The 57,671-nt window shown below is 56.4% G+C and carries 44 protein-coding genes, 1 tRNA gene and 1 riboswitch (1 of these 46 running past the window's edge); of the genes, 17 read left to right on the plus strand and 28 right to left on the minus strand.

Features of this window, described 5'->3' with window-relative positions; all coding sequences use genetic code 11:
• Nucleotides 1–181 precede the first annotated feature (181 nt).
• Nucleotides 182–1,240 carry an alkene reductase gene (locus FEM03_RS20340; protein WP_138088147.1) on the plus strand — a complete coding sequence of 353 codons (1,059 nt, stop codon included), beginning with the start codon at nt 182–184 and terminating at the stop codon, nt 1,238–1,240.
• Nucleotides 1,241–1,257: 17 nt separating this feature from the next.
• On the opposite strand, the gene FEM03_RS20345 is transcribed toward FEM03_RS20340, so the two are convergent.
• Nucleotides 1,258–2,706, minus strand: coding sequence for a PA14 domain-containing protein (locus FEM03_RS20345; protein ID WP_138088148.1), 1,449 nt, complete (start codon nt 2,704–2,706; stop codon nt 1,258–1,260).
• A 226-nt stretch (nt 2,707–2,932) separates the two neighbouring features.
• Here FEM03_RS20345 and FEM03_RS20350 point away from each other — a divergent pair, with 226 nt between their 5' ends.
• Entirely contained in the window at nt 2,933–3,976 is a 1,044-nt protein-coding gene (locus FEM03_RS20350) for a galactose oxidase (RefSeq protein WP_138088149.1), read from the plus strand.
• A 48-nt stretch (nt 3,977–4,024) separates the two neighbouring features.
• Entirely contained in the window at nt 4,025–4,936 is a 912-nt protein-coding gene (locus FEM03_RS20355; RefSeq protein WP_138088150.1) for a dihydrodipicolinate synthase family protein, read from the plus strand.
• A gap of 7 nt (nt 4,937–4,943) precedes the next feature.
• On the opposite strand, the gene FEM03_RS20360 is transcribed toward FEM03_RS20355, so the two are convergent.
• From FEM03_RS20360 to FEM03_RS20405, 10 genes are all read right to left on the minus strand, one after another.
• Nucleotides 4,944–6,203, minus strand: coding sequence for an NAD(P)/FAD-dependent oxidoreductase (locus tag FEM03_RS20360; RefSeq protein WP_166443029.1), 1,260 nt, complete (start codon nt 6,201–6,203; stop codon nt 4,944–4,946).
• 82 nt (nt 6,204–6,285) lie between these two features.
• A complete protein-coding gene (locus FEM03_RS20365; protein WP_240772857.1) occupies nt 6,286–7,488 on the minus strand; it encodes an NAD(P)-dependent oxidoreductase in 1,203 nt (400 codons plus the stop codon).
• Nucleotides 7,489–7,581: 93 nt separating this feature from the next.
• Nucleotides 7,582–10,494 (minus strand): autotransporter-associated beta strand repeat-containing protein, encoded by a 2,913-nt coding sequence (locus FEM03_RS20370; protein WP_166443030.1) that lies wholly within the window; start codon nt 10,492–10,494, stop codon nt 7,582–7,584.
• 95 nt (nt 10,495–10,589) lie between these two features.
• On the minus strand, nt 10,590–11,753 hold the full coding sequence (locus tag FEM03_RS20375; RefSeq protein WP_138088153.1) for a DNA-binding transcriptional regulator: 1,164 nt from the start codon (nt 11,751–11,753) through the stop codon (nt 10,590–10,592).
• A 22-nt stretch (nt 11,754–11,775) separates the two neighbouring features.
• Nucleotides 11,776–13,197: a class I adenylate-forming enzyme family protein gene (locus FEM03_RS20380; protein ID WP_138088154.1), complete on the minus strand. Its 1,422-nt coding sequence runs from the start codon at nt 13,195–13,197 to the stop codon at nt 11,776–11,778.
• 58 nt (nt 13,198–13,255) lie between these two features.
• Nucleotides 13,256–14,506, minus strand: a complete 1,251-nt coding sequence (locus FEM03_RS20385) for an FAD-dependent oxidoreductase (protein WP_138088155.1) — start codon at nt 14,504–14,506, stop codon at nt 13,256–13,258.
• Nucleotides 14,507–14,740: 234 nt separating this feature from the next.
• On the minus strand, nt 14,741–15,889 hold the full coding sequence (gene sucB, locus FEM03_RS20390; protein WP_138088156.1) for a dihydrolipoyllysine-residue succinyltransferase: 1,149 nt from the start codon (nt 15,887–15,889) through the stop codon (nt 14,741–14,743).
• A 2-nt stretch (nt 15,890–15,891) separates the two neighbouring features.
• On the minus strand, nt 15,892–16,071 hold the full coding sequence (locus FEM03_RS25860) for a type II toxin-antitoxin system HicA family toxin (RefSeq protein WP_138088157.1): 180 nt from the start codon (nt 16,069–16,071) through the stop codon (nt 15,892–15,894).
• On the minus strand, nt 16,068–16,262 hold the full coding sequence (locus tag FEM03_RS20400) for a type II toxin-antitoxin system HicB family antitoxin (protein ID WP_138088158.1): 195 nt from the start codon (nt 16,260–16,262) through the stop codon (nt 16,068–16,070). The genes FEM03_RS25860 and FEM03_RS20400 overlap by 4 nt, the downstream gene beginning before the upstream one ends.
• Before the next feature lie 20 nt (nt 16,263–16,282).
• The gene (locus tag FEM03_RS20405) at nt 16,283–19,057 is read right to left on the minus strand and encodes a 2-oxoglutarate dehydrogenase E1 component (RefSeq protein WP_138088159.1); all 2,775 of its coding nucleotides are present in this window, start codon (nt 19,055–19,057) and stop codon (nt 16,283–16,285) included.
• A gap of 208 nt (nt 19,058–19,265) precedes the next feature.
• Between FEM03_RS20405 and FEM03_RS20410 the strand changes: the two genes are divergently transcribed.
• From FEM03_RS20410 to FEM03_RS20430, 5 genes are all read left to right on the plus strand, one after another.
• Nucleotides 19,266–20,198, plus strand: a complete 933-nt coding sequence (locus FEM03_RS20410; protein ID WP_138088160.1) for an ABC transporter ATP-binding protein — start codon at nt 19,266–19,268, stop codon at nt 20,196–20,198.
• A gap of 66 nt (nt 20,199–20,264) precedes the next feature.
• Nucleotides 20,265–21,023 carry an ABC transporter permease gene (locus tag FEM03_RS20415; protein WP_138088161.1) on the plus strand — a complete coding sequence of 253 codons (759 nt, stop codon included), beginning with the start codon at nt 20,265–20,267 and terminating at the stop codon, nt 21,021–21,023.
• Between the two features lie 57 nt (nt 21,024–21,080).
• Nucleotides 21,081–22,562 carry a GldG family protein gene (locus tag FEM03_RS20420; protein WP_138088162.1) on the plus strand — a complete coding sequence of 494 codons (1,482 nt, stop codon included), beginning with the start codon at nt 21,081–21,083 and terminating at the stop codon, nt 22,560–22,562.
• Nucleotides 22,563–22,723: 161 nt separating this feature from the next.
• Nucleotides 22,724–24,520 carry a DUF4340 domain-containing protein gene (locus FEM03_RS20425; RefSeq protein ID WP_138088163.1) on the plus strand — a complete coding sequence of 599 codons (1,797 nt, stop codon included), beginning with the start codon at nt 22,724–22,726 and terminating at the stop codon, nt 24,518–24,520.
• Between the two features lie 100 nt (nt 24,521–24,620).
• On the plus strand, nt 24,621–25,358 hold the full coding sequence (locus tag FEM03_RS20430; RefSeq protein ID WP_138088164.1) for a peroxiredoxin-like family protein: 738 nt from the start codon (nt 24,621–24,623) through the stop codon (nt 25,356–25,358).
• A 153-nt stretch (nt 25,359–25,511) separates the two neighbouring features.
• Here FEM03_RS20430 and FEM03_RS20435 read toward each other — a convergent pair whose 3' ends face one another.
• From FEM03_RS20435 to FEM03_RS20470, 8 genes are all read right to left on the minus strand, one after another.
• Nucleotides 25,512–25,985 (minus strand): PIN domain-containing protein, encoded by a 474-nt coding sequence (locus FEM03_RS20435; protein WP_206171092.1) that lies wholly within the window; start codon nt 25,983–25,985, stop codon nt 25,512–25,514.
• Nucleotides 25,985–26,239 carry an antitoxin gene (locus tag FEM03_RS20440; protein ID WP_138088165.1) on the minus strand — a complete coding sequence of 85 codons (255 nt, stop codon included), beginning with the start codon at nt 26,237–26,239 and terminating at the stop codon, nt 25,985–25,987. Before FEM03_RS20440 ends, FEM03_RS20435 begins: the two co-directional genes overlap by 1 nt.
• 135 nt (nt 26,240–26,374) lie before the next feature.
• Nucleotides 26,375–26,459: transfer RNA gene (locus FEM03_RS20445), tRNA-Ser, on the minus strand.
• Nucleotides 26,460–26,547: 88 nt separating this feature from the next.
• A complete protein-coding gene (locus tag FEM03_RS20450) occupies nt 26,548–27,126 on the minus strand; it encodes a metallophosphoesterase (protein WP_138088166.1) in 579 nt (192 codons plus the stop codon).
• A gap of 5 nt (nt 27,127–27,131) precedes the next feature.
• Nucleotides 27,132–27,437, minus strand: coding sequence for a hypothetical protein (locus tag FEM03_RS20455; protein ID WP_138088167.1), 306 nt, complete (start codon nt 27,435–27,437; stop codon nt 27,132–27,134).
• Nucleotides 27,438–27,457: 20 nt separating this feature from the next.
• A complete protein-coding gene (locus FEM03_RS20460) occupies nt 27,458–28,717 on the minus strand; it encodes a PQQ-like beta-propeller repeat protein (RefSeq protein ID WP_138088168.1) in 1,260 nt (419 codons plus the stop codon).
• A gap of 62 nt (nt 28,718–28,779) precedes the next feature.
• Complete coding sequence (locus FEM03_RS20465) at nt 28,780–29,574, minus strand: thymidylate synthase (RefSeq protein ID WP_138088169.1); 795 nt, start codon at nt 29,572–29,574, stop codon at nt 28,780–28,782.
• Between the two features lie 74 nt (nt 29,575–29,648).
• On the minus strand, nt 29,649–30,053 hold the full coding sequence (locus FEM03_RS20470; RefSeq protein ID WP_138088170.1) for a peptide chain release factor family protein: 405 nt from the start codon (nt 30,051–30,053) through the stop codon (nt 29,649–29,651).
• A 319-nt stretch (nt 30,054–30,372) separates the two neighbouring features.
• On the opposite strand from FEM03_RS20470, the gene FEM03_RS20475 reads away from it, so the two are divergent.
• Nucleotides 30,373–31,077 carry a L,D-transpeptidase family protein gene (locus FEM03_RS20475; RefSeq protein WP_166443031.1) on the plus strand — a complete coding sequence of 235 codons (705 nt, stop codon included), beginning with the start codon at nt 30,373–30,375 and terminating at the stop codon, nt 31,075–31,077.
• Here the strand turns inward: FEM03_RS20475 and FEM03_RS20480 are convergent, their stop codons facing one another.
• Together FEM03_RS20480 and FEM03_RS20485 are read right to left on the minus strand one after the other, a co-directional pair.
• Complete coding sequence (locus FEM03_RS20480) at nt 31,078–33,084, minus strand: prolyl oligopeptidase family serine peptidase (RefSeq protein ID WP_138088172.1); 2,007 nt, start codon at nt 33,082–33,084, stop codon at nt 31,078–31,080.
• A 231-nt stretch (nt 33,085–33,315) separates the two neighbouring features.
• On the minus strand, nt 33,316–34,668 hold the full coding sequence (locus FEM03_RS20485) for an outer membrane protein assembly factor BamB family protein (RefSeq protein WP_138088173.1): 1,353 nt from the start codon (nt 34,666–34,668) through the stop codon (nt 33,316–33,318).
• Nucleotides 34,669–34,892: 224 nt separating this feature from the next.
• A riboswitch (TPP riboswitch) is annotated at nt 34,893–35,005 on the plus strand.
• A 95-nt stretch (nt 35,006–35,100) separates the two neighbouring features.
• On the opposite strand from FEM03_RS20485, the gene thiC reads away from it, so the two are divergent.
• The 6 genes from thiC (at nt 35,101) to FEM03_RS20515 (ending at nt 42,006) form a co-directional block, all read left to right on the plus strand.
• The gene (gene thiC / locus FEM03_RS20490; protein ID WP_138088174.1) at nt 35,101–37,068 is read left to right on the plus strand and encodes a phosphomethylpyrimidine synthase ThiC; all 1,968 of its coding nucleotides are present in this window, start codon (nt 35,101–35,103) and stop codon (nt 37,066–37,068) included.
• A gap of 178 nt (nt 37,069–37,246) precedes the next feature.
• The gene (locus tag FEM03_RS20495) at nt 37,247–37,714 is read left to right on the plus strand and encodes a hypothetical protein (protein ID WP_138088175.1); all 468 of its coding nucleotides are present in this window, start codon (nt 37,247–37,249) and stop codon (nt 37,712–37,714) included.
• A 252-nt stretch (nt 37,715–37,966) separates the two neighbouring features.
• Complete coding sequence (locus tag FEM03_RS20500; RefSeq protein ID WP_138088176.1) at nt 37,967–39,034, plus strand: tRNA nucleotidyltransferase/poly(A) polymerase family protein; 1,068 nt, start codon at nt 37,967–37,969, stop codon at nt 39,032–39,034.
• Nucleotides 39,031–41,061, plus strand: coding sequence for an NACHT domain-containing protein (locus FEM03_RS20505; RefSeq protein WP_166443032.1), 2,031 nt, complete (start codon nt 39,031–39,033; stop codon nt 41,059–41,061). The genes FEM03_RS20500 and FEM03_RS20505 overlap by 4 nt, the downstream gene beginning before the upstream one ends.
• Nucleotides 41,062–41,201: 140 nt before the next feature.
• Nucleotides 41,202–41,450 (plus strand): AAA family ATPase, encoded by a 249-nt coding sequence (locus tag FEM03_RS20510; protein ID WP_138088178.1) that lies wholly within the window; start codon nt 41,202–41,204, stop codon nt 41,448–41,450.
• A gap of 79 nt (nt 41,451–41,529) precedes the next feature.
• Nucleotides 41,530–42,006 carry a hypothetical protein gene (locus FEM03_RS20515; protein WP_138088179.1) on the plus strand — a complete coding sequence of 159 codons (477 nt, stop codon included), beginning with the start codon at nt 41,530–41,532 and terminating at the stop codon, nt 42,004–42,006.
• Nucleotides 42,007–42,106: 100 nt separating this feature from the next.
• Here the strand turns inward: FEM03_RS20515 and FEM03_RS20520 are convergent, their stop codons facing one another.
• Together FEM03_RS20520 and FEM03_RS20525 are read right to left on the minus strand one after the other, a co-directional pair.
• Nucleotides 42,107–42,625: a hypothetical protein gene (locus FEM03_RS20520; RefSeq protein ID WP_138088180.1), complete on the minus strand. Its 519-nt coding sequence runs from the start codon at nt 42,623–42,625 to the stop codon at nt 42,107–42,109.
• A gap of 168 nt (nt 42,626–42,793) precedes the next feature.
• The gene (locus FEM03_RS20525) at nt 42,794–43,831 is read right to left on the minus strand and encodes a hypothetical protein (RefSeq protein ID WP_138088181.1); all 1,038 of its coding nucleotides are present in this window, start codon (nt 43,829–43,831) and stop codon (nt 42,794–42,796) included.
• 524 nt (nt 43,832–44,355) lie between these two features.
• On the opposite strand from FEM03_RS20525, the gene FEM03_RS20530 reads away from it, so the two are divergent.
• The gene (locus FEM03_RS20530; protein ID WP_138088182.1) at nt 44,356–49,809 is read left to right on the plus strand and encodes a hypothetical protein; all 5,454 of its coding nucleotides are present in this window, start codon (nt 44,356–44,358) and stop codon (nt 49,807–49,809) included.
• A gap of 147 nt (nt 49,810–49,956) precedes the next feature.
• Here FEM03_RS20530 and katG read toward each other — a convergent pair whose 3' ends face one another.
• The 3 genes from katG to yghX all read right to left on the minus strand — a co-directional run bounded on the left by katG (nt 49,957) and on the right by yghX (nt 53,808).
• Nucleotides 49,957–52,230 carry a catalase/peroxidase HPI gene (katG, locus tag FEM03_RS20535; RefSeq protein WP_138088183.1) on the minus strand — a complete coding sequence of 758 codons (2,274 nt, stop codon included), beginning with the start codon at nt 52,228–52,230 and terminating at the stop codon, nt 49,957–49,959.
• 67 nt (nt 52,231–52,297) lie between these two features.
• On the minus strand, nt 52,298–52,720 hold the full coding sequence (locus FEM03_RS20540) for a Fur family transcriptional regulator (RefSeq protein ID WP_138088184.1): 423 nt from the start codon (nt 52,718–52,720) through the stop codon (nt 52,298–52,300).
• 185 nt (nt 52,721–52,905) lie between these two features.
• A complete protein-coding gene (gene yghX, locus FEM03_RS20545; protein WP_240772858.1) occupies nt 52,906–53,808 on the minus strand; it encodes a YghX family hydrolase in 903 nt (300 codons plus the stop codon).
• A gap of 174 nt (nt 53,809–53,982) precedes the next feature.
• Here yghX and FEM03_RS20550 point away from each other — a divergent pair, with 174 nt between their 5' ends.
• On the plus strand, nt 53,983–56,670 hold the full coding sequence (locus FEM03_RS20550; RefSeq protein ID WP_206171094.1) for an RNA polymerase sigma factor: 2,688 nt from the start codon (nt 53,983–53,985) through the stop codon (nt 56,668–56,670).
• A 20-nt stretch (nt 56,671–56,690) separates the two neighbouring features.
• On the opposite strand, the gene FEM03_RS20555 is transcribed toward FEM03_RS20550, so the two are convergent.
• Nucleotides 56,691–57,173 carry an SRPBCC family protein gene (locus tag FEM03_RS20555; RefSeq protein ID WP_138088186.1) on the minus strand — a complete coding sequence of 161 codons (483 nt, stop codon included), beginning with the start codon at nt 57,171–57,173 and terminating at the stop codon, nt 56,691–56,693.
• A 77-nt stretch (nt 57,174–57,250) separates the two neighbouring features.
• Nucleotides 57,251–57,671: the 3' portion of a pyridoxamine 5'-phosphate oxidase family protein gene (locus FEM03_RS20560; protein ID WP_138088187.1), read on the minus strand. The gene runs 116 nt beyond the window's last position; the window shows 421 of its 537 coding nt (coding positions 117–537); its start codon lies off the right edge, out of view; it ends in the stop codon at nt 57,251–57,253.

A 57,671-nucleotide genomic window follows, 5' to 3' on the forward strand; every position in this document is an offset into this window, starting at 1 on the left:
ACGGGCTCCTTGCATTCCGAGCCCGCCGAAGCAATGATGACCCCCTAACCACGGTGTCACACCTAATGAGTCAACGACACCCTCTTTCCTACACCTCCCCGGTGTCATTTACTTTTGAGGCAACAAGATCGTCACTGTCCATCCGTAAATGCTCATACCCATCAGCCACTTGTCTCTCAACATGCCCTCCCTTTTCGATCCGCTCACCATCGGCGACCTCACCCTTCCCAACCGCATCATCATGGCACCGCTCACGCGCAGCCGGGCAGGCAAGGAACGCATCCCCAATGAATTGATGGCCGAATATTATGTCCAGCGCTCGTCCGCCGGACTCATCCTCACCGAAGCCACCTCCGTCACTCCCATGGGAGTCGGATATGCCGATACTCCTGGGATCTGGTCCGAAGAGCAAGTTGCTGGCTGGACCAAAATCACCAGCGCCGTCCACGCCGCCGGAGGTCGCATCTTCCTGCAACTCTGGCACGTCGGCCGCATCTCCGATCCGCTCTTCCTCAACGGCGAAACGCCCGTCGCTCCCAGCGCGGTCCGCCCCGCAGGTCACGTCAGCCTCGTGCGTCCCGAAAAACCTTTCGTCACCCCACGCGCCCTCGACCTCGAAGAAATTCCCGGTGTCATTGAAGCTTATCGCAAAGGTGCCGAAAACGCCAAACTCGCCGGCTTTGATGGCGTCGAAATCCATGGTGCCAACGGTTACCTTCTCGACCAGTTCCTGCAGGACAAAACCAATCAGCGCACGGATGAATACGGCGGTCCCATCGAAAACCGCGCCCGCCTCATGCTCGAAGTCACCGACGCTTGCATCAGCGTCTGGGGTGCCGATCGTGTGGGCATGCACCTCGCTCCACGTGGTGACGCCCATGACATGGGCGATTCCGACCCTCTCGCCACCTTCACCTATCTCGCCACCGAGCTCGGCAAACGTCGCATCGCCTTCATCTGCGCCCGCGAATCCCAAGGCGACGGACGCATTGGACCCGCGATCAAACAAGCCTTCGGCGGACCCTACATCGCCAACCAGGGCCTCGACCAAACCACCGCCCAGGCACTCCTCGACAACGGCGAAGCCGACGCCGCAGCCTTCGGCGTCTTGTTCATCGCCAACCCCGATCTCCCCGCCCGCTTCGCTGCCGACACTGAACTCAACACCCCCGATCCCACCACCTTCTACGCCCCGGGCCCCAAAGGTTACACCGACTACTCGTCACTCACCGCTGCGTAAGTTTTCAAAGGTCAAGCTCACTGCTCCGGCTGCAACATGTCCAGGCTCGACGGTCTCATCCGTCCGCCACCCAGCGATGGCTTGTTGTTGCCCAAGGTAAACACGGGGATGTTCTTCAACTCCAGACCGAACGCCTTGTTCGCTTCCGAGAACTGCTGCATCCTTTCCAAATCCTCCATGTCGGGCGTCGCCGTGGTGAACAATGGCAAAACCGGGGTCCCATTCTCGCGCTTTTTGTATTTGGTTTTGCGATGCTCCACCAACAACAAACCGCCCACCTGACCACCCGGACGCTCGCCCACCACAATGTCGATCTTCGCCGGACCCGTGAGCCGCACCCATTTCCCCGCATAACATTTGCCATTCAAAATGTTCATGCCTCCAAACGACTGCCTCACCTCATCGTCCCTTTTCTCTTCGCCGAGATTCACCAGATCGTCCCGTGAAGCATCCAGCACCGGTTTGCCATCAATGTAGACCGCCAGCATGTCATCGAAGTAACCCACAAAACGCCATTCACCCAACTCCGGCGGCGTAATCTGACCCGAATAATGCACCAGCCAGCCCCGCGGCTGCACATGTTGGTCCACCGCAAACGCCTTCGGACCCTCCTCCGCCTTCATCAGCGGCACGCCCAAAAACGTAAAGCTCATCTGCTCCGGCGCGCGGAAATAATCCTTCATCTCATTCGCGTCGAATTTGTTCTTCGCAAACGCCTTCACGATTTGGAAATACCCGTTCGCATCGTAGCTCAGCGGCTTCCCCTTCCGGTCCTGTTTCAGATCATAAAACACCCCCGGCAACCCGTCTCCACCCAGATTCCCAAAAAACGTCCGCGCCAGAAAACCCTTCACATTCCCCGTTCCGATTCCGGCCCCGAGCCCGCCACCCGCTCCAGCGCCACCAAATGCACCGCTGCTCATCGAACGCGAACCCATCAAGCTCGTCATCACCGGAATGTCGACGCTGTCCATCGGCAATTCGTCCGGCAAATGGATCGACGAAGTCAACGAGTTGCTCACGATCCTCCGAATCATTGCATTCTGCGGCTTCACCTGAACGACCTCGTTCACTTCCCGACTCGCCTCCTCTGCACCCTTGCTCTCCCCACCCGGCAGAAAATCCACCTTGTTTTCCGTCACCACCGTCTCCACCACAAAATAACTCGCCACCAACAAGCCGGCATGAATCATCAAGCTGACCATGAATGATCCGCCTCCGACCTTGTTCCAGTATTGCGAGAGTCTGCTGGGCTTTTTCTCTGCATAAGAAGTCCCCTCCTGCGTCATCATCGGAACATTTGTCGGAGCCGGTTGCACCAACATCGGAACCGGCATTGCGGTCGTGGGTTCAGTCGTTGGCAAAGTCATCGGCACCGGCTGCGATGCCGACAAACTTTGCACCCGCACCGTCACCGGTTTTGGAATTTTGGATGAAGCGTCAGAAGGTCGGTCGGCGTGTTCCATGGTAATCAAAACGTAAAGGCTTGAGATGCCTTAGGACCAATTTTGAAATGGCGTCTCAATTCAATTCGATCGGATTCTACCCAAGCTCCTCGATCCACGTCGATTCAAATCCGCCCGATGGCCACATTCAATCTTTTCCACTGGTGATGTATTCTCACCACCCCCTTGATCTTGCCACCCCCATAGAGTCTGATTGGATGAACTTCTGCCCACCGCAACACGCCGCATGCGCCCTCTGCTCCGACTCCTCATCTCGATGCTTCCCATCAGCGTCATGGCAAATCCTCCGCCCCACTCCTGGCAATCGCTCCCGCCTATTCCTGACCCCATCGGCTTTGCCGCTCCCTTCGCCGGCACCCACAACAAAGTCCTCATCGTCGCGGGCGGTGCCAACTTCCCAGAAAAATCTCCCTGGCAGGGCGGCACCAAAATCTGGCACGACCGCGCGTTCATCCTCGAAAAGCCCGACGCCCAATGGCGAACAGATTTTCACCTCCCTCGTCCCCTGGCTTACGGGGTCTCCATCAGCACTCCCCGAGGCATCGTCTGCATCGGTGGCAGCGATGATCAACAACACTTCCGCGACGTCTTCCTCCTTCAATGGCTAGACGGGAAACTTCTCACCCAACCCCTGCCGTCGCTTCCTCAAACCTGCGCCAACGCCTGCGGAGCCGCCATCGGCAATACCCTCTTCGTCGCCGGAGGCCAGACAACCCCCGCCTCCACATCCGCCCTTCACACCTTCTGGTCACTTGACCTCACCTCGCCCAATCCCACCTGGCAAACCCTCGAACCCTGGCCCGGTCCCGCCCGCATCCTCGCCACCGCCGCCGCCCACGAGGGTTTCTTTTATCTCTTCAGCGGTGCCGACCTCACCCCCGGTCCCGATGGCAAAGCTCAACGCACCTGGCTGAATGATGCCTACCGTTATCACCCGGACCAAGGATGGAAAAAACTCTCCGCCCTCCCCCGGCCCGCCGTCGCCGCCCCATCTCCCGCACCGCTCCTCAACCCCACTTCGATTGCCGTCCTCGGCGGAGATGACGGAGCGCAACTCCATGTCGCCCCCACCGCGCACCAAGGTTTCCCCAAAACACCCCTCGTCTACGACATCCCCACCAACCTCTGGCGCGAAGCCCCCGCCCTGCCTTTCTCCCTCGTCACCACCACGGTTGTCACCTGGCAAAACCTTTTCGTCATCCCCGGAGGCGAAGCCAAACCCGGCATCCGCTCCACCGAAGTCTGGTCCCTCCCCTTGTCACAGCCTTAACCCTCATTCTTTATCCTGTAGCCCTTATCCTTTATCCTATATCCTTTTATGAAAATCACCGGCCTCGTCGCCGCCACCCACACCCCTTTCCATCCAGACGGATCGCTCAATCTCGCCATCGTCGAAACCCAGGCCGCCCACCTCCTCAAAACCGGCGTCCGTCATGCCTTCATTGGCGGCACCACCGGCGAAAGTTCCTCCCTCACCCTCGAAGAACGCCAGGCCATCGCCGTTCGTTGGATGGAAGTTACCCGGGGCAGCGACCTTCGCGTTATCGTCCACGTCGGCACCAACAGCCTTCACGACGCCGCCACGCTCGCCCAACAAGCCCAATCCCTCGGTGCCTTCGCCACCAGCGCCGTGGCTCCCAGCTACTTCAAACCTGCCACAGTCTCCGCCCTCGTCAGCAGCATGGCTTTCATCGCCGCTGCCGCACCCGACCTGCCATTCTACTACTACGAAATCCCCACCATGACCGGCTTGGCGATCTCCCCCTCCGCCTTCCTCACCGCTGCCCACGATCAGATCCCCAACCTCGCAGGGCTGAAATTCACCAGCAGCAACCTCATGGAATACCAGCTCTGCACGCACGCCCAACAAGGCATCTTCGACATCCCCTTCGGCTTCGACGAAATGCTCCTTGCTTCACTCGCCCTGGGTGCCCGTGGTGCCGTCGGATCCAGCTTCAACTTCGCCGCTCCGATCTATCTCAACGTCATGGATGCCTACCATCGCGGCGATCTCGAATCCGCCCGAGCCCATCAATTCCGCTCCGTCCAGCTCATCCAAATCCTCGCCTCTTATGGCTACATGGCCGCCGCCAAAGCCACCATGAAAATGCTCGGAGTCGATGTCGGCCCTCCCCGTCTCCCCACCGAACTCCTCACTCCCGAACGCGTCACTACCCTTCAACGCGAACTCGACCAACTCGGCTTCTTCGACTGGGTCAAAGTCAGTTAGTTCGTCACTACTGCACCGCATAATCTTCCGCCTTGAAACAGTCGCGGGTCGCATACTTGCTCATGAACCGCAGCAACCCCCGACTATACGCCCGCGTCGTCAATCCCCCCGCCGCCATCCCGGCAATGTGACGCGACATGTGCTTTTGCATCATCATGCTAAACTTGCCAGGATACCTCTCCGAAAACTGCATCCCACTTTTGAACAACGCAAAGATGCGACCGTCATAAAAGTAATCGATCAGATCCTGCCAGGCCACCAGCTCGTTGCGGAACCAGTCGATATACTCCCCCGCCTTTGACTCCCAGTCCCCGCCCTGAATGATCACATCCGCCAGCCTTTCCGCTGACACCATCGCCATGCACAATCCCGGAGACAGCATCGGGTCGACAAACCCAAACGAGTCCCCCACCGCCGTCCAGTTCCGTCCATGACCTCGATGCGATATCAACTGATAGTTCGCATAGGTCGTCACCGGCGAAATCCGCACCCGATCACGACAGGTCGAAATCAAAACCGGCGACTCCTCAATGATCCGCTCCAGCTGTTCCTCCGGCGTGTCTCCATACTTCTTCGCATGCTCCTTGTTGATCACCACCCCCACCGACACCTTGCCCGGCAATGGAATCCTCCATCCCCATCCATGCTTCAGCCTTGAAATCAACGTCTGCCCCGACGGCGGCGGCATCACGCAACCCTCATAATGCGCAAAGTGCGACACATCCTTGCGCAACCCCACATCCGCACCGATCCCCAGCAGCTTCGCAAAAAGACGCCGACGCCCACTCGCGTCGATCAACAAATCCGGCTGCCTCCCACCCCATTCCGGCACCAGCGCCAACGTCTCCGCCGATAACTCCGGCGCCCCGTCCACCAACTCCAATTTTGCGGACACCTTCACAAACTTAGCGCCAGCCTCCAGCGCCGTGTCAGTGATCAACTGGTCAAACTCACGCCTCGGCACATTATACGCATAAGTCGGCAACACCCCTTCAATGGCATCAAACGACAACAGCAACGCTTCCTCATCACTCAAAGACCAGGTTACCCCCGGTTTGTAAGTTCCCAAAGCCGCCACCTTCTCCTCAATTCCCAGCCTGCGAAACACCGTCACCAACAGTGGTATCAGTGACTCCCCCACCACCATCTCCGGGCGTTTTTCATCGTCAAAAATCACCGCCTCCATCCCCGCCCTCGCCAGCAAACACGCCAGGGTGCAACCTGCCGGTCCCGACCCAACAATAGCAATCCGTCGTTTCGAATTCACTGCAACCATTTCAAATTTTCGCTGCAAAGCCGTCAAAGGCAAGGCCCGTAACCGGATCATCCCAAATCAACAGGCTGAATCATCACACCGCCAAAACCGGAACTGATGCTGCCGCCGCTTCACGCACACTCAGCCAGGCCGTCTTCGCCAGACTGTCAGGAATATCTACATCGGCAAAAGCCACCACCTGCCCTTTCGAAATCGAGTGCTTCAGTTGTGCCTTCTTCAAAAGCCCCAAAGCCACGGCATCAGGCGTTTCGGCAATCGTCACCGCCTCGCCCCGCAAATCCATGCCCCCGATGGCCGTGTCAATCACATGACCTGCTGGAAGATCGCGCTTCGCCACCGCCACTACATGCACGGTCGGACGGCTTCCATTGTTCAACAAGATCGGCTCGCCTCGCAAAATCCGCCTGATCGTGCGCGGCACCTCCAAATGACACAGATGATAAGGCCGCAGCAACGTATAATACGGCCCGTCACCCAACTTCAAATACCGCAACACCTCAGGTCGTTCCGTCGGATGCTCACCCACGATGAACACCCCCGGTGCCAGCTTCCCGTTCAATACATAATCGCTGATCGGTCCCCCGAACTCCTTCGCCTTCGCGCCAAGAAAAGAGCCCGCCGCCTCCAACTCCATATTCTGAGGCCCAATCATCGCTCTTTGATAAATTCCCGCGCCCAAGCCATTCGCCACCAGCGCCTGCTCAAACTGCATCTTCGTTCCATCGGTGAAACTCACCACCTGCGAGCGGCTGATCCCATTTTTCTCCGCCCAGAAATCCATCTCCGCATCCTTCGGATCATGATTCAGAAAACCCTTCATGTTGCCATAAACGAGCGGCTTGAAACCCATTTGCACCACCTCCTCATGCAAAAGTGCCAATGCCCCAGGCTGATCCCCCTCCGCCTCCGTCAGAATCCCCCGGTCCGCAAAATACGACCCCACCGTCACATGAAACTCCGTCGCCATCGTCACCACCGGCAAACCGCGCAACTGCGCCGCATTCACCACCTCGCTGCCATGCACAATATCCCCGCTGCACTCCACCACCAGATCGCAACTGGAGAGAAACTCCTCAAGCGAATTGGTCAATCCATACTCCGCCATGCTGCCCACGCTATCCACCGGCCGACGCGTCAACACCCGGGTCAAGAGCAAATCTGGCGACGATCTCAACGCCAGGCACAAACCCATCGCGATGAATCCCGTCCCAACAATGCCAATTCTTGCCTTCTCGACATCAAGGTAACGGTGGTGATCTGCTGGCCGACTATGCATATGGGTTAACCATTTATGTATAGCCTCATCCCCGCATGGAAAGCAATTCATTCTCAGCAGTAAATCTTCGCCTCATATCCCCCAAGGCGAAGCCTATAAGCCCCCACGTCGACGACGCCAAACCATGCCCACCACTCCCGCGAGCAACAAAATCACCCTCGAAGGCTCCGGCACCACCGACACCCTCACATAAAATCCATCGTCATCCGCGAACGTCGTCCACATCAGCCCATCCCCCAGAGTCGGCATCGAAGCCAGCGTCGGCACCCCCACCGCCCGGTTCGCCGCCGTCACCCCGCTCCAGTCGATCAGCATCCACGTGTCGTTCTCATTCCAGGTCCAGGCCCCCAACGCCGTCACGTCCAAAGAACTTCCCACCAACGACACCGAACTGCTGCTGAACAACCTCAACACATCGTTTTCTCCCAGCGGATCACTCACGCCCGCGCCGTCGTTCGCAAACAAATCAAACTGCAAGCGCCCGGCCAGATTGATCGCCACATTGGTCAGCCCCCCCACCGCATCATTCCCCAACACCAGATCCTGGGCCAATCCGCCCGTCACCCCGTGCGTGTTCCCCACCATCAAGAACGTCCCCGCCGACAACGTGATGCTCGCCGCCTCGCCACCGGTGATGCTCCCCGTCCCGCCCAGTTTCGCCCCCGAATTCGCCAGCGTCAGCACATTCCCAAATCCCGTCGCCGAACCAGTCGTGTTTCCCGCCAACAGCGTCCCTGCCTCCACCCGTGTCGGCCCGGTGTAAGTATTCGAATTGGTTAAACTCAAGATCCCATTGCCCCTCTTCGTCAGTCCCGAAACCTGGCCTGCCTGCTGCGAAATCACCCCCGCCAGTTCCGCCGAATCGCCCCCCACCCCTTGGTTCACCGTAAAATTCCGCTGACTGCCATTGGAGTTCAGATTGATCGCGTTCACCACCGTCACCTTGCTATCCGCCGTCGCCGATCCAAAAATGAAATCATTGCCGAAAATATGCAGCGATGTGTTAAGCGCACTCTGCGCCCCCGACCCACCAAAATTGACCGTTAAATCCCCGCCCCTCGCCGCAAATCCACCATTCTGCCCGCCCCCCTGACCCGCCGCTGGCGTTGCACTGTTGCTGAACCCTCTGATGAACGAACCATTCCCCTGCAAAACCCCATTGCCGTTGAGATAAAGCCCCCCGCCGCCCAGTGCCCCGGAACTGATCGTCCCCACATCCAACACCCCGCCCAACACCGACGTCATCCCGGTATTCAAATTCGTTCCCGTCAGCGTCAACGTGCCCGGCCCCCGCTTCGTCAACGCCCCCGTCGTCGCCGTGCTGCTGCCGCTCACGGTGAGATTCGTCGCCGCATTGGTCACCTCAATCGTCCCAGTCGTTCCGGCGTTGATCACAAAATTCCGATCCGTCGACGCCGTCGCCCCCGTGTATTGAATCCCCCCGCCCGCAAACACCCAATTCGTCGCCGCATTGCTCGAAGCCCCCAAATTCCCCACCACCCCGCCATCCCCAATCGTCGCCACACTTACCAGTCCGCCACCAAGACTCACCCCACCCGTGAACGTATTCTGCGCCGACAAAATCAGCAATCCCGTCCCCAGCTTGTTGATCCCCGACGGCGAAAATCCCGCCCCGCCATTCGACACCACCCCACGCAACTCCGCCGAATCCCCACCCGCCCCCCCCGTCACCGTAAAATTCCGCTTCCCGTTGCTGTTGATGCTGATCGGATTCAGCACCACCACCTTGCTGTCCGCCGTCGCCGAACCAAAACGGAAATCATTCCCAAAAATGTATCCCGACCCGTTCAATGCAATCTGCGCCGACGCCCCGCCAAAATTCAGCACCAGCTCCCCACCCCGCGCTGCAAACCCGCCATTCTGACCCGCCACCTGCCCCGCACCAGGATTGGCGCTGCTGCTGAACGCCCGCGTAAACGTCCCATTCCCCTGCAAAATCCCGTTCCCATTGATCAATAATCCACCGCTACCCAACGCCCCCGTGCTGATCGTGCCCACATCCAGCACGCCCTCAAGAATCGTCGTCAATCCCGTGTAACCGCTCGCCACCGGGGCCAGCGTCAGCGTCCCGTTCCCCGTCTTTGTCAGCGCCGATTCTCCATCGGCGTGATTCAAGATCCCCCCCGTAAACACCACATTGCCCACCGCCGCATTTACCACCAAATCCCTCGCCGCACCGATCGTCACCGGCCCGCCAATCGTCAATGCACCCGCTCCCACATTCATCAACCCGTTCACCTGCAAAGCCCCTGTCAAACCCGCCGCCGACGCTCCCGTATACCGGATCGTGTTCACCGAAGCATCCGCCACCAGCGCCCCACCCGCCGCCAGATCGTAATTCACCGTCCCCGTCACATCAATCATGTCTGCCGCAGTCGCCGCCGCCACGCCCGACAAGCCCACCACATTTCCCCCGCTCAACGTCGCATAACGAGTCGCCGCCCCCGTGCCGTGACTCGCCCACGCCCCGATGATCCCCGAACTCAGCGAAATATTCGACGTCGTCACCGTGCCACTCCCCCGCACGTTCAACACCGATCCTGCCGACCGCGTGAAAACACCCGTTCCCAAGGTCAACACTCTCCCGGTCCCCACATTCCACACTTGCTGACTCCCTTTCAACATCGTCAGCCCGGACAGAATCGACAAATTCGGCCCGACCGCACTCATGTTGATCCCGCCAGAACTCAGCGTCAGCGTGTGAATCCCGCCAATCGTGACATCACCGCCCGGAGCCACAATCTCAATCCCCAACCATGTCCGGTCGGCACCCAACAAAACTGAATTCGCCCCCGTCACCGCACTCGTCCACCGCGCCGAATCAAACACCCCCGGCACCGCTCCCGACCAGCTCGAAGCCAGATTGAGATTGTCCGCGTTGTTCGCCTTGTCCACCGCCGACACCTGCATTGACAACGACCATAACAACCCAGCCATCACCAAAACCGCCACTCTGTCGCGCAGAAAAAGAATAGAGCTGAACATAAGCGTCATGATTGAAAAACGGAAAATCGAACCTTCGAAAAAAATCCTAGCACCGCCTTCCCCCATCCGTCATTCAACTATCGCCACCCAATCTTTCAGATTTTGCGTCGCTTTCGAAACTCTCCCGGCGTCATCCCTGACCGACGCTTAAATGCCTCAGCCATGTATTGCGGATGCTCAAATCCCGCCCTCTCGGCAATCGCCGCCAAGGTCAAATCCGACTGCGCCAGCAGATTTTCCACCAGCCTGAATTTGACCCGGTTGATCTCCTCCCCCGGCGACCTTCCCAGCACCGACATCATTCTTCGCTCCAGCACGCTTCTCGACAAACACGCCGCCCTCGCCACCTCTTTCACCCCGATCCCCTCCGCCGCATGCTCACGGATGAAAAACAACGCCCTGGCCAGCTGCTCATCCTCCACCGCCACGATTTCCGAAGACTGCCGCACCACAATGTCCCCCGTCGGCAATCCTACTGACATCCGCGGCGCCTCTTTTTTCCCCGACTTCATCCACTCCGCCAGCAACTCCGCCGCCGCAAACCCCACTGCCTGACCGCGAAACTGCACACTCGACAACGGTGGCCACGCCGTCTCGCACAAGGTCGAATCATTCTCCGCCCCCACCACCGCCACCTGCTCCGGCACCAAAATCCCCGCCCTCCGCGCCGCATCCAGCAGCCAAAACCCCAATTGATCGCTGCAAGCAAACACCCCCACCGGTTTCTCCAACGCCACTAGCCAGTCCGCCAGCGCCCGCTGATGCTCATCCCACGTCATTTCCCGCGACGGAGAAAACGCCTCAAACACCGGACACCCAAACCCCTCCTCGTTCACCACCTCCACAAAACGCTCCATCCGCTCCAAAAAATACCGCTCCGACGGATCCAGATAACCAGCAAACCGCTGAAAACCCCGACTCCGCAAATGCCCCGCCACCCGCTCCCCCATCTGCCGGTTGTCCATTCCCACAAAAGGAAACCCATGCTTCAAACTCGTTGTGCGCAGTTCCACTACCGGCAATCCCGTCGCCTCCAGCTGTGACAACATCTCCGCACTCCCCGACCTTGCCAAAATCCCGTCCCCCGACCACCCCTCCAGCCACTTCGGAAACTGCGACATCAAATCCCGCGGCTCAAGAAACAGCGACCACGGCCCATGCTCCGTCGCATACCGACGAATCCCCTGCACAATGTCACGACCATAACTCCGCGACGTATCCACCAGCACCGCGATCTGTGGAATCTTCTCCCTCGCCATCCGCCACCCTCACCCCACAATCTCAACGCTGCAACTTCCCACTCGCCGTCTTCGGCAACTCCGCCACCATCGTATATCGCATCGGCACCTTGTATCCCGAAAGCTCCTTCCGACACCATCCCATCAACTCCGCCGATCTCGGGGGACTCGCCCCCTCCTCCGGCACCACCTCCGCCGCCGGCACCGCACCGAACGTGGCATGCGCCATCGCCGACACCCGTGCCTCTTTCACCGCCGGATGTCCACAAAGCACCGCCTCCACCTCCTCGGGAAAACACTTCATCCCTCCCACATTGATCACCGACTTCGTCCTTCCAACCAAATAAATCGCCCCATCCGCATCCCTCTTTGCCAAATCCCCCGTTGCAAACCACCCGTCCTTTAAAACTTCCTCACGCAACATCCAAGGTGACAAATACGCATCAAACATCCCCGGCCCACGCAAACCCAACTCCCCAACGCCCTCAATCCCTGCATTGGCAATCATCACCTCAAACCCCGCCTGCGGACGTCCCACCGACTCCGGCTTCTCCAGTGGCTCCTCCCCATTCAACAACGGCAATCCCACCTCAATGATCCCCATCCCCTGACACAACGGCACCCCATACCGCCCATAAAAATCCTTCGCCACCTGCTCCGACAACGCCGCCGCCGTCGCCACCGCCAACCTCAAAGACTCCACCCGCTCCCCCTCTGCCAGTCCCGCCAGCAGCGCAAAATGGAACGGCGATCCATACAACACCGTCCCCCGCTCCGCCTTCAAGGTCCGATACACATCCGCCCCCAGGTGCGAATCCTCTAAGACCGTCGTCGCGCCATGCAGCAGATAGAGCACGATCGACACCGCAAAATGATGCGCCATCGGCAGCGTCCAGATCACCCGATCCCCCGGACCAATCCCCAGCTTCTGATTGCACGCCCGCACCCGCGCCAACAGCGTCTCATGCGACAACACCACCCCCTTGCGATTCCCCGTCGTCCCACTGCTGAAACGGATCAACGCCGGATTCAACTTCGCCAACTCCCCCTCATCAAAGTCCAAACGCCCCTCTCCCCGCAATCCCGACACCAACAACCCCGGCATCCCGTCCAGCAACAATTCCCTCTTCACTCCTCCCTCACCCGCCCAATCCTTCCCACCCGCACACAGCACCACATCCAACCCCGTCGTCCTCACCAGCGACTCCCGCTCCGGTCCACTCAACTCGCCTGCCACCGGCACCAGCACCCCGCCCGCCCGCAACACCGCCAGCGACCACACCACATGATGCACCCCGTTCGGACAAAACAACCCGACCCGCTGCGCCCCATCCTTCCCCAGCAAACCCGCTGCTTCGCTCACCTTCGCCTCCAACTCCCCAAAACTCACCCCCACACCACCTGCCACCAATGCCGTGGCCGACCGATCACACCCCGCAAAAATCTCATCAACAATATTGATCATCCTTCTAAAAAATCCGGCTTCCCCCTCTTGTCCACCATCAAATCCTCGACCGCCAACATCACGATCTTTGATTGAATGCCTCAATCTCCACGACACCCTTCTCCGCCCACATCGCCGCCGCCCATCCCGCCGCCTGCCCCGACGCCAAACAAGTCCCCATCACCCGCACCGAAGCCAGCGCCTCATGCGAAGCCGACAAACAACGCCCCGCCGCAAACAGCGACTCAAACTTCGCACTCCTCAAACTCCGCAATGGAATCTCCCCGACCGACCCCGCCTTCGCAAACAACCACCTCGGCCCCGTCGCTTTCTCCCGCAACTCCACCGGCCAAGCCACCCGCGCAATTCCATCTTCAAATCGCCGTCCCTCCAGCACATCCTCCACCCTCAATTCATAAACGCCTTCCATTCTCCGACTCTCCCTCACCCCTGCTCGAGTCGGCCACGCCGCCACCCCGCACCCCTCAAACCCCGACTGTTTCCGCTTTAACCAATCCACCAAAATCCCCACCGATCTGCGTCCCAGCTGTTCCATCTTCGTAAGCATCGTCGCGTCCAGTGGATCATACGCCTCCCCCCCAGCCGCCAGATCCATCGTCAAAAAACATTCCCCAACGTTCGCCCCCGCACGCACTCCCGCGCCCAAAACTTCCTTCGGCAATTCACCCGATCTTACCCCAAACGCAATTCCGTGCGCCAGCCGCAGCCTGCCCGCTTCATCCAAAACCCCTTGATCCACCCCAGCAAGCTTCACCACATAAGCCGGCCTCTGCAACCGTGCCCCCTCCACCTGCCGCCAAGGTGCCCCGGCCATGGAAACCAACACCGCATCCCCCGTCGCATCCACCATCGCTTGCGCCCTCACCTTCACCTCCTGCCCCCGCGAAATTGCCGCCACTTCCCATCCGCCATCATCCCCCTCCACGCCCGTCATCTCCGCATGCAAAAGCACCGTTAAATTTTCGCATTCCTCCACCATTTCGTCCGCCAACAACGCCAGCGCCCAAGGATCATGCAACAACACCTGCACCTTCCCCATGTGCACCGGCCCCCGCGCCCCACCCATTGCCAAAAGCCGCTGCGCCACCTCCATCGGAATCCCGGGATTCGCCGGCTCAACCACCTCATCCTCCCGCACCACATACAACCCGCAAATCGTATGCACCAAAGCCGCCGTCCCCATGCCTCCGAGGAATCCATTTCTCTCCAACAACACCACTCGCGCGCCCACTCGCGACGCCGCAATCGCCACCGCCATCCCTGCACTCCCACCCCCAGCCACCAGGACATCACATTCAAACAAACTCATTCCCAAAACCTACACAATCGCGGCTTTGACGACACCTGAAAATCTTCCGTGCCTCCGTGTATTGCGAGGAGCCCTTTGGAGTGCGCTGCTTCGCGGCGCTTTGGATTGGAACGGTTGCTATTTTGCAGGCGTCGACACTTAAATCTCAGCACCCTCAATCCAAAGCGGTGCTGAGCGCCGCACTCCAAATTCAGAGCCGTCCTGACAGTGACCGTCTTGCAATATCTACCTTCCTCAAGCCCCCACCAGCAAGCGCGATGGATTCTCCAGACAATCCTTGATGCGCACCAGGAATGTCACCGCTCCTTTACCATCCACAACGCGATGGTCATAGCTCACCGCCAGATACATCATCGGACGAATCACCACCTGACCATTCAACGCCACCGGACGCTGCTGGATGCTGTGCATTCCCAAAATGCCACTCTGCGGCGGATTCAAAATTGGCGTGCTCAACAGCGATCCATAAACCCCGCCATTGCTGATGGTGAACACCCCGCCGGTTAGATCGTCGAGGGCAATTTTGCCCTCTTTCGCCTTGGCCGCATAAGCTAGAATGTCCTTCTCGATCTCCGCGAAGGTCTTCTTCTCACAATCGCGCAACACCGGAACAATCAAGCCCTTCTCGGTGCCCACGGCCACGCCGATGTCATAAAAATGATTGCTGATGATCTCATCGCCATCCACCCGAACGTTCAACTGCGGAACCGCTTGCAACGCATCGACCACCGCCTTCACGAAGAACGACATGAAACCCAATTTCACTCCGTGCTTCTTCACGAAATCGTCCTGTAACTGCTTGCGCAATTCCATCACCGCCGTCATGTCGACCTCGTTAAAGGTCGTCAGAATGGCTGCCGTGCGTTGAGCATTCACCAACTGCTCGGCAATGCGCTTGCGCAAAGGCGTCATCTTCTTGCGACTGGTCCGACCCGCAGGCTCTGCCTTGGATGGCGCTGGCGCACTTTCCTTCGGCACCAACCGCAGTTGCGGCTCCGCAGCTTTCGGAGCCGATGCAGCCTCCGCCGGTTTGCTTTCTGCCGCAGGGGCAGGAGCAGGAGCCGCTTCAACCTTCGCCGGAGCTTCTTCAGCAGGCGCAGCCGGTTTCGGCGCTTCCGCCGCAGGAGCAGGAGCCGTCGCAGCACCACTCGATTCTTCGATCACTCCCACCACCGCACCGACCGGCACGTCGTCACCTTCCTGCGCCTGAATGCGCAAAATGCCATCCGCAGGGGCCGCAATCTCCTGCGCCACCTTGTCCGTTTCAAGCGTCAGCAACACATCGCCCTCTTTGACGCTGTCGCCATCCTTCTTGTTCCATTGTGAAATGAGGCCGCTGGCGATGGACTCTCCGAGGGTAGGGATCTTAATTTCTGTGGGCATGTTTACAAATTGCTGAGCTTTTTAATGATGCTTTTGGCCAAATATTCATTGATTTCGGTGTGCTGCGGAACGGGCTGGCAGGCACCGGTTTGCCGATTCTGAAACCAGTCGTGCTTGCCACCATGTCGAATCAGTTCGCATCCCATCAGTTCCAGTTGCTTCACCAAATCCCGCCGCTTCATGCCAGTTCCAACTGGGCATGTCGTTTGATGTTGGGAACCAATCCCCCGGTGAGTTCCTTGTGCAAATCCAACAAATGCTCCTTCAGATCCTCAAACGAAGTTCCCTGGGTGACATAGTCAGGAAACTCGTCCAGAAACCCGAGCCAAAGCTCATCATCATTCCAATAGGTGATCGATGCTGAAGGATTCATACTCACAACGTTTCAGAACATTAAACACTGAAGGCGTCTTCCACCAGTTTTTCCTGCTCCAGCGTGTGGATGGCTTTTGAACCGGCGGCAGGGCTGGCGCTGCGTTCGCGTCCGGCGTAACGAACAACGTGATTGGTCAAATCCTCCAGACGATGGCGGATGAACATCCAGGCACCCATGTTCTCCGGCTCCTCCTGGCACCAGATCCACTTCTTCTGGGCGCGCGGATAACGTTTCACGATCTGCCAGATCATGTTCACATTCAGCGGATAAAGCTGCTCCACACGAATGATCGCCGCATTCTTGATCTCGTTCTCCTTGCGGAAATTGATCAAATCGTAATACACCTTGCCCGAGCAGAAGATCAGCCGCGTGATGCGGTTTGGATCAAGGTCTGGGCTTTCGTCGTCCAGGATCTCCTTGAACGCCGTGCCTTCGGCCATGTCTTCGATCTTGCTCACTGCCTGAGGATGACGCAGCAGACTTTTCGGAGTCATGATCACCAACGGCTTGCGGAACGCCCGCTTCTGCTGACGACGCAGCATATGAAAATACTGGGCAGGCGTGGTCAAATTCGCCACCTGAATGTTGCATCCCGCGCAAAGCTGCAGGAACCGCTCGAGCCTCGCACTGCTGTGCTCAGGACCCTGGCCTTCATAACCATGCGGAAGCAACATCACGATGCTGCTCGGCTGCTGCCACTTGCTCTCGGCACTGGCAATGAACTGGTCAATGATCACCTGCGCCCCGTTGGCAAAGTCGCCAAACTGGGCTTCCCAGCAGATCAACACATTCGGTGTCAGCAACGAATAACCATAGTCAAAACCCAACACCGCCACTTCGGATAGCAACGAGTTGTAAACGCAAAACTTGCCCTGCTCTGCCTGAATGTTTTGCAACGGGATGTAGCGCTCGCGGTTGTCGTTGTCATACAACACACAATGACGTTGACTGAACGTGCCACGACGTGTGTCCTGACCGCTCAAACGCACGCCAAAATTCTCCGCCAACAAGGTGCCAAAGGCCAGTGCTTCAGCATGTGCCCAGTCAAATCCGCTTCCCGCTTCCAACGCCTTTTTGCGAGCCGCCAGAAACCGTTTTTCGATCGTCGGATGCAACTTGAACCCGGGCGGCGGTTCCACCAGCTTCAATCCAAGCTCGCGCAACGCCCCTTGCTCAATCCCGGTCACCACCGGCTCATGCGAATAACTCGGCTGCGGCTGCGCGGTTGAACCCTCAAAAGGATTGCTGCCCTTGCTCTTCTCATCCGTCGCAAGCTCCTGGAAACCCTGTTCGAGGTCGGCCTCCAGCTCTTTGCGAATCGCTTCCGCCTCTTCCACCGTCAGCACACCACTCTCAATCAACTGCTTCTCAAAAATGCTCGAAGTCGAAGGCTGTTCTGCAATCGAACGCGCCATGTTCGGCTGCGTGAACGACGGTTCATCCGTCTCGTTGTGTCCGTGACGACGATAACAAACGATGTCGAGAATCACATCCCGACCAAAAGCCTGACGGAACTCGATCGCAAACTGTGCCGCATAAGCCACATCCAGCGGCGAGTCGCCGTTCACGTGAATCACCGGAGCCTCAATCATCTTCGCCACGTCCGTGCAATAATCCGAAGAACGCGCATCCGCAGGCGATGTCGTGAAACCGATCTGGTTGTTCACGATGATATGAATCGTCCCGCCGGTGCGGTAACCCGGCAACTGCGAAAGGTTCAACACCTCCGCCACCATGCCCTGACCGGCAAATGCCGCATCCCCGTGAATCAAAATCGGGATCACCTTTTTGCGCGCCACCGAGTCATCCAAATGACGTTGACGTGCCCGCGCCTTGCCTTCCACGACCGGATCGACCGCCTCAAGGTGACTTGGGTTCGCCGCGAGGCTGATCTGCACCTCACCACCGATCTTGGTCGTGCGACGCGTCTCAAATCCCAGGTGATATTTCACGTCCCCATCACCCGCCACCATGTTCGGCACATAGTTTTCCGAAAACTCATAAAACAGCGTCTTCAGCGGCTTCTTCAAAAAGTTCGCCAGAATGCTCAAACGTCCACGGTGGGCCATTCCCATCACGATTTCTTGGGCACCCAACTTCGGCAAGCTCTCAAAAATCGTCTCCAACGCCACCATCAACGACTCCCCGCCTTCCAGCGAAAAGCGCTTCTGCCCCACATAACGCTTGTGCAAAAAGCGCTCAAACGTCTCCGGTTGCAGCACCCAACGCAAAATGTCCGCCTGTTTCTGCGCAGGCAATGCCGGGGCATTCACCCGCGCTTCAATGCGCTCACGCAGCCACCAGCGCACATCACGATTGTTGATGTGCATGAACTCAAAGCCGATCTTGTCACAATAAATGCGCCGCAGATCCGCCAGCATCTCACGCACCGTCGAACGACGACCTCCATCAAAAAATTGAGAGGAAACCTCCAGCCCAAGCTCCTCTTCGGTAAATCCAAGACCTTCAGCCGTCAGCGCGGGCACCTCAGGTGCCTCCTTCGCCAGCGGGTTCAGCCAAGCCGCTGTGTGTCCATTGCGACGAAAATCCAAAGCCGCATTGGTCACCTTGGTGCGGAATGCGATCACATCCTCCGAGAGCGCTGCTCCACCTTTTGCCGTTGTCGTAGCCTCAGATGCAACGCCTTCCGGCGATTTTTGGGCAAGTCCGAGTTCAAATCCTTCGAAAAACGAAGCCCAGGCGGGCTCAACGCTATGTGTGTCGTTTTTCCAGGCGAGATACTTCTCTTCGAGCAGGTCTACGTTCGCTCGGTAGGGCAAAGTGGCATTCATGATGGGCTGTCAGGGATGGGCAGTATGGCGCATTTGAGATTTCGTGAAAGTAGAAAAGTGATATTTTGAACCCCATCTCGACTGAATGACACTCATTCAGGCGAAATGTGCGGTAAAACACTAGAATCGCCGCTCCGCCTGCACTTGGACGATACTTTGTCCTTGCAACTTGCGTGCCGTCTTTCCTACGCTTTGGTCCACCCTGCGCATGATTGAAGTTACCAATCTCACCAAACACTACGTCGGCCGCACTGCGGTCGATAATCTTTCCTTCCACGTCGAACCTGGTGAGGTCGTCGGTTTCCTCGGCCCCAACGGCGCCGGCAAAAGCACCACCATGCGCATCCTCGCCGGCTACCTGCCGCCCAGCGAAGGCAGCGCCAAGGTCAATGGATTCGACACCTTTAAACAATCCATCCAGGCGCGACGCAGCCTCGGCTACATGCCCGAGAACGCCCCGCTTTACCTCGACATGCGGGTCAAGGAATACCTCCATTTCCGCGGTGCCCTCAAAGGCCTGGCCGGACGAGATTTGCGCCGCCGCACCGGCGAAGTCATGGAAGCCTGCTCCCTTGAAGACGTGCGGCGGAAAATCATCGGCAACCTCTCCAAAGGTTTTCGTCAGCGCGTCGCCCTTGCCGACGCCCTGCTTGGCCGCCCTCCACTCCTCATTCTCGACGAACCCACCAACGGACTCGACCCCAACCAGATCAAACAAATCCGCGAGCTGCTGTTCACCTTCAAGTCGCGTCAGACCATCCTTCTTTCCACCCACATTCTCAGTGAGGTCGAAGCCTGCTGCGACCGCATCCTTCTTCTTCATCACGGTAAACTGCGCGCCAACGACACCCCGCAAAACCTGGTCAAACGACTCCGCGTCACCAGCGACGTCCATATTGAACTCAGCGGCGGCAAAGACCACGAAAGCCACCTCTCCCAAATCACCGGCGTGCGCAAAATCACCGCCGACAAAAGCGAAGCGCCCTGGCACCGTTTCACCCTTCGCGTCGAAGCCCGCGCCGACATCCGCGAAGCCCTCTTCGACCTCGCCCTCAAACAAAAATGGCAGGTCCGCGAACTCCACCGCGAACTCCCCAGCCTCGAAGACGTCTTCACCGAGCTCACCATGAGTGATCACTAAAAGAGGTTTCCGTTTTATTCAGGCTCAGTTCTTTAGCCTTTATCCCTTATCCTTTATCCTTTCAAGATGTCCGTTTTATTCACCCTGTTCTTCAAAGAACTTCGCTCCTTCTTCTACTCTCCAGTTGCCTACGTGGTGCTGGCCATGGTCGCAGCGATCAACGGCTTCTCGTTTCGTGGAGCCATTGCCGCCCTTGAAAGCGGTCCCCAACAAGGCAGCCTCATCACCTTCACCTTCACCTCCCCCTGGTTCTGGTGGTCCTACTTCTTCGTCTTTCCGCTGCTGACCATGCGACTGTTCGCCGAAGAACGAAAACTCGGCACCTGGGAAACCCTCTTCACCGCGCCTGTGCGCACCTGGCAGGTCGTCATGGGCAAATACCTCGCCGCCGTCTTCTTCTATTGCCTCCTCTGGATCCCCAGTGTCCTTAACTTTTTTGTGTTTCAATGGATGACCGCCGGAGCTGCGGACATCCCCGCCGGAGCCCTCTACACCACCTATCTTCTCCTCTTCTTCATGGGCCTCTTCAACCTCGCCGTCGGCTGCTTCACCTCCTCGCTCACCTCCAACCAGATCGTCGCTGCCGTTCTCTCGTTCACCTTCAGCCTGCTCCATTTTGTCGTCGGCATTTTTGTGCTCTACCTTGGTCGCCGCGTGCCTGATGCCTTCATCGACCTCGTCCATTACATCGCCACCAAGGAACACATCGAAGTCTTCACCAGCGGCCTTCTCGACACCCGACCACTCGTCTACTACAGCAGCCTCGCCTTTCTCTTCCTGGCCCTCACCCACTATGTCCTCGAGTTCCGCCGCTGGAGAGTCTGATTCCCCTGCATTTCCTCCCCCTTTAGCCTTTATCCTTTCGCCTTTATCCTTTCTTCAATGCCCCATTCTTCTCCCGCCTCTCCCCCTCCGACCCCTAAAGTTGGCCGCTTCAGCATCGGCCTCAACGTCGTGTTGCAACTCGTCCTGCTGCTCGCCCTCTTCGGCATCGCCAACTACCTCAGCTACCGCCATTTCATTCGCCAGGATCTCAGTCCCAACAAAGACTTCACCCTCAGCGAATACACCCACAACTACATCAAACGCCTCTCCAAAAACGTCGATCTCACCCTGATCTACACCCGCGAATCTCCGGCCATGCAGGAGGTCCGCAGCCTCCTCGAATCGTATCGCGACATCAAAAAGAACCGCATCTCCACCGAAGAAATCGATCCCGTCCGCGACATGGAACGCGCCGAGGAACTCAAGCTCAAACACAACATCACCCTGCAAGGCAACGGCATCCTGATCGAGGCCAACAAACGCATCAAATTCATCCCCGAAGAAGACATCATCATTCGCGGCCTCAGCGGCAATCGCGACAACCCCAGCGTCGACTTCCGCGGCGAAGACGCCGTCACCTCCACCATCATCAACCTCCTCGAAGGCGAAGCCCAGCGCCTCTACTTCATCACCGGCAAAGGTGAAGCCAGCGGCAAAGGACCTGAACTTCCCTTCGTCGCCCTCAGCGCCATTGGCACCCTGCAAAACTTCGAAGTCGCCCCCCTCAACCTCACCGAAGTCACCACCATTCCCGACGACGCCAACGCTCTGGTCATCGTCGGACCCAAATACGATTTTAGCGAAACCGAAATCAAAATGATCGAGACCTATTGGGCCACCGAACGCGCCGCCCTCTTCATCCTTCTCGATCCCAACGGCCAGACCCCGCGCCTCCGCCAGTTCATCAGCACCCACGGTGTCACGCCACGGCCCGACCGCGTCCTCTACGCCGAAAGCACCGCCACCGGTCCTCGCAAAGAATTCAGCGTCAACGCCAACTTCTCCGCCGACTCCCCCATCACCCAACCCCTTCAAACCGTTACCACCACCTTCAGCGGCCAGACCCAGTCCCTCGACGTCAAAACCGAATCCCCCGAACTCCGCGCCCGCCAGATCGAAGTCCTCCCCCTCATCACCGCCAACGAACGATTCTGGGGCGAAACCCGCTTCCTGCTCGACCTGCCACGCGTCGACCCCGAAGACACCCAACCTCCCGTGCACCTCGGTGCCAGCATCGAACGTGGCCACGTCCGTGATGCCCGGCTCCGCGTCGACAGCGCCCGCATGGTCATCGTCTCCAACGCCCTGCTCCTCGATCCCGCCACCCGGCTCGACAACCATCAGACCTTCGTCATCAACAGCCTGAACTGGATGCTCTCCCGCGAAAAACTCATCGGCATCCCCTCCATCCGCAAACAAACCTTCCGACTCGAACTCACCGCCGACCAACGCACCAAAATCTTCTGGGTCACCGCCCTCGTTCTCCCCGGCAGCATCCTCGCCCTCGGCTTCATGATCTGGAACTTCCGTCGCGCGTAGCGGCCAACTCCTCCTCTTACTCTTACTCTTACTCCTCCTCCTACTCCCCAGCCAGCACGCCTCAAACCGCAGCGTCACCAATTCAAAAAAACTCGTCCTCGTCCTCCTACTCGAACTCGTCCTCGATACACCGGTCTCCCACTTCCCCTCCACCTTCAACCATGCGTCTGTCCACCACCCTTCTGCTTCTCGTCCTCGTCGCCGGGTTGTTGATCTTCATCATCGCTGTGGAACACGAAGCCCCCGGCACCCAGGAAAAACTCGAGCGCCAGATCCGCCCCTTCAGCTTCCAACCCGACGAAGCATTTCAAATCGAAATGAACACCGGCGAGGACCAAATCACCCTCCAGCGCACTCCCTCCGGATGGCTGATCGAGCAGCCCATCAAAGACCACGCCAACCCCGACAAAATCAAAACCCTCCTCGAAGCCGCCGCCAACCTCGAATGGCTTCAAACCTTCCAACGCAAAGACCTCGGTCGCGGCGATCTCAGCGACAGCGGCCTCAACGATTCTGCCCCACTCTTCACCATCAAAAACGACAAAGGTGAAACCCTCGCCACGCTTCGTCTCGGTGCCGCCTCCGCCATTGAAGGCGCCATCTACGCCACCTCCGACCCGAACCCCGAGCCCCAATCCCTGCACCTGACCCGCAGCCCCCTCAGCAACCTCCTCCCGATCAACGCCGCCGAATGGCGCGACCAACGACTCCTTCGTGTCAAAGCCGACAACGTCCTCTCCCTCTCGCTCGACACCGCGACCAGTGCCATGGAATTCGAGCGCGACCCGGCCACCCGCTCCTGGAACCTCATCAAACCTCTGCGCACCCGCGCCAGCAACGAACGCGTCAATGCCATCCTCGGTGCCATCCTCAATCTCGAGTCTTCTCCTCCGCAGCCCAACACCCCGAAACCCGGCGACTCCACCCTCGCCCCGCTCGTCATCCGCATCACCACCACCAACGATACCAAGCCGAAAGAAATCACCCTTCAGGCCAATGCCGATCCCACCCAGCCCGTTCGCGCTGAGATCAATGACCGACCCGACCACTACCAAACCACCAACAAAGCCCACGACCTCTGGCGTCTGCAACCCAACCACCTGCGCGACCAGCAGCTCGCCCGCTTCGACGCCGCCTCCGTCCTCAGCCTGCGCATCCAAAGCGTCAACCACGGCGAAGTCCTCATGAATAAAGTCAGCGGAGAGTGGATGCTCAAACGATTCGGCAAAACCGAGCCCGCCAATCACGAACGCATCGCCCAACTGCTCGACCGTTTGAACATCGAGCAAATCCGCGAGTTCATCAGCGACTCCGCCACCAACCTCGAACCCTACGGCCTCGACAAACCCTTTCTCGAAGTCTCCTGGGACATCGCCCAAACCACCACCACCCTCACCTTTGGCAGCGGAGCCGACAATCAGGTCTTCGCGCGCTACAAAGACGCCCCCCACGTCTATCGTATCAGTCCCAGCCTGTTCACCGCCATCCCGCCCGACATCACCAAATGGCGCAGCACCAAGATCATCAACGCCAGCGTCTTTGCCGCACGCCGACTCATCATCGCCAAAGGCGAAGCCCCCGCGCTCACCCTTCAATACCAGGCCGACCAATCGAGCTGGACGGGCACCCTCGCCAACAACGACATCACTCCAAAAATCGACACCGCCGCCGCCAACGAATACCTCCAGCAACTCCTCAACTTCACCGCCAGCGACTGGAGTTCGGATCGACGCGATGCCTATATCGCCCTCAAAAATCCCACTCTCACCTTGCAGCTCACCCTCGTTCAGGCTGGCGAAGATGAGAACAACGCCAAAGCCCAAACCCTCATCTTTGCACCCACCCAACCCGGCATGGACACCGCCATCTATCACGGTCGGCTCGACGGCGACCCGGATACCTTCCTCATCACCCGCGAACTTTATCGCCAGCTCACCGTTCCGCTGATCAAGGAATAGCTCATCAAGCTGAATCCCTGCACGGCTCGCGAGGAAAACCCACCTGCAAGTGGAGGCAGAACCGTATCCCTTCCACTGCGCTTTCGCCCATTTTCTCACCATGAAATTCCCCTACCTCTTCGCCCTGTTTGGAATCAGCCTCCCCTTCCTCGCCACCGCCCAAACCCTGGAATCCCAATTGCAGGAACGTTCGAAAGCATTCGCGGCCACGGCGGACGAGGGAATCAAAAAGGACTATGCCGATGGAATCCAGGCCGTCAGAGAATCGGGCGTCGTGCAGGGTGCGATCCAGGTCGGTGATCAAGCCCCCGATTTCTCTCTGAAAAATCCGCAAGGCGAAGTCGTCCAACTATCCACTTTGCTGAAGGACGGACCCGTCGTGCTCGTGTGGTATCGGGGTGGCTGGTGCCCGGCCTGCAATCTCACCCTGGCCGCCCTTCAAAAAGCACTGCCGGACATCCAGGCAACGGGAGCACAACTGGTCGCGCTGACCCCGGAATTGCCAGACAAGTCATTGACCACCATAGAAAAGCGCGCCCTGCAGTTTCCCGTGTTGACCGATCTGAATCACGAAGTGGCCAAACGTTACAAGGTCGCCTTCAACCTCACTCCCGAAGTCGCGGCACGCTACAAAGCGCAGTTCAACCTGGCCGAATACAACGGCACGGAAGCAGGTGATACCATCCTGCCACTGGCCGCCACCTATATCATCGATCCCTCGGGCGTGGTTCAATACGCCTTCCTTGATGCCGACTATCGCAAACGTGCCGAACCCAGCGAGATCGTGACCTTCCTGCAAAAGATGAAAAGTGCGACCAAAACCAAATCAGCCGACTAACACATCAACGTTAGCGACAAAGGGCGTGTTCGAAAGCCTATGCCACCTCGGAACCTGCGCTAATTCCGTGTCTGCCTCCATACAAACTGTTGAATGGCGGAGCGTGTTGAAGACTCCCAATTCAGCACTAAAACACTCGCAAGGAGATGACGCTCAATCTGAACCTTTCTGCGGCAAACTAGATGGCTCGCAAGGATTCCAGAGCTTTTTGAACCCGAATCCTTGAAAGTCTTTCAGGTTCGCCGTAGCGAATTCAGTGACACCGAACGCAATCAAGCTGAGTGCTGTTCTCGTGCCATAGATGCGACGACGGGCAAAATCAGAACCAGCAGCCATTTGCCATAGCGCGGTATGCAGATCACGGCTTCTGGGTGGGAAGCCAAGAATTCTCCAATTGGGGTGTTGCCGGTAGCTGTCAACAACGCTTGCTGCTTCCTTGGAGGACAGGGGCTTCTGCAAGACCGCCGGGTTGCGCAAATGCAGGTAAAATTCAGTCAGGATGAATTCGCTGATCCCTACATCCTCACGAGAAGAAAGCGATTCCAAAAACTGGCTGGCCCGCCCATGAAACGGCGAGGCTTCCGAGTAGCTGTAAAGCAGTATATTGGCGTCCACGGAAATCATCATCAGGACCAGCGAGGTTCAGCGTCCTCAAAGGCAATATCGCGCAACTCTTCTGCGTTCAACCCTTTCCAGCCCACCTCTTTTGATTTGGGAGGATGCCAAGCCTTGGTCGCGGGCGTGATATCAGCAGGGTAAACTTCCAGTAGTAGTTCAGCACCGCGCCTGAAAGTTTCTGCAAGCGACCACTCGCGCCTCTTGGCGAACGCCTTGAGATCTCGAAAAAGTTCTTCAGGAACTTGAATTTGAGTCTTCGTCATGCCATCAATTTACTTCTCCATCAATTTGATGTCAACGCGAACTACCGACCCGACAACGTTAGATTTGCTTTCGTGAAGCGCAACACCTTGAAAATCAACACTTTCCTAGCGGAGTGGGCTTTCAGGCTGGAGGAGCGGAGAGGGTGGGATTCGAACCCACGTTAGCTTGCGCTAAGGCAGTTTTCAAGACTGCAGCCATAAACCACTCGACCACCTCTCCAGATAGTTTCGGGACTATTCGGAAGACAATACTCCCAAACCTCCGCTCGTCCAGCATAAGTGAGGTGGAGACAGGTTTTCCTCTCCTCTCAAAAACGACCGATGTTCGTCACCTCCAAACAGGCAATTTCCGGCGGACACCAAAATCGCACGTGCTGGTCCACCGTGCCGATCCCACGATTGACGTGCAACTGCATCGGCCCGACCCGATACAGACCGGCCTGATAACGCTTCCCATACCTCGGTAAAATCAACGCACCCCATCCTGGCACACGCACCTGCCCGCCATGGGTGTGACCTGAGCATTGCAGCACAATGGAAGCGTCCTTCGTCAGAATTTCCGCATAGTCTGGCTCGTGCATCAGCATCAACACCCGGTCATCACCCTTCAAACCACGCCGCGCTTTGGCCCAATTCGGATAGCCACCCCAAACACTGTCCAGTCCAGCCACGACAATCTCCCCATCCGCACATCGAACCCGCGAATGCTCGTTGGTCAGCACTCGAATCCCGTGCCGTTCCAAGGCCACTCTTACCCGATGAGGCTGGTTCCAGATGTCGTGATTCCCCAAACAGGCAAAGGCTCCGAACTTCGATTTCAATCCACCGAGCACCTCACCCAATTCTTCCACACGTCGGCTCGAGCTGGTGATGAAATCGCCCGTCATAAAAATCACATCCGGCTCCACGGCGTTGGCCTTTCCACACAGTGCTTCAAATATCCGATCTCAAACAACGGATCGAAATGGAAATCGGTCAGCCCGACCACACGCAAGTTGCGAGGCGCATTTGCCCCTAAATCCAGCTCCAGCGCATACCTTTCCACCCTCACCCGATGGCGTTCCACCAAGGTCCCATAACCATACGCACCACCACCACCAATCATCAAACCTGGAACCGCCAGCCAATACTTCTGAATCAACTCACGCCGCGACATGCCTGCCCGATGCAATGATGGATCGGTTGGAGGAGCAGGCATCCTTGGCGGTCTCAATCGAATCACTTCTCCCCCAAACACCACAGCGCCTGCTGGGTGCGGATCAACAATCGATTCCCCACCACGGCCGGACTCGCCAACGACCGATCATCAAGATCATTGGTGCCGAGCAGCTTGAACTTCTTCCCGGCCTCCAAGACATAACCGCCGCCTGACTCGTCCTGGACATAAATTTTCCCATCGGCATACAGCGGCGAAGCTGAAGTCTGCCGAGCCACACGCTCCTGCCAATGCACCTTCCCGGACATCGCATCCGCACAGGTCACCAGACCGTTGTCGGCCACCATGTAAACCTCATCGCCAATCAACAACATCGAAGGCGTCAACGGCGCGCCGCGGCCCGTCATCTCCCACGCGACATGCGAATCCGTCACATCCCCTTTGCCATCCACACGAATCGCCAAAGCCTTCGCCCGGTCATACCCCGTGCTCATGAAAATCATCCCGTGTCCAAACACCGGCCGCGGCACCACCGAATACCCTTCGTAGTTCACACGCCAGATCTCGCTGCCGTCCAAAGGATTCAACGCACTCACGCCGTTGCTTCCAGGACAGACCACCTGCTTCTGCCCCCCCACTTCAATCACCAGCGGCGTGCTGAACGAAAAAGTCCTCCTCGCGTCCGTGACCCGCGACTTTTTCCAACGCACCTCGCCCGTCGCTGCGTCCAATGCCGCCATGAAAGGAGCCTTGCCCGCGTCCGCAAGAAAAATCAGCAATCCATCCACCAACACCGGGCATCCGCCATTGCCATGAACCGGCGCATAAGCCAGTTCCGTGCTCTTCCACAAAAGCCCGCCACTCTCATCAAGGCACACCGTCCCAAAGTGACCGAAATGCGCAAAAATCTTGCCATCGGCAAACACCGGGGTGGCACTCGCATAACTATTTTTTTGATGCATCCCCAACGCCTGCGGTTTCTCCAGCTTGAACACTTCCTTGTCCCACAAAACCGCCCCATCCGACGCATTCAAGGCCAGCACCCGTAATGACACATCCCCTTCCAATGCCGCCGAATCCCCATCAGTAGTGACCGCATTGGTCAGATAAATCCGCTCACCCACCACAATCGGCGACGACCAAGCCTTGCCCGGCAACTCCGACTTCCACACCACATTCTTTGACGGCCCCCAGGCCACCGGCAAACCCACGGCCTGCGAATGCCCGTCCGCCCTCGGACCACGAAACTCCGGCCAGTCTTCCGCGCCCACATCGCCCCCCATGAAGAGTGCCCCGACCGCCGTCAAAAGATGCCATCGCATAAAGTTCATTCCACTTAAACGCAGCCACCGTCCAATTTCACTGACGCTTTTCACATTTTCAATCACACCGCAATCGGAGCCTTGATGCCCGGCCACGGATCATAATCCTCCAGCGTGAAGTCTTCAAACGTGAACCCATCAATGTCCTTCACCCCGGGATTGATACGCATCACCGGCAAAGCCTTGGGCTCCCGGGTCAGCTGCAATTTCGCCTGCTCCAAATGGTTCGCATAAAGGTGCAAATCCCCAAACGTGTGGACAAACTCACCGGGCTGCAAGTCGCATACCTGCGCCATCATCATCGTCAACAACGCATAACTCGCGATGTTGAACGGCACCCCCAAAAACAGATCCGCGCTGCGTTGATAAAGCTGACAACTCAACCGTCCGCGATCGACAAAAAATTGAAACAAGAGATGGCATGGCGGCAGCGCCATCTCCCCGATGCGCGACACGTTCCAGGCACTCACGATATGCCGACGCGAATGCGGGTCCCGCTTGATCCGTTCCACCACCTCCGCGATCTGATCATGCTCCTTGCCATCCGCCCCGCGCCAGCGCCGCCACTGTTCCCCATAAACCGGTCCCAGATTGCCCTCCTCGTCCGCCCATTCATCCCAAATCGTCACCTTGTTCTCCCGCAGATACGCCACATTGGTATCGCCCTTCAAGAACCACAACAGCTCATGAATGATCGACCGCAGATGCAGTTTTTTGGTCGTCAGACACGGAAACCCCTGGCTCAAATCATATCGCGACTGCTCACCAAACACCGAGTAGGCACCCACCCCCGTCCGGTCTTCGCGGAAACTCCCGTGCTCCAGCACCTTGTGCAACAATCGATGATACTCCTGCATAGAATCTCAAAAAATTAAACCTTGCCGCCCGGCCTCTCACCCTTAGCAGCCCCGCCAAAACGTTCAACTTGTCATTATTCGTCTCGCCCCCGACTTGATCGCCCCCGTTTCACCTCAGAGCGGATATGCTTGCCCTTCAGAATCCGCTCCTTCACCCCGCGCGGCCGGGGCCGGTTAGCGCGCCGCTTTTTCTCGACCACCGCCCGCTTCGCGAGCCGGGCCTCCTCGCGCTGCTGTTCCAGTTTGTCGCACAATTCCCGACGGGCAATCAACCGGTTCATGCTCTGCGACCGCTGCTGCTGACACCGCACTTCCACGCCCGAAACCACATGACGCAACACCACCGTCGAAGACGTTTTGTTGATCTTCTGCCCGCCCGCTCCCGTTCCGCGCACAAAACTCTCCTCAAGGTCCTCTTCGCGAACACCCAGCTTGGTCATCCTCGCCTGCAAGGCGTCATCATCAGGGGCAGCAGCCATCCGCCCAAGCTACCATAAAGCTAGCAAAAATCATGGCTCAATATTCGGTCGCATCCACTCCCTTCCCTCCCTGCCCCGGTTCGAGAACGCAAAAAAGCGACCCTGTCGAATTGACATCTAGGAAAAAAACCCCCAAAACCTAGAGACAATGCTTTCGACAGGATCGCTTGAGTGAAAAATATCGAATCAATGTCGCTCTGCCAAGTATAAATGTAGCGCCGATTTTGTCATTACGCGCTTTTATTAAGATATGGCCCCCCATTGTAATCACATGATAAGGACGAAAATTTTATCCATCATCATCGCCTTCACGTTCTCTGTGATCGCGTTACAAACTTTCGCACAAGTCCCTGATAACGCCCGCCAGCTCATCACCGCCACCGCCCCGTCATGGGATTCTCACCGTGCCGTGCTGCGCTGCTGGGAGCGCAGCGGTCCCAATGCCCCATGGCAACCCGCCGTCGCCAACAACAGTGGCTGGCCGGTTTTGCTTGGTCGAAAAGGCATGGCCTGGGGCCGGGGCGTTTTCACCCCCACCCGACCCGACATTCCCTGGAAAGTGGAAAACGACGGCAAAGCTCCCGCCGGCATCTTCGAACTCGGCCGCATCTACGGCGAGCAACCCCAGCTTCCCCAAGGCTCCGCCTGGCCTTACTTGCAGATCGGTCGCTGGGACGCCTGGGTCGACAACCCCAAGCTTCGCGAATACAACCAGCATGTTCGCGTCAACCCCAACAACGTTCCGCCTTGGTTCGAATCGCAACGCATGCGACTCGGCGACAGCGCCTACAAATGGCTGGTCGAAATTCGCCACAACAGCAACCCCATCGCCGCCGGTTACGGCAGCGCCATCTTCTTCCATGTCCGTCGTGGACCCGACCGCCCCAGCTCCGGTTGCACCACCATGGAAGTCGGCAATCTGGAACGAATGATCCGCTGGCTACGCGTGGACAAGCAGCCCTACTACGTGCTGCTCCCTCAGAGCGAATACGACAAGCTCAGGCAAAGTTGGAGACTCCCCTGACTAATCCTGCTTCCAGCGAGCATCAAAGAATCCCGCCGCCTTCACCTCACCGGCCCGCAACTCATTCGGAGCAACCGCGATGTTCAACACCGCCCAGTCCGGCAGCTTCGGATTCTGCAACGAATTCGTGCGATCATGCCCCTCGCGAAACGTCAGTCCTGAATTGATCACCACCATCGGTCCCGCGCGCTTGGACATCTCCGGATAAATCATCACCGGCACATGCGAAGCTGCCTCAAACGAAGCACCGCCAACCATCAACTGGTCGCCCTCCCACTTCATCGGCAGATGTTTCATCCGCTGCGCAATGCACGCATTCGAAACATCATCGCCCCATAAAATGAGGTTCTCCTGTTCCGCAAGATCGCTGCCCACTTCCGACGCTTTCACCACCAACGGATCGCCCCGCATCAGCTTGCGCCAGCGCTGGATAAAATGTTCGCTCTCGGCTTTCACCCACGCATCCAACGCCGGACTCCGACCCGGCTTGTCAGGCAACACGATGACAAATCTGCCCCGAAAGGCATCGTCAATGCTCGTCCCGCCCGCCTTCCGCGCCACTCCGTCTGCCGGATCATTCCCGCGCAGTGACCACCCACCATCCTCATCCCTGTCCAGAAAATACACCCCACTCCCGCCCTCTCCGAACAAACTCTCATCGGTAAACTCCATCTCCTGTCCATCTACCGAAACCGTTCTGCTACCTGCGCTTTTTGTATTCCATGGCGGACGAATCACAAACGACTGCACATTGCCCGTGCTCACCTTCAGCATTCCCGAATCCACCTCCACCTCACCTTCCAGCCGCATCTCCTCCCAAGGCTTCAGCACCTCAAGCACCTGCAACCAATGCATCCGCGCATACCGCGCTGACCTCGACTGCAACCACACCTTTTGCGGCAGGGGATCACGCCCCTTCACCATCGCTTCTTCAATCATCGTCGTGATCTGATCGCGCACTTCCGGATGATACTTGTGCTCCATGCCCGGCCCAATCAGATGCTTCAAAACGAAGCCCTCCATCGACAGCACCTCATTCATATACTCTGCCGCATCGCGCTGTTTGTCCTTCTCTCCACTGTAGGCAATCAGCGTTGGCACGTTGAAAAAATTCCGCACATAATTCGGCACATCATAGGTCCCCCACAACGTCTTTTCATAAGCCACCGGCATCTTTTCCGGGGTCAGCTTTTGATAACGCTCCACATCCACAAACCCCGCCCCCGCATGCACCACCGCCCACTGATCCGCGAAATGCGCCCCCATGTGCCAGGCACCCGCCCCGCCCATGCTGAAACCCATCAAGGCCACCCGGTTTAAGTCACCATTGAACCGCTTCAACGCATCCCGCCCGCACTCCAACACATCCGTCTCCCCCGCCGATTTGTATCCGTTACAATAGCGCCCAAACGGATGCACAATGATCGCGGTCTTCGTCTTGAACTCCCCCGCTTTGCCGTTCATCTGGCTCGCAATGAAATGCAAATCCGTCGCCGTATCGCCGCGACCATGCAGCCAGATCCAGATTGGCACTTGCGCCTTGCCAGCACCCCATTCCAATCCTTCAGGAATCTCCACGCCATAAGGCTGCGGTGAATCATCGATATTCGAATAAAACCCCACCACCGTGCGCCCAGGCTTGCCCAACCACGGTGTCTCGTTTTTCTTGATCGACTCAATCCGCGTCGACGCCTCCGCCAGCAATTTGCGCGCCTTTTTCATCCCATCCTCCGGCGTCTTGTCATACCACTCATCGAAGTCGATCGCATAGCGCACCGCCTTCAAAAAAATGTCCGCATCCGCCGCCCGTGCATGTCTTTTCACCGATTGAAAAGCCGCCACCACTCCCGCCAGTTCTTTTTCCAGCTCCGCCTTTTGTTCCACTGAAATGGCCGACTTCGCCGGTGGCGGCAACACCTGCGGCCAAGGTTGCTCCGCCGCAGCCAGCACCGACCCGGCACCCATCAAAATCGCAACCGTCAAACCATTCAAAATCGAGGAAATCATGCAATCACCATTCAAGCGATGCACGACCCCAGCGTCGAGATTATTCTAGGGACCCACACGGATCCGGGGTGTCGTTCTGCACATCTTGCGTAGAACTCAGGTGGGCACGGTTGTTGTTCCGGTCACGAGGTCCGAGCTACATGGCGCCTCGCGTCCGGGTTCTCGGCAAGATGCCGAGAACGACACGCGAGACGCGTATGCTACCCCAATTCAATCCAACTTCCGCGTCCCTCACTTTCCAACGCAATACAACCGGTCCTGCGCACGAATGAGCAACATCCCATTGGTCGGAACAATCGCCGCCCGCACGATGTTATCGCTGTTCGTTCCGGTCACGCCTTCCATGCCGAAATCCGCTTCGAGCAACACTTCCATCGCACTACCGCCCGCCTTCACGACGAACACTTTGCCGAGCTGGTCCACCACATAAATCTTTCCATCCGCACCCGTTGGTGATGCTTCAATCTTCGTCCGGGTCGGGAACTCCCCGCGCCAGATCACGTCCCCCGTTTTCGGCTCAATGCAAGCCAGCGTCTTGCGGTCACTGTCCAGCACATAAAATTTCCCCTGGTAGAACGAAGGCGTGCTCACATCACTGCTCACCTCACGCGCATTCGACGTCCAAAGCGGATCCACCGAGCCCTTCGAATCCAGCTTCACGCCAAACACCGGCTCCTTCTTCGGCGCACAAGCCAAAACCACCCCGTCACCTGCCACTGGGGAAGGCACCAGTCTCCAATGTCCGATCTTGGCCGAGTTCCACGAGTTCAATCTCCACAACTCCTTGCCCGTTTCCGCATCATGACCCGTCATCGTGTCCCCACCGGAAATCAGCATCAAACGTTTGCCTTCAAAAGTGTGAAACACCGGCGATGAAAACGCCTCCAGCGACTCCGCCACCGCATCACTGGCCCGCACCTGACGCCAGATCTCTTTGCCCGTTGCTGGTTCCAGCGCCAAAATGTAGCTCTCGTTCTTGCCGTTCGGATCGCCCTTTTGCATGCCGTTGAACTCAAACGCCTCATTGCGCTGCAGCACCTGGATATACAGCTTGTCACCGTCCAGCACCGGACTCGTCGAATACGTCCACTGCGTCCCAAAGTTCCCGTAATCCTTGCCCAAGTCCCGCTTCCAAACTTCCTTCCCTTCAAAGTCGAACGCCACCAGCACACTGGTCCCATAAAGGAAATACACCAGCTTGCCGTCCGTTGCCGGCGAAGGAGAAGCCAGATTGCTGCGGTCATCGTGCTTGTAACCATCCGTCACCTCATGCTGCCATTTGATCCCGCCCGTTTTGGCATCCACACACATCGCCAGCAGCTTCTGATCGCTTGGACGCGATGAACTTACAAAAATCGAATCCCCCCAAACCGCCGGACTCGAAGCCGCAGGCCCCGGCATGTCGACCGCCCATTTGATCCCATCCGTGCGCGAAAATTTCTCGGGCAAACCCGTCGCCGGACTCGATCCATCATGATTCGGCCCCCGGAAACCCGGCCAGTTTGCAGCGCTTAACGACGCCCCAGCCAGGACCAAACTCGAAACCGATACTGTGCAAAGAGTGGATAGAAAAAACGACTTCATAAGAACAAAAGACACAAGGGTGAGCAATCTAAACGCAATCCGCAGCGCAAATCGCACGACCAAAAAACAAGATTCCGCCACTTTGTTCAAGCCTTAACCGCATCTTTTCGCCCCAATCCGTTCATCCCCCTCCCGCACCAGCCAACTCATTCTTTAGCCCTTACCCTTCATCCTTTATCCTTTCCTTGACTCCCTCCCAATAAAACCCGACACTCTATTCTACATCTACATCGCAGGGGTGCCCGTTGGTTGGCTGAGACTTCGTTCCTGGAAAGACGAAGGACCCTTTGAACCGGATGCGGGTAATGCCGCCGTCGGGAGCAAAGAATCGCTCAGTCCATTCACCGCCATGCCGCCTCCAGCCGCATGGCTTTTTCATTTCAGAGACTCAGAGATTTATCCTTTAGCCCTTATCCTTTATCCTTTCACGATATGATTGCCTCCAACGAATCCTTCGAACCCCATTCCAGCGAACAACTCCCCAACAGCCGTCGGGTGTATGTTGAAGGTCAGTTGCATCCTGAAATCCGCGTTCCCATGCGCGAGATCACCCAGTCCCCCACCAAAGCCTTCAACGGCAATCTTGAAGAAAATCCCCCCGTCCGCGTTTACGATTGCTCCGGTCCGTGGGGAGATCCCGATTTCAAAGGCAACTCCGACGAAGGCCTCCCTGCCCTGCGTCGCGACTGGATTCTCAAACGCAACGATGTTCAACCCTACGACGGCCGCAAAGTCCTCCCTCAGGACAACGGTTACCTCACCGAGAAACACGTCGAATTCGCCTCCCAGTCCGAACGCGCCAACAAGTTTATCGAATTCCCCGGCCTCACCGCCGAACGCCGTCAGCCTCTACGCGCCAGTGCCGGCCATCCCGTCACCCAACTCTGGTATGCCCAGCAAGGCATCATCACCCCCGAGATGGAATACATCGCCATCCGCGAAAACATGGGCCGTGCCCGCATCGCGGACATGAAAGACGACATCCTGCGCAACCAGCTCGACAAACAGCATGTCGGCTCCGCCCAGCAGCAAAACGAATACACCCCCGGCATCTTCAAACGTTTCCCGCAGCGCATTCCCGACGAAATCACCCCTGAATTTGTCCGCGACGAAGTCGCCTCAGGCCGCGCCATCATCCCCCTCAACATCAACCACCCTGAGTGCGAACCGATGATCATCGGCCGCAACTTCCTTGTCAAAATCAACGCCAACATCGGCAACTCCGCCGTCGCGTCCAGCATCGAAGAAGAAGTCGAAAAAATGCGCTGGGCCACCAAATGGGGCGGCGACACCGTCATGGACCTTTCCACCGGCAAAAACATCCACGCCACGCGTGAATGGATCCTGCGCAACAGCCCCGTCCCCATCGGCACCGTCCCCATCTATCAAGCTCTCGAAAAAGTGAACGGCAAAGCCGAAGACCTCACTTGGGAACTCTATCGCGACACCCTCATCGAACAAGCCGAACAAGGCGTCGATTACTTCACCATCCACGCCGGCGTCCTTCTCCGTTTCGTCCCCCTCACCGCCAGCCGCATGACCGGGATCGTCAGCCGCGGCGGTTCCATCATGGCCAAATGGTGCCTCTCCCACCACAAGGAAAATTTCCTCTACACCCACTGGGACGACATCTGCGACATCATGGCCGCGTATGACGTCAGCTTCTCCATCGGCGACGGACTCCGCCCCGGCTCCATTGCCGACGCCAACGACAAAGCCCAATTTGGCGAACTCGAAGTGCAAGGCGAACTCACCAAACGCGCCTGGGCCAAAGGCGTGCAGGTCATGAACGAAGGCCCCGGCCACGTCCCCATGCACATGATCGAAGAGAACATGGCCAAACAGCTCGAATGGTGCCACGAAGCCCCCTTCTACACCCTCGGCCCCCTCACCACCGACATCGCACCCGGCTACGACCACATCACCTCCGGCATCGGTGCCGCCATGATCGGTTGGTATGGCTGCGCCATGCTTTGCTATGTCACCCCCAAAGAACACCTGGGACTCCCCAACAAAAAAGACGTCAAAGACGGCGTTATCACCTACAAAATCGCCGCCCACGCCGCCGATTTAGCCAAAGGCCATCCCGGTGCCCAATACCGCGACAACGCGTTGAGCAAAGCCCGCTTCGAATTCCGTTGGGAAGATCAATTCAACCTAGGCCTCGACCCCACCACCGCTAGAGACTTCCACGACGAAACCCTCCCCCAAGACGGCGCCAAAACTGCCCACTTCTGCTCCATGTGCGGGCCGCATTTTTGCAGCATGAAGATCACCGAAGACGTCCGCAAATACGCAGCCGAACAGGCGATTTCGGAGGAGGAAGCGCTGGCGAGAGGCATGGAAGAGAAAAGCAAGGAATTCGTTGAGGGCGGAGCAGAGGTTTACACACCTGCCTAATCGAGTTATAAAGTCATCACCATGATCCAAGCCGAAGATCTCGTTGGCCAGGAATGGGCGGAATGGTATTCGCTCACTCCTGAACAACGCTGGCTGGAAAGTGAACGTCTCTGGCAAACCTATCTCGCCTTAGGAGGAAGCCTTGATCCCGAACCCGATACTCAAAGTCCTTTCTTCGATGCACGAGCACCAGGTCCGCTGCCTGCTCATGGGCGGCCAGGCCTGCGTATTTTACGGCGCGGCCGAGTTTAGTCGCGACACCGATCTCGCCATCCTCGCCAGCGAAGCCAATGCGGAAAAGTTGCTTCAAGCCTTGGCCGCGTTACAGGCCAGCGTTGTCGCCGTTCCCTCTTTCGATCTCCAATACCTTCATCACGGCCACGCCATCCACTTTCGTTGTCAGCATCCCGACGCCCAAGGCATGCGGGTCGACGTGATGTCCCGCATGCGCGGCGTCGACGACTTTCCTTCCTTATGGGAACGACGCACCGTCATTGAACTGCCCGACGGCACCCCATGCGACCTTCTTTCCCTTTCTGATCTGGTCCAGGCCAAAAAGACCCAGCGTGACAAAGACTGGCCCATGATCCGGCGTCTCGTGGAATCCCACTACTTTCAAAACCATACTGTTCCCAACGGGTATTAGATCGACTTCTGGCTCATCCATGAAGATCGCTGAAGGACCTTTAACCATGGCGCGGAGCAAGGCAACGAAGATCATCCGCTGGTTGACTCGAAGGTCGAACCGGCCGGAAAGTCTCAATCGTTCTCCAAGGATTAAATTTTCACAGCTAAGGGATGCAGGAGAGGGCAAAGAGTTTGTCAAAGCGCTAGCACTGGTTTACTAAAAGTCCTACACTTAGCATTATCATCTTTAACTTGAGGCAAATTCGAAGCCATGTCCCGAGACCAAAAGTCGGCAAGAGATCTAAAATTGCCACCTTGCCCGCTGCCCAGGCCGGGTGACGAGGTGATCTGGTATACGGACTCAGTTCCTCATCGCGGGAAGCTTGAGGGGCACGGAACGAAGGGGCGTCCGCACGTCAGAAGTGAGCTGCAACATTCCTTTGTATTAGATTCTTTCGATGTCGTTAGGTTACAAGATACTGCCCATCGTAGAGGACCAGCTTGGGAACATCTTCCAGATGGGGGTCGCATTTTTTGTGCAACTGCGTCAGAACAGCAATTGTTTGGCGTCTTGCTTGCTCGACCGGTCCCACCTGGCCCCAGATATGCCGAACTGATTACTGAAATTTGGTCCCGTGGATTTGAAATATTCGTGGTTGGCGGGACTGTTCGTGACGTTTTGGCGGGCAAAGAAACTCACGACGTTGATTTGGTCACCACCATGCCATTAAATAGCGCTTCACGCTTACTTAAGGCGATGTATCGTAGCGACCCCCAAATATCAGACAAAAATGGTTATGTAAGACTCGGTGGAGTGCCAAGATTAGGGGATCCATTTATAGACCTGAAAATGTTTTCGCTTGCGGCCCCAGGAACCGAAAATGCAATCTTCGGTGCTGACTTTTGTAGTGACGTCGGACATCGTGACTTTTCTTGTAATGCGATATATTACGACCCAATTAACGCAGTGCTAATCGATCCATCAGGCAGAGGTATTGAGGACGCCAAAGAGAGCAGACTCTGCTTAGTCTGTGACCAAGCTTCAAGGCGCCCAAAGCAACGGGCACAAATCGTCATTCGTTTCCTAAAATTCAAAATGCGTGGATTCGAAGCTACTGTTGAGACCATCGAAACAATAACGAAAGACTATCTTCCTGATCTTGCGGCTATGGATGGGAGCGAACGATTGCGCTATCTGAAGGCACAAGTGATCAACAAATGTGCACCTGGCGATCGGCAAGCTAAACTTGAACAATTTCGCATATGTATGATTGAGTTTGGAGCTGAACGCGAATGGGTGAAGTTTTTCCAACCACTTGTAAAAGATATTCTTTCATGAACCTAGACTCTGCAATTCATTATTTTTGCAAGCCGGTTGTGAGGCACGCCGATAGGTTCGTTGAATTGGATCCTCACGAAGACATCGGATTTGAGGTAACTCCGTTTGCGGAAATTGAACAGTATTTGAAGAGACATTTCACAACTACGACTGGCCCAGTGGAAATTGCTGGCAGGAGTTACACTTTACCTGTCTTCGTCCCAAAAAATACAGACAAAATTTGCTATGTTTTAGTGGACGGCTCGGGTCTGCCAACAGAGGAGTCTCCGACCAAACAAACAGACACAGAGTGGATAACTGAATATTCTCATTGGATAGCTGAAAAGCTTTCGTTCTCGGAAGGATTGGCGAAAGATCAGGCAGCATACCTAGAGACCGAGTTTTTATCGCCGTCCCTATCTGAGGTGGACCCTTACACTCTTAGTTCGACGAGAAGCGTAACCTGGGAGTATGCGCTCTCAAGAAAAAGGTGTGTCCTATTGGGGGAGCCCGGAACTGGAAAGACAACTTTACTGAGGCGGTGGGCATTAAATTTTTGCAAGGACGTATCTAGAGGAGAGCAGCCAACTTCGATACCTGTCTACTTTCAGCTTCGCGATTGGCAAGATGAGCATAGCGCTAGTCACGCTTTAAATCAGGCTTGTTTTGGTTCAGATGGTGGATCTGACTCAAAAGCCACAATGCGATCACTCTGTCGCGCTGGCAGGGTAGTTCTCCTGCTCGATGGCTTAGATGAGGTTCCTGACTCGAAGCGTCAGGTGATCTCCGATATGATTTCCCGCCTTGCCAACGATTCCCCAATGATCGGAATTATTCTTTCTACCCGCACCGCCTCTTACAAAGGGGATTTTCAAGGGTTTAGTCATTGTTTACTAAGGCCTTTCGAAGACTCACACATGCTAGAATGGAGTTACAAAAAGCTATATTCACATGACCGTTTAAGTTGGCATCGCTTTGTCAGACACCTGAATGAACTGCCTCAAATGAAGGATGCAGCAAGAAATCCGTTTTTGCTTGGATTGCTAGTGCATTTTTATCGCCAAAACTCAGTGCTTCCAAAAGATTCGGCAAACCTGTTATCTAGCTATGTTCGAGCCCTGTCAGGAGAATGGGATATGGTTCGAGGAATTAGCAGGTCAAGCGAATCTTGGGCGGCTCCTGGGAGAAAACTCTCTTCGCTTTGTCGGTTGGCATTTTGGCTGGTAGACTCAAATAGATCTGACTTTTCAACGGAAGAATTCTGCTCCTCCGAAATTAAATACGCTGAACGCGACATTTCACTTCACCTGCTCCCAGCTCTGGTGGAGCACACCGGCCTTTTACAGTGTGTAGACCATCATCGAAGAAGTTGGAAATTTTCGCATCGGACATTGATGGAGCTTTTCGCTGCGAACTACCTAGTTGAGCGTGCGGATGATGTTTCGAGTCTGTTTGTCAATCGTTGGGCGAACCCAACTTGGAGGAGTATTTGGGTCTATGCTTGCGGTCTTGCTCAGGATGCTGGCCACCTAGTTCAGCTAATACTAAACGACAATCAAATAGCCGAGACACACAGGGCCTCTTTGCTGGCGAGAGCTTTTGCACAAAACCTAAATATGAGGGAGAGTGATATTGAAAAGGGTTGTGCTGTAATTATGAAGGCGGTGGACGATTTACTGCGTTCATTTAAGCTCGCACAATCCAGAGAACCGATTGCCAAGGATGTCTTGTGGTGTATCAAACTTAAACATAAGGAATCTCTTGCCAAGTGGGAGAATTTTAATCGCGAGGAAGCAATTGCTTTGTTGTGCGACGTATACGCAGGGCGTTCAGGCGTTTTGGGTAAATATGTCAGGAGTGTTCCAAGTGGATCTGAGTCTCTCGAACTCGTCAAGTTCTTAGAGGGTTTGAGTCAAGAAGGTGATTTCAAAGTGAACGTTGTAGATGATGATGCGTCAGGCACTGGGCTTTTGATTATCTACATTTCCATTCCCGAGCATTCAACTGTCCAAAAAAGTGAATGGGCTTCGACCGACTGGGGAAAATGACGTCAGTGTGCAAAATATGACCGCGTTCCGTGCTTGCCTGTCCCCCCCATATTCTCACTTCAGTTTTAAGGAGAGGCCGATGTCATCGGTAAAATTATATCCGCCGTTGCTAACCAAAGTTCCGAAGCTAAAGAAACCCCATGAACCCCACCCTCTGCATTCTCGGCGGCTGCAATGGAGCGGGGAAGACAACACTCGCGCGAGAATTGCTGCCGAGGCTGGGGTTGATGCGCTTTCTGAACGCGGACGAGGTAGCGCGAGGGCTTTCGCCGCTCGATCCTTCACTCAGCGCATTCAAAGCGGGTCGTCTTGTCCTGGAGGAAGCGCGTTCTATGATCAAGGCCAAGGCGAGCTTTGCTTTTGAGCCGGAAGCCTTGGGAAGGCTGTAGACAGACTGATCGGAGATCAGCCCGAAGGGCGGCGGACTGGGATGTCCGTCGTCAATCGACACTCAGCGGAAAAACCTATGTGGCGTTGATTCGAGATGCGAAAGAAAAGGGTTATCGCATCCTGTTACACTACATTGTCATCGGCTCTGCCACGCAGGCCGTCGATCGTGTGGCGTTGCGGGTGAAATTGGGAGGGCACAATGTGCCGAATGACGATGTGCACCGCCGCTTTGAACGTAGCCGCAGGCACTTCATCGAAGCTTGCCTGCCACTTGCTGATGAATGGGGATTGTGGGATAATCAACAACCACCGCCAAAGCAGATCGCTGACAGCCAAACGTATACCCTCGACCAACTGCTAGCCATGCTCAATTTCCCCAACCTCCAGGAAACGCCTCCCGCTGAAATGTCGGAAATGTCTAAGATCGAGCTCGAAGCCAGCCGCGTCGCAACAGAGAAGATGCTCGACTACTACAAGCGCATTGGCATCAAGGTGACGCCTCAGATGACGCTGGCTCCTGAAAAGCCGAAGCGGACGCGGCGTAAAGTTGGGTGATGCTCTTGCTCTGACCAACTCAACTGCCGAGGAGCTGAGGTGTGCTTCATCTCCCCATGAACTTCCGGTTCTTCCCGGTCGCCGTTTTCGAGTTGTCACCCTACTGAGCTTCGGGGGCTTCAGTGAGAAATGCCAGATCAAAAATAAGCTTGGCCTCTTTGGCGTAGTCGCCTGGCTCACTGAGGATTACTTCGCCTTGCACCCGGTCACCCGTGATCGTGGCTTTGCCTTTCAGGATGGTTTGGTCCGCCTCGTTCTTCTTGGAGAAGACTGCCCCGCCACCGTCCCCCACCAGGTAACGTAGCGTGCCGTCGGGCTTGAAGGAGGCTTTAATATAAGAAGCATTACCTTCCAAGGTCTGCGTCTCTTCCGCGTTCGCCTTTACCACCTGCTCAATCTGTTTCGCCGTCAGCGGCTTGACGGTCGCAATCACAATGATGCGGGGATCATTGAACGATTTCCCTCGCAGTGCGACCACATGGTTATAAACCGTGGGGCGGCCTTGCACGCTGAGACTGGCCTCAGCTTGTGCCGATGCTTCCTGAGCTACGGCGATAACTGGCAGGGTGGTGACCAAAAAAGCCGTGACGGCCATCGAACGAATAAGTGGAAGAATCATATGGCGGATTGGAGCGCTTTGGGAAATCCCTGTCAACCGATCTGGATCAGAATTTGGTAGATGAACGTAGTGATCCATTCGATCAGAACACGACCAACTCCTGGCTGCTGTCTTGCATACGTATTCAGCGATTCAGTTTCGGGCGCAGAGCAGACCTGCCATCCCCTTCTAGAATCCTGCGGGGATTTGTTTCATCGCTTCTTTGATCAGACGATTGGCCTCGGCTTCGATACTTTCGGCATCGGTGGTTTTGCTTTTGGCGGGTTTGGATTCTGCGGATGGTGAAGAAGAAGAAGTCGGAGGATTCGACCAGTCGAGTCCTTGGGTGAAGATTTTGACCGTGCATCCTTTGCCTGCTGGCTGAACCATGATGGTCAGCTCAGCACCATTGAGCTTGCGTTTGAGAATGGCATTGGTTTTCGCCATCAAACCGCCAGGAGTTTCCTTCCAACCTTGCTTCTTCAACTTGGCAGAAAAGTCGTTGGCCACCACGCTGACGGAAGCATCGGAACGAAATCCGATGTGCTCTACCACTTTTTTGTATTCCACATCGACGGCACCCGCAGGAAGAGGAAGTTCAGACACAGGCATTTTCGGTCCGGCATCGACGGGTTTCTCCCTCTCTTCCTCCGAAGCGGCATCGGCATCGGCCTTCTTTGGCATGGCGCTGGCCGGATCGGCTACGGCAACAAATGCACCCTTCGGCAAAGGGGCGGAAAATGTCAGGTCGACGTTCCATTTTTGGTCAAAGGCATCAAGTTCTCCGCCGGTGGCGAGCTGACCTGAAACATGCGTCTCGGTGACTTTAAAATCGATCATCTTGATTTCGCCGACGGCGGAAAAAGGGGATTTCTCATGCGCGGTATGTGCCACTTCGCAACCGAAGATACCACCGTCTTTGAACACGCTGATCATCAGGGCGCTACCCAACTTTTTAAATGCGGCATCAAATTCCGGCTTCTTGGATTTTGATGGATCTTTCTCAGTAAAGATCAGACGAATCGCCGCCTTGTCACTGAATGGCTCGCGTGTTTGCACCACCAGATGCTGGATTTTGCCATCTTTGCCGTCGCCTAGAAAGGTGCCTTTGACGACGGGATTATCTGGAAGTGTCTGCGCTTGCAAACTCCAAGAACTCATGTTAATCGCCAATGCGGCTAAGAGAATCGCGAGCGATGGTGACACAACTGAAGGATAATGTTTCATGATTTTACTGGGACTGTCGAAGTGGCCCGAAATCGTCACTTCATGGTATGATGGTGGGTTCTTTTGTTCGTGTGACCAAGGTTTTGCATTCACGGCAGGTAAACGCTCACAAATTTATCGTTGGCGTTTCCCTTCCAAACCAACTGACCGTTCTCACGTGGCGTCGAGTTTTCCGGTCACCTTGCCTAAACCTTTTCCTCATTGAACGGAACGAAGATATCGAGATGACATACTTTTTCCATCCCGCCGGGATCACCAGTTTCACAGAGGAATCACAGCCATAAGCCCAAGGCCACGTCTCAACTCGCACATATTAACAGTGCAATTGATCAATAGGACAACGCCAACCAATTGGAGCAATAGCAAGACCACACGCCCCATATCCCAATGACGTTTTTGTGGATAGATGATTCATAAATAAATGTGTTCCCATGAACTACTCAAAAACTGTGCTTTTCATCTTCTCGACGCTATTCCTAAAAAGTGATTGCACTTGAATAAGTCACGCTTCTAAGATAGTGGCTATGTCGACGTCTGGCCTGAGGTGCTGCAGCAATCTGTCCGCGGTGACGGGGCGGGTATTTGCATGGAGTGTAGGAGCGCTGGCAAGCTTGGGGATTGCCGCTTTGAATGCAGATGAAGTGCCTGGCACGGTGGATGAGTCCTTCACGGTAAAGGCGGTGCAAGGTGGCAAAATCACTCAACTCGTTCAGCAGCCCGACGGCAAGGTGTTGGTGGCTGGTAACTTTACCAAAGTGAATGGAACGGATCGTGCCTGGGTGATCCGTTTGAATACAGACGGAAGCGTGGATGAGTCCTTCAATTTTACCGCGAGCCCGAGTTGGGAATTCCAGATTACGGAGATGGTTTTGGCGGTGCAGCCGGATGGTCGCATCCTTCTATTCAACAATCATTCCTTTGCGAGCTTGATTCGCCTGAATGTGGATGGCAGCAGCGATAGCAGTTTCGCGCCTCCAGCCATGCATACTTCTTCCGGTCCTGAGGCTCACGCCATCCTCCTGCAGGAGGATGGCAAGATTTTGGTAGGAGGGCGGTTTTCGACAGTCAATGGGACAGCAAGGTCCAACCTGGCGAGGATCAATGCTGATGGGACATTGGACACGACTTTCTCTCTGGCCGTGGGTGGAAGAGTCAAAATGCTGCAGGCCTTGGAAAATGGCAGTGTCCTTATTGGGGGTGAAATCACTACTGTCGGAGGCACCTCCGTCAATAAGGTGGCAAAAATCAACGACAGCGGGCAGCTTGACACCTCGTTTGCACCAGCCCTTGTGCCGGGCGTGACCTCGGTCAACGTGGCCGTGGTGCTGGAGGATGGGCGATTAAGATTGGGGGGAAGTCGCAGTGGGGCGAACAGCGATCCTGCAGGCTGGGTGGCGGGGCTACTGACGAATGGAGAGGTGGATCCCAGCTTTAACACATGGATGAGCACTGAAGGCATTGTAGAAGCACTGGTTCTCAGAAATTTGGAGAGTAGTGGCTATCTGATTGGAGGTGGCTTTACAGATGACAACGGGACGGCGCAATCAGCAGTGCAGTCCTTGGATCAAGGTGGAATGCCACAAGTGGAGGCACAACAGGTTGACATGGTGAACTCGCGAGCTAGCGCGTTGTTGCCATTGGCTGATGGACGGGTGCTGGTTGGGGGCGATGTCGTAACCGTGGGAAATCAGTCCCGGCTGGGTCTGGCAAGATTGCAGGCAAATTTGAGCTTGGATCATGACCATCGCCTGCAATTCACTCACCCAAGGTATCCTGACTCTGAAGATCGTATGGCAACCTTGCGCCTGGAGCGATTGGCGGATGGCCGCGTGGCAACGATGGGGCGGGTTGACGCATTGATTTCGGCTGATGGAAACACCTATCAACCAGTCTCGCCAATCGGGGTGCTGACCGCTGGTCGACAAATCGATGAGGGATTCTCTGCCGCTCCGTCTGGAAGACCTCTAACCATGGCAGAGGCGGTGGCAAGCACCCAGGACGGACAACTGCTGATCGGAGGTGCGACCGACAAAAAAAGCCCGGTAGCAACTGCGCCAGTGTCGCGGTTCTCCTCTGCTGGAGGATGGGATGAGACCTTTTTGATTCAACCATCGTCACTGGAATGGGTTGGTGGCCTTGAAGTGCTGCCAGATGGCAAGGTGATTGGAGGTGGCAACGCCAACTACTTCGTCCCCGGATTGGAGGGAGCGGTAAGAAGATGGTTGCCGGATGGGCAGGAGGATCCGGAATTTGCAGTGACACCGGTTGGGAAAGTGAACCAGGTGAGGCGCCTGCCTGATGGCCGAATTCTAGTGATCGAAAGCCAGATGATAAGGCGCCTGCGCAGCAACGGAGAGGTGGATACCGGGTTCAAGCCTGTCTCGTTTATCGGCGGCTTCATCGAAGAGGTGAAATTGCTTCCAGGTGATCGATTGATCGCCGTAGGAAGCTTCGGCGCGGCGAATGGAGTGCTTGCGAATAGAATGGTGAAGCTTCATGCCGATGGATCGGTGGACACGAGTTTCAACACTTGGGGCGGTCCTAATCATACGGTCCATGATGTGGTGGTTAGAAAGGATGGAGATATCGTGATTGCAGGAACATTTCAGATGGTGGATGGGATGTCATGCCGATTCCTGATGCAACTGGATTCTAGCGGGAAAAGACGTCCCGACTTCGTGACAGTGGAGGATTTGGATGGGGCATGTTACGCCCTTTTACAGGACGGTGATCAAGCAGTGTTGGTGGGCGGTTCATTCCAGACCTTCGACGGCCTGGCTGCAGAAGGCTTGGCCAGGGTATGGCTGAAGCCATCGGGGCCTGCACCCGCGATTCCAATTCCCCCTGAAATGCAAGCCTTGGCAGTGTCGGCCTATCGTGCCATGCTCACCTGGAGTATCGTGCCGAATGCAGAGGGATACGTGATCGAGCGCCGCGTAGTTGGCGATACCGATTGGATCCCCATTCATTTTCCGACGGGAACGATGACATCGTTCGAGGACGATACGGTGACTGCACTGCTGGCGTATGAATACCGGATTCGCGCCTGGAATTCCGCTGGAGAATCTGCTCCTGTGATCACTGACTCGATCACCATGCCACCAAACGAAGGCATGCTGGGAACCTTGCTGCCAGGAAATGAATTAGATCTATGGCGGCAGGGGCACATTCAATCCTTGGCAAGGCAAACTGATGGCAAAATTCTTGTCGGCGGCAACTTTAGCCGGGCTCACGGCTTGCTGCGCAAAAACATCGCGCGCCTGGACTCGAATGGCAACTTGGATGAATCCTTTGTCGTTGAAGGCGGCCCTTCCAGTGAGGTGCTGTGCATCGGAGTTCAATCGGATGGAAAAATCATCATTGGTGGGACGTTTTTGAGGATCGGTGAGGTTGAGCAACGTTTCATTGCCAGGTTGCTGCCGAACGGCACACTTGACCCGACTTTCGCTATCCAACCGGGCCTGGATCAGGGACCTGGGGGATCCGTTCGAAGTCTCAAAGTTTTGCCAGATGACAAGATTGTGGTGGGAGGGTCCTTTCAAAACTGGGCGGGTGATACGACACGCGGTTATGTGGCCCGATTGAATGCCGATGGCAGCCTGGATAACACCTTCGATGCGGCCAGGCCCAATGCGCCGGTAAATGCCGTCACCGTGTCGCCAGATGGCAGAGTGTATCTGGCAGGGACTTTCAGTAACATCGTCAATCGCGACGGCACTTCGTTGCGAGTTACCAGGCTGGCGAGATTGTTGGTAACTGGCAAGGTCGATGAAAGTTTGGGGATAATTGCGACCAGCTACAATTCAACGACCGCATCGTTGGCATTTCACAGCCTGGACCTTCTGCCCAATAGTGAAATCATGGCGGCAGGTGGCTTTGACATGGTAAATGGAATCAATTACGCTGGCTTGGTGAGACTGCAGGAGGATGGAACCATCAGTCCCTCATTTCCTGTAGGGATCGGTTCCTCTGGCGTGGTGAGAAGTGTGACAACACTGGATGCAAACCGCGTAGCGATTGCCGGCACCTTTTGGAGCTATGGCGGAGAGAGGCGGGACGGGTTTGCCATTGTCTCGACTGGTAACGTCTTGCAACCTGGCGTGCCCATGTTGTTTCCCACCAGTGGGGAGGTGGTCATGGCGCTGCCGGATGGCAACTGCCTGGTTGGTGGGGAGTTCCGCACGGCGCAGGAAACGAGGCATCAAAGCGTGGCCAAGGTAAGCACACCAACGGGGACCGTAGATCCAAGTTTTTATGCAAGTTTCAGCAGGGGAGGCTCAGTGCATCGCATGCTTAGATTGGCGGAGGGCGGCACGCTGATCATGGGCAACTTCAGCTCCGTCGGTGGACCCGATGATCTTGGGGTGCCGCATTATGGCATGCTCAAACTCCTCCCTGACGACAGCATTGACCCTGCCTTTGCCAGGGGACCAGGATTTGAACAAACGGTGCGGGCTGTCGCTGAGACCGTTGATGGCAAGATTTTGGTGTCAGGGAATTTCGGCCGCTTCGGTCTAAACACCATCTACCGGCTGGCACGCCTGCATGCGGATGGATCATTTGATGATTCTTTTGCACCTCCTACGGAGGGAAGCAGCAGTCTCATTTATAGTATTCTTCCCGAGCAGGACGGAAAGGTGACGGTTGGCGGCGAGTTGACCAGCTTTGCCGGGCAGAACCGCTGGCAGTTGGCTCGATTCAGCGAGAACGGCGCCCTTCTTCCAGACTTTAGCAATTTCCCAAGCAGCAACCCCAAGCTCACCCGAAAATTGCACCGCGATTCTCAAGGCCGGATGCTGCGGGCCGGGAATTTCAACCGGATGGGAACTACACTCCGAAGTTATCTCGGCCGTTTGCTTAGTGACGATACGGTCGATGCCGACTTCGCGCCCTATTCGAATGGCAATGTGAATGACCTTTATCTTGATACCGAAGGACGCATGACGGTGGCTGGGAGTTTTACTGCAGTCGGCCCTTCCCAGCTTGTCAGTGGCAATCTTCCCAGGCCAGGATTGGCACGATTTTTTGTTAATGGTGAGGCCGATCACAGCTTCCGCACACCGCTGAATACAGGGAGCAATGTGACGGGGTTTGCACAAGGTGGCGAAGACAACTTGCTGGCTTTTGGAACGCTCAATGGCTTGGTATCGGATCGGAGCCTTTTGGTGGCAAGATTTTTTGAGGACGGTGTCCATGACCAAAGCTTTGAATCGCCAACACTAACGTCTGGAGCCATTGTGGATGCCATCGCAGGAGAAAACCGCGTCCTGATCGGTGGAACGTTTGTTGATGTGAATGGAGAGCCTCGGATTGGCCTTGCAAAGCTTCGGTTGCAGCCTGTTCAACCGCCGCCTGATGCACCGTCGGGTTTGACTTTAAGTGGACTTGCAACCGGAATGATCACGTTGACTTGGGGGGCGAATCCCGCCTCCAACGGATACGTATTGGAAGGGAAGCAAGGTGGTTCGAGTGCCTGGCAAGTGTTGCATCTGGGAGCTTCGGAAGTGTTGCATTATCAACATTCCGGCCTGGCAGGTGGAGATACCTGGAGTTATCGTCTGAAAGCCTTCAATGCAATAGGTTATTCTGCCTATTCCCCAGTTTTGACGGCGATGGTCCCAGGAACTTTTGCGCAGTGGTTAAACGCATGGGGTGCCGCCTCCGATGCCTCACCAACCAGCGATGATGATGGAGATGGAATCACCTTGTTTGAAGAATATGCCAGGGGACTTTCTCCTTTTTCCAAGGATAGCGCCATAGGCTCAACTTTGGTGGTTGAGGATAACCGTTTGGAGCTGACCTACTTCCGGGCACAACCTTCTCTCGTCTATCAAGTCTACCGCTCGGATGATCTGATCGATTGGACCCTGATTGGAGTGGACCAAGGCGGGGATGGACCGTGGGTCACCGCTACGACGGCGATCACTACCACCACGCCGAGACGCTTCTTGAAACTCGTGGTTGCCACTGCGCCGTAAGAATTGCTGAAAAACAAGTCAAGGGCATTAAATCCGCTCCAAAAAACGAAAGCTCCGAACTCGGTGGAGTCCGGAGCCTTGGTGATAATTTCTATCGACAGGCACGCTGACTGAAGGTGTGCCCCTCTTGCTTCTCTCGATTTCGTCTTATGCCACGTCAAAACGATCCAGGTTCATCACCTTGGTCCAGGCGGCCACAAAATCCTTCAGGAACTTTTCCTGAGAATCTGCAGCCGCATACACTTCTGCGACAGCACGAAGCACCGAGTTGGAGCCGAAGACCAGATCAACACGGGTGCCGGTCCATTTGGGGGCTCCGGTTTTGCGATCAAACGCGGCGAAGGCATTGCCACACGGCGAGACCTGTTTCCACTCCGTGTTCATGCTCAGCAGGTTCACGAAGAAGTCATTGGTCAACACTTCCGGGCGATCCGTGAGAACCCCGTGCTTGGCACCACCGGCATTGGTGTTCAGAACGCGAAGGCCGCCCACCAGCACGGTCATTTCGGGAGCGGTGAGGGTCAGCAGTTGCGCCTTGTCGATCAGCAATGCTTCCGCAGGCACGGTGTATTTGCCTTTGAGGTAGTTGCGGAAACCATCGGCGATGGGCTCTAGAACGGCGAACGATTCCACGTCGGTTTGTTCCGCTGTGGCGTCCATGCGACCCGGTGTGAAGGGAACGGTGACTTCCTGACCGGCGTTCTTCGCCGCCTGTTCGATTCCGACGTTGCCAGCCAGCACGATCAGATCGGCGAGCGATACTTTTTTGCCATTGGTCTGGGCGCTGTTGAAGGCGGTTTGGATTTCTTCCAGCTTGGCGAGAACCTTGGCGAGTTGCTCTGGCTGATTGACCTCCCAGTCTTTCTGAGGAGCAAGGCGAACTCGGGCACCATTGGCGCCACCGCGTTTGTCCGATCCACGGAAGGTGGATGCCGATGCCCAGGCGGTGGACACCAACTCGGAGACGGTCAGACCGGATTCGAGAACCTTGCCTTTCAAGGAGGCGATGTCCGTTTCATCGATCAAAGGATGATCGACTGCGGGAATGGGATCCTGCCAGATGAGTTCCTCAGCGGGAACTTCAGGTCCGAGATAGAGGCTGCGAGGACCCATGTCACGATGCGTGAGTTTGAACCAGGCACGGGCGAAGGCATCGGCGAACTGATCGGGATTCTCGAGGAAACGGCGAGAGATTTTTTCGTAAGCCGGATCGAAACGCAGGGCAAGATCGGTGGTGAGCATGCTTGGCGCAATCTTCTTGGATGGATCGTGCGCATGAGGAACGGTGCCTTCACCGCCACCATTTTTGGGACGCCACTGCTGGGCTCCGGCGGGACTTTTGGTGAGTTCCCATTCGAAACCAAACAGGTTCTCAAAGAAGCCGTTGCTCCACTTGGTCGGCGTGCTGGTCCAGGTCACTTCCAGACCACTGGTGATGGTGTCGCCACCCTTGCCGGTGCCAAAGCTGTTCTTCCAACCGAAACCCTGTTCTTCAAGACCTGCGGCCTCTGCATCGGGTCCGACGTTATCGGAAGGTCCGGCTCCGTGAGTTTTTCCAAAGGTGTGCCCGCCAGCAATGAGGGCGACGGTTTCTTCATCGTTCATGGCCATGCGACCAAAGGTGTCGCGGATGTCAAAAGCGGCTTTGAGAGGATCAGGGTTACCGTCCGGGCCCTCGGGGTTCACATAGATGAGGCCCATCTGCACGGCGGCCAGCGGATTCTCCAAATCGCGGCTGTGAATGTCGCCATCGGCATCGTCATCGGATACAAGAACGCCCTCGCCCTCCACGCCTTCGGATCCGTGACCGTAACGCAAGTCGCCGCCCAGCCATGTGGTTTCGCGACCCCAATAAACGTCTTGATCCGGCTCCCAGGTATCGACCCGGCCACCCGCGAAGCCGAAGGTTTTGAAGCCCATGGTTTCAAGCGCGACGTTGCCGGTGAGAATCATCAGATCGGCCCAGGAAATTTTGCGACCATACTTTTGTTTGATTGGCCACAGCAATCGACGCGCTTTGTCGAGGCTGACGTTGTCCGGCCAGCTGTTGAGCGGCGCGAAGCGCTGTTGTCCCCGACCGCCGCCGCCACGACCATCACCCGTGCGATAGGTGCCAGCGCTGTGCCAGGCCATGCGGATGAACAGACCGCCGTAGTGACCGAAGTCGGCTGGCCACCAATCCTGTGAATCGGTCATCAAGGCCGCAAGATCGGCTTTCAATGCCGCAAGGTCCAAAGTCTTGAACTCTTCCGCGTAGTTGAATTCGCCACCCATCGGGTCGGACTTGGACGAATGCTGATGCAGAAGTTCAATCTTCAAACGGTTTGGCCACCAGTCATGATTGGTCGTGCCTCCGCCAGTGGCGGCGGTTGAGGCGGTGTGGTTGAAGGGACATTTGGCTTCGGTTTGGTTGTCTGACATAGAGTTTGATTTGGGTGAGATGAAGGGTGGGAGTGAATGATTAAATGTTCGACACGATTTGAGTGAACTAAATGGAGTTTGAAGGACGACAGTCGGGACAAATGCCCCAATAAATGACCTCGGCTTCGTCGATCTGAAAACCGAAGTCGTGAGACGCATTCAAGCAGGGAGCCGGGCCGATGGCGCAATCGACATCAAGCGTTTTTCCACAACTACGGCAGATCAGGTGGTGATGGTTGTCGCCGATCCGATCCTCATAAAGAGCGGCAGACCCGGCCGGTTGAATGCGCCGAACCAGTCCCTTTTTGACCAGCATGCCGAGGGCATCATAAACCGCCTGTTGAGAGATCGCACCGATCTTGGCGCGAACCTCTTCGGCGATTATGTCCACGGTGCTGTGCGGCCGGCTCGAAACAGCATTCAGCACGGCCAAACGTTGGGCCGTAACAGGAATGCCGTTTTGACGAAGGAGGGCGGCAGGATCGGACACAAGATAGAGTTACTAAAGATCTGGAGCGAGTCCAGAACTTTTTGAATTTAAATCGTGCACGCAATATCTGGAGTGCGGGGCTTTGCACCGCTTTGGATCCGGCAGAATTGGGGAAACTGCAGCTTTATCCCTACCTGTCATGTCGCGATCCCGTCCAAAGCGCCGCTGAGCGGCGCACTCCAAAATCAAGCGCCTTTCAGCATCTCATCAAAGAACGTGATGGTCCGCTCCCAGGCGAGTTTGGCAGCGGCTTCGTCATATCGCGGTGTGGTGTCGTTGTGGAAACCGTGGTTGGTGCCGGGATAGGTGTGGGCGGTGTAACGAGTATTGGCTTCTTTAAGCGCGGCTTCATAAGCGGGCCAGCCTTCGTTGACCTTTGGATCGTTTTCGGCGTAGTGAATCAGAAGAGCGCCTTTGATCTTCGGCACATCGGCAACGGCGGGTTGACGGCCATAAAACGGGACGGCGGCGAGGATCAGCTCAGGCAGACGCACGGCGAGCGTGTTTGACATGCCACCACCGTAACAAAAGCCGACCACGCCCATTTTGCCATTGCAGGCCTCGTGTTTGGAGAGCCATTTGGCGGCGGCGATGAAGTCTTCGGTCATCTCTACCTGATCGCGTTTGGCCTGCATCGTCCGACCTTCATCGTCGCTGCCGGGATATCCACCAAGTGGAAACAGGGCATCCGGCGCAAAAGCAACATAACCCGCGGTGGCGACACGTCGGGCGACATCTTCGACATAAGGATTGAGTCCACGGTTCTCATGGATCACGATCACCCCGGGAACTTTGCCAGCAGCTTTGGCAGGTTTTACCAGAACGCCACGCATCTTGCCCGCGCCCTGCGGGGAATCGTATTCCGCATACGCGGCTTCGATGCGCGGATCATCCTTGGCCACCTGTTCGGCAAGCGCATAGTTGGGACTGAGCATTTGCAACAGCGAAGCCGCCGTCACACCACCCACGGTAAAACGCGAAGCCCGCTCCAAGAACCCTCGGCGGTCGACGCGACCATGCACATATTCATCATAAAGATTCAGGAGGTCCTGATCGAAGTCGGCAGCAGTTTGGCGTGGTCTCATCATGCCAGCTTAGTGACTTCACCGGCCATTGTGAAGCCTCGAATCGCGGAGGTTGATCCTCCAAACAAGCTGCTGTGGGCTTGCCCCCCAATTGGCAATCTGTTTCGATAGTGCGATTTTACGCAAGCTTTTGCGATGGGCGGACACTTGATCTTGAACACGACGACGATGAACCCGATGCCCACCCCAACCATTGATCAAGAGCTGGCCGCGCTGCATGCGGGCAAGACCTCGGCAACTTGTGCGAAGATCGTCGCGCTGTATGGGCCGCTGGTAAAAAGCGCCTGCCGCAGAGTGCTCCGCGATGATGGACTGGCCGAAGATGCGGCGCAGGAGACTTTTGTGCTGCTGATGAAGAAGGCGAAATCCTTGCCACCAAGCACCTCCCTGGCAGGCTGGCTTTATCATGCAGCGTGCCGCACCGCATTGAATCATCAGCGGACGGCGATGCGTCGTCGGGTCCGCGAAAACTCCGTGGAGGCCATGAATCAAATGATACCCGATACCCAACCCAATCTCTGGACAGAAATCGAGCCGCACTTGGACGATGCCATGCTTGCCCTCCCCGAACGTCAGCGTGATCTGGTGGTGCAATGCTACTTCCAAAACCAATCGCAACGATCAGCGGCAGCGGCCTTGGGTTGTTCGGAAAGCGTCGTCAGTCGCGAACTCAGTGCCGCGATTGAGGGGCTCCGGCAGTTCATCACCAAACGTCGCGTCGTGGTCAGCAGTGTGGCGCTGACCGGCTTGCTTTCAACCCACGCGGCATCTGCCTCAATGACGGGAAGCGCCGTGATGGTGTCGGCGATGATGTCCGCGACGACCTCAGCTTCTTTGATGGCGGCACTGATCCAGTCGAAGCTCGTGCTCGCCGCCGTGGCCGTCGTCGGCACAGCGACCGTTGCCACCGTCGGTTATCAACAGATGACTTCGCCGACACGCCCGGCAACCTCGCAAGCCGTTAAACCCAACAACGCGGTTAGTTCCGTGAACACCTCCATCAACGTCACGTTTTCTGACCACAAAAGCGCGGCTGGCAATGCTTCATGGCGCGGGAAGTGGGATGCAAGCTTTCGATTCACCAGTGCGATGGCTTTAAACGAACGGAAGAAACAGGTGCTGCTGGAAAGCGATCCCGACCTGAGATACGCCTTGTTGCAGAAGATGGGGGTGTTGCTGTCGCGCGCTGCCTTTGACGATCTCATCGCCAAAGACCTGGATGCGAGCGTGGCCCCATGGCGCGACCCCTTTGCGGTGTTGGCCAATCGCACCGAAATGTTCGACCATTACCTGATGGCCTGGAGCAATGAAGACCCACTGGCCGCGCTAAACTGGGTGACCGCGCAGCCTGATGGCGGACTGGGCATGCGCAAACAACTTCTCTACGCATTGGAGGCCAGACAGTTGCAACCCGAAACCCTGCGCGAGTGGATCAATAGCTTGACGGTAAAATCCATGCAGGAAGAGGCCATCATCGCATTGGAGTCGATCGGAAATCCCTCTTCGCTGATTGCCCGGATGGGCACTGGCGGCAACGAAGGTTTTCTTGTGGATCTGGCGATGCTGAACAACGGCCAGGGGCTTGATTGGACCGCGTTCGGTGCCAAGCTTGCTGCAGGCAAAAGCGCCATCGTGGCCCGCGCCATGAGGTTGGTGTTGAAGGGCGACATTGCAAAACCGCAGCTCGACCAGATGATTCGGCAACTGGCCCAGTCTCCCGATGTGAACATTCGCGTCGGAGCGCCCGCCATCTTGAGAGCCGCTCGAGGAGATGCGGGTGTCGACTACCCCCATGCGCTGCAACTGGCCGCCATGTGCGATCAGGCCGGAATGAGCAACTTCAGCTCCAGCATCTTTCAAGGCTGGGCGGTGGCGGATCCCTCGGCGGCGATGCAATATGCAGGTGGCTTGAGAGATCTTGCCAGCATGCGCGAGGTCATTGCCGCCCTGCCGACGCTTCCCGATGAGGCGACGATGCTTTCCTGGATGACGGGCACTCCAACAAAAGCGCAAGACATCGCATTGTCCGCCCTTTACGGTCGCAGCACCAACGGCCCCTTTGACCAGCTTCAAAAAATCATGGAGTCCACCAGCATCATGGACCAGGTGGAAGCGGCGCTGGAGGTGATGCGCATGGTGCCCTTGTCTCAAGCCCCTGCCGCTGCCGAATGGATCAAGCAACTGCCGGAGAGTGAAGATCGTCAGCTCCTCTCCCGAGCTTTAACCCGCCGACTGGCCACCGTCGATCCACAAGCCACGCTGGAACTCGTGCAAAGCTCCGGGTTGCAGGGACAGGATTACGAAGAAACCCTCACCCAGGCAGTGACGCAGTTCGCGGCACAAAATGATCTCGCCAAGTCGACCCAGTTCATCAAACAGATCACCGATCCACAGATGCATGACAAAGCCCTTGGCCAGCTTGCCATGGTGAAGTTTCCCGGCCATCCGCAGGACGCTTATGCCTATCTTCAGACTCATGCACAACTCGACTGGCAAGCCTCTGCCCTGCGCATGCTCAGCGATCTCTACTACAACAAACTCGGCAACATCGACGCCAATGCCGCCGAGATCCTCAAGCTCGATCTGCCAAGGCTCGGACCTGATGTGGCTCTGCGAGCCAGCAAGCTTTGCAAAATCTGGGTCGATCACCAAGTGCCCTTGAACGTGCCTCTCACCTGGACACAGCAACTACCGGCGTCCATGGGCCGGGATGCCCGACTGCAGCTGGCCAGAAACCAGCAACTCAAGCCTGCCACCGTTGAGCAATACCAAGCCTGGACCCAAGCCGCAACCATCAGCGTTGATGAGCGCAATCAACTACTCAAAGTGTTAAGCAAGCGTGTCGACGGCCAGGCCGCAAGGTAGGGTGCCCTTCGACAGCCCATTCACTCTTCATCAGGAATCTCTGCCTCGACCAGCTTAGCAAGAAGAATCAGCGATTCCTGCCAGCCCACATAACAGGCTTCAGCGGGAATCATTGAGGGAATGCCTTCTTGGGTAATATGCATCTCGGTTCCGCAAAACACCTGCTTGAGTTCGATGGTGGTGATCATTTCGCCCGGTAGATTCGGATCGTCGAACTTATCGCTGTAGCGAAGTCGCTCACCAGGTTTCAACTCAAGATAAGTTCCGCCAAACGAATGACTTTTGCCGCTGCTGAAGTTGGTGAAGGACATCCTGAAAACGCCGCCAACGGTGGCATTCATCTCATGGACCTTGCAGGTGAACCCGTTCGGAGGCAGCCACTTGACCGTGGCATCGGCATCCAGAAAAGCACGATAAACACGCTCGGTCGGCGCTTTGATTACGCGGTGAAGTTTAATGGTCTGGGTGCTGGTGGCGGTGTTGTTGTCGGTTTTGGTAGTCATATGGATTCGTTGAACGGTGTTTCCATATCACGACGAACAAACCTTGCGCGTCAGGACAACTTTTTATGCTGCGGAACTTACACCGTCAGCCGACCTTCGATGGAATCATCCAAAGTTTTGCCGGTGGCAGCGCCGATCAGCATCTTGATTCCCGCAACGAGGGTCCCATGTTTGGTGTCCCAATAATATCCTTCAAAAGGCTGAAACTTGATGACGGTGATGCGTGGATCATCAATTCCCCCTGTGAACCAGGTTTTAAGAATGGGCTGCCACAATTCTTCGATCTTCGCGCGATCTTTGGACACCGTCGCCTTCCCTTTGAGTTCCAGAAAGTCGGAGTGCGCCGAACCCTGAAAATACAACGCCACACTTGGATCCATCTCCAGTTCGTGATTTTTATGGCTGTCGTCCGGACTCAAAAACCAGAGGGCTCCAGAATCGTCCACTGTTTGCACGCTCATGGGTCGTGCCGCGCTGGAACCTGTCAGTGGATTGGCG

The sequence above is a fragment of the Phragmitibacter flavus genome (assembly GCF_005780165.1).
Taxonomy (GTDB): Bacteria; Verrucomicrobiota; Verrucomicrobiia; order Verrucomicrobiales; family Verrucomicrobiaceae; genus Phragmitibacter; species Phragmitibacter flavus.

Excerpts from the sequence above, each read along its gene's own strand:
- FEM03_RS20340 (WP_138088147.1), top strand. The coding sequence starts at position 182 with ATGCCCTCCCTTTTCGATCCGCTCACCATCGGCGACCTCACCCTTCCC.
- FEM03_RS20345 (WP_138088148.1), bottom strand. The coding sequence starts at position 2,706 with ATGGAACACGCCGACCGACCTTCTGACGCTTCATCCAAAATTCCAAAA.
- FEM03_RS20350 (WP_138088149.1), top strand. The coding sequence starts at position 2,933 with ATGCGCCCTCTGCTCCGACTCCTCATCTCGATGCTTCCCATCAGCGTC.
- FEM03_RS20355 (WP_138088150.1), top strand. The coding sequence starts at position 4,025 with ATGAAAATCACCGGCCTCGTCGCCGCCACCCACACCCCTTTCCATCCA.
- FEM03_RS20365 (WP_240772857.1), bottom strand. The coding sequence starts at position 7,488 with ATGCATAGTCGGCCAGCAGATCACCACCGTTACCTTGATGTCGAGAAG.
- FEM03_RS20370 (WP_166443030.1), bottom strand. The coding sequence starts at position 10,494 with ATGTTCAGCTCTATTCTTTTTCTGCGCGACAGAGTGGCGGTTTTGGTG.
- FEM03_RS20375 (WP_138088153.1), bottom strand. The coding sequence starts at position 11,753 with ATGGCGAGGGAGAAGATTCCACAGATCGCGGTGCTGGTGGATACGTCG.
- FEM03_RS20380 (WP_138088154.1), bottom strand. The coding sequence starts at position 13,197 with ATGATCAATATTGTTGATGAGATTTTTGCGGGGTGTGATCGGTCGGCC.
- FEM03_RS20385 (WP_138088155.1), bottom strand. The coding sequence starts at position 14,506 with ATGAGTTTGTTTGAATGTGATGTCCTGGTGGCTGGGGGTGGGAGTGCA.
- sucB (WP_138088156.1), bottom strand. The coding sequence starts at position 15,889 with ATGCCCACAGAAATTAAGATCCCTACCCTCGGAGAGTCCATCGCCAGC.
- FEM03_RS25860 (WP_138088157.1), bottom strand. The coding sequence starts at position 16,071 with ATGAAGCGGCGGGATTTGGTGAAGCAACTGGAACTGATGGGATGCGAA.
- FEM03_RS20400 (WP_138088158.1), bottom strand. The coding sequence starts at position 16,262 with ATGAATCCTTCAGCATCGATCACCTATTGGAATGATGATGAGCTTTGG.
- FEM03_RS20405 (WP_138088159.1), bottom strand. The coding sequence starts at position 19,057 with ATGAATGCCACTTTGCCCTACCGAGCGAACGTAGACCTGCTCGAAGAG.
- FEM03_RS20410 (WP_138088160.1), top strand. The coding sequence starts at position 19,266 with ATGATTGAAGTTACCAATCTCACCAAACACTACGTCGGCCGCACTGCG.
- FEM03_RS20415 (WP_138088161.1), top strand. The coding sequence starts at position 20,265 with ATGTCCGTTTTATTCACCCTGTTCTTCAAAGAACTTCGCTCCTTCTTC.
- FEM03_RS20420 (WP_138088162.1), top strand. The coding sequence starts at position 21,081 with ATGCCCCATTCTTCTCCCGCCTCTCCCCCTCCGACCCCTAAAGTTGGC.
- FEM03_RS20425 (WP_138088163.1), top strand. The coding sequence starts at position 22,724 with ATGCGTCTGTCCACCACCCTTCTGCTTCTCGTCCTCGTCGCCGGGTTG.
- FEM03_RS20430 (WP_138088164.1), top strand. The coding sequence starts at position 24,621 with ATGAAATTCCCCTACCTCTTCGCCCTGTTTGGAATCAGCCTCCCCTTC.
- FEM03_RS20435 (WP_206171092.1), bottom strand. The coding sequence starts at position 25,985 with ATGATGATTTCCGTGGACGCCAATATACTGCTTTACAGCTACTCGGAA.
- FEM03_RS20440 (WP_138088165.1), bottom strand. The coding sequence starts at position 26,239 with ATGACGAAGACTCAAATTCAAGTTCCTGAAGAACTTTTTCGAGATCTC.
- FEM03_RS20450 (WP_138088166.1), bottom strand. The coding sequence starts at position 27,126 with ATGACGGGCGATTTCATCACCAGCTCGAGCCGACGTGTGGAAGAATTG.
- FEM03_RS20455 (WP_138088167.1), bottom strand. The coding sequence starts at position 27,437 with ATGCCTGCTCCTCCAACCGATCCATCATTGCATCGGGCAGGCATGTCG.
- FEM03_RS20460 (WP_138088168.1), bottom strand. The coding sequence starts at position 28,717 with ATGCGATGGCATCTTTTGACGGCGGTCGGGGCACTCTTCATGGGGGGC.
- FEM03_RS20465 (WP_138088169.1), bottom strand. The coding sequence starts at position 29,574 with ATGCAGGAGTATCATCGATTGTTGCACAAGGTGCTGGAGCACGGGAGT.
- FEM03_RS20470 (WP_138088170.1), bottom strand. The coding sequence starts at position 30,053 with ATGGCTGCTGCCCCTGATGATGACGCCTTGCAGGCGAGGATGACCAAG.
- FEM03_RS20480 (WP_138088172.1), bottom strand. The coding sequence starts at position 33,084 with ATGATTTCCTCGATTTTGAATGGTTTGACGGTTGCGATTTTGATGGGT.
- FEM03_RS20485 (WP_138088173.1), bottom strand. The coding sequence starts at position 34,668 with ATGAAGTCGTTTTTTCTATCCACTCTTTGCACAGTATCGGTTTCGAGT.
- thiC (WP_138088174.1), top strand. The coding sequence starts at position 35,101 with ATGATTGCCTCCAACGAATCCTTCGAACCCCATTCCAGCGAACAACTC.
- FEM03_RS20495 (WP_138088175.1), top strand. The coding sequence starts at position 37,247 with ATGCACGAGCACCAGGTCCGCTGCCTGCTCATGGGCGGCCAGGCCTGC.
- FEM03_RS20500 (WP_138088176.1), top strand. The coding sequence starts at position 37,967 with ATGTCCCGAGACCAAAAGTCGGCAAGAGATCTAAAATTGCCACCTTGC.
- FEM03_RS20505 (WP_166443032.1), top strand. The coding sequence starts at position 39,031 with ATGAACCTAGACTCTGCAATTCATTATTTTTGCAAGCCGGTTGTGAGG.
- FEM03_RS20510 (WP_138088178.1), top strand. The coding sequence starts at position 41,202 with ATGAACCCCACCCTCTGCATTCTCGGCGGCTGCAATGGAGCGGGGAAG.
- FEM03_RS20520 (WP_138088180.1), bottom strand. The coding sequence starts at position 42,625 with ATGATTCTTCCACTTATTCGTTCGATGGCCGTCACGGCTTTTTTGGTC.
- FEM03_RS20525 (WP_138088181.1), bottom strand. The coding sequence starts at position 43,831 with ATGAAACATTATCCTTCAGTTGTGTCACCATCGCTCGCGATTCTCTTA.
- FEM03_RS20530 (WP_138088182.1), top strand. The coding sequence starts at position 44,356 with ATGTCGACGTCTGGCCTGAGGTGCTGCAGCAATCTGTCCGCGGTGACG.
- katG (WP_138088183.1), bottom strand. The coding sequence starts at position 52,230 with ATGTCAGACAACCAAACCGAAGCCAAATGTCCCTTCAACCACACCGCC.
- yghX (WP_240772858.1), bottom strand. The coding sequence starts at position 53,808 with ATGATGAGACCACGCCAAACTGCTGCCGACTTCGATCAGGACCTCCTG.
- FEM03_RS20550 (WP_206171094.1), top strand. The coding sequence starts at position 53,983 with ATGCCCACCCCAACCATTGATCAAGAGCTGGCCGCGCTGCATGCGGGC.
- FEM03_RS20555 (WP_138088186.1), bottom strand. The coding sequence starts at position 57,173 with ATGACTACCAAAACCGACAACAACACCGCCACCAGCACCCAGACCATT.